This window comes from Bradyrhizobium sp. LM2.9, from assembly GCF_054056555.1.
This window is the reverse complement of the sequence record NZ_JBSRYJ010000002.1, coordinates 4930149-4986461: the sequence shown is the minus strand read 5'-3', so window position 1 is coordinate 4986461 and position 56313 is coordinate 4930149. Positions and strand designations below refer to the sequence as shown.

Genomic DNA, 56313 nt, shown 5'->3' with positions numbered 1-56313 from the left:
GCGTCCTCCGGGATCTTTTGGCGGGCACCCCAATTGATCAGCGCGTAGAAGCCGCGCCCGGCGAGCCGCCGCAGGAAGGGCTCGTTGTCGCGATGCGCCTTGGCGGTATAGACAACGTCATAGCCGTCCTCGATCCAGTGCCGCACCAGCTGCTCGACCAGCGCCGGCGGATGCTGGCCGTCGCCATCCATGAACAGCACCGCGCCGAGGCGGGCATGGTCGAGGCCGGCCATCAGCGCCGCCTCCTTGCCGAAATTGCGCGACAGCGAGACCACCTGGACGTCGACCGCGTCGGCAGGCAGCGAGTGGGCGATCGCCAGCGTCGCATCCGCGCTGCCGTCGTCGACATAGACGATTTCGCAGCCGAGCCGATAGCGTTGCCGCAGGGTCTTGGCGAGTTCGCAGATGCGCTGGTGCAAGGCGGCGAGGCCGGCCGCCTCGTTGTAGAGGGGGACGACAATCGACAGTCCCTTCGCGGCGGCGTTCGCCGCGGTGGTCGTCATGCCGGAAACGTCAGAGCCCAGCGTCATCGATCAAGGTTCCAGAGGCGTTCAAGGTTATCTCAACAGCATATGGTAGCTGCCGTTTGCTGTCGCTACGCTGAACGGACCTGAGGCTCACTGCCGCAGGAATGCCTCGAGTTTGGCGAACAGCGGGTTCTCCCGGTCGAACACGTAATCCAGCGAAACCACCGAGACGGTCTCGGCGCCATGCGCGCGCAGGAAGCTCGCGAGTGCATAGAGCTGGCCCGGCGGGCAGTGCAGCGTGAGCATGCCTGACGAGGTCGGCCCGCCGAAAGGGGCTTCGACGCCGAAGCGCTCGTGGGCCTCGGTGAGCATGGCGGCGTCGCACTGCCGGAAGCGGGTGCGGACCTCGCGGTATTTGTTGGCCCGCGCCCGCGCCGCGATGTGATCCAGGATGACGCGCGCGGTCTCCCGCGCCTGCGGCGACCAGTCGGCATCTTTCGACGCCACCAGATTGGCCTGGCTGCGCAGGATGATGCCGTCGTCGAGCACCCTGAGCCCGTTCGCGACCAGTGTCGCGCCGGTCGTGGTGATGTCGACGATCAGCTCAGCGCTGCCGGCCGCGGGCGCGCCCTCGGTCGCGCCGGTGCTTTCGACGATGCGGTAATCGGTGATGCCCTGGCTCTGGAAGAAGGTGCGGGTGAGGTTGATGAACTTGGTCGCGACCCGCATCCGCATGTGATGCTGCTCACGAAAGCCGGTGGTGACGTCGTCGAGGTCGGCCATGGTACGGACATCGATCCACGCCTGCGGCACCGCCACGACGACGTCGGCATAACCGAAACCCAGCCCCTCGATCAGCGCGACGCGTTCGTCGCCGTCCGCAATGTTCTCGCGCACCAGATCTTCCCCGGTAACGCCGAGATGCGCCACGCCGCGGGACAATTGTGAGGCGATCTCGCTCGCCGAGAGGTAGGCGACCTCGACATGGTCGAGGCCCGCAATCGTGCCGCGATAGTCGCGTGCGCCGCCGGCCTTCGACAGCTTGAGCCCTGCACGGGCGAAGAAGGCTTCGGTGTTTTCCTGAAGGCGGCCCTTGGAGGGAACGGCCAGAACGAATGGCGCGCTCATGACTTAAGCTCCCACCTTGCGGCCGATCTTGGTCAGCGCATCCACCCAGATCGAGAAGCCGACCGCGGGGATCGGCTCGACTGAGCCGAGCTGGGTCATGAGCCCGTCGTAGCGGCCGCCTGCAACCAGCGGCTCGGCGCCGTTGCCTCGGTGATGCAGCTCGAATTCGAAGCCGGTGTAATAGTCGAGACCGCGTCCGAACGCGGTCGAGAAGCGGGTCTGCTTCACGTCGATACCGCGCGCAGCCATGAAGCCGACCCGGCTTTCGAACTGGTCGATAGCGGCAGCGAGGTCGAGCTTCGCGTCAGTGGTGAGCGCGCGCAACTCGGCGACAGCGTCGTCGGGATTGCCGGAGATTCCGAGGAATCGTTTGAGCACGGCGATGGCCTCGCGCGGCAGCGCGCCGCCCTTCAGCGTCGACTGCTCCAGGAAGCGGTCGGCGATCTCGGCCGTGGTGCGGCCGCCGACATTGGTGGTGCCGGCGATCGACATCAGATCGGTGACGAAGGCCAGCGCGGCCTTGCGGTCGGAGCCGGCCAGCGCGGCCAGCACGCCCTCATATTCGCTGCGGGTCGCAGGAGTTGCGGCCGCCAGCCGCTCCAGATCCTGCTCCAGGCTGATTTTGCGGTTGAAATCCTTGACCAGGCGGCGGCGCCAGACCGGATAGAGATCGAGCGCGTCGAGCAGCGCGTTGAACAGCGCCACGTCGCCGGTGCGGATCTCGACGTCGCGGACGCCGAAGGCCGCGGTTGCCTCCAGCGCCAGCGCCAGCATCTCGGCATCGGCGGCGGCACGGTCCTGGCGGCCGAACGATTCGATGCCGGCCTGCAGGAACTCACTGGCCTGGCCGCTGCGGTAGCGGAACACCGGACCGAGATAGCTGAACCCGGCCGGTTGGCCGGCGCGGCTGGAGGCGAGGTAATCGCGCGCCACCGGAATGGTCAGGTCCGGGCGCAGGCAGAGCTCCTCACCGGACAGGTCCGTGGTCAGGTACAGGCTTTTGCGGATGTCTTCGCCGGAGAGGTCCAGGAACGGTTCGGCCGGCTGCAGGATCGCGGGCTCGGCCCTGACATAGCCGGCCTGCGCGAACGACAACAGCAGCGTATCCGCCCAGGCGGCGGAGCCGGCAACATTTGAGGTGGCAGTCGCGGTCATCTCGGGGTCCATCGTCCCGGTGGAACCGGGCAGAGCAAGCAAGGGAAGCGAATTGCCGCAGGCCTTAGCATGGCCCGAAAGCGGTTTCGACCTCCAAAGGATCAATCGCTTAACGGTCGGCCAATGCCGGGATCAAGCCGTCTTGCCAGCCCAATCGCCCAGCACCGCCTGCACCAGCGCCAGCGCCGCCACCGCGGCCGTGTCGGCCCGCATGATCCGGGGTCCCAGCGCCAGCCGCAGGATGTTTCGGCTGCCGCAGCAGCAGCGCCCGCTCTTCCTCGGCAAAGCCGCCCTCGGGGCCGATCAGCACGTCGATGCCATCTCTTCCTTGGTCGTGTCCCGCCTCGCGTGCGCCTTGCAGGCTCCGAATCGGGTTTTCGAGCTCCGCCGCCTCGTCGCAGAAGATCAGCAGCCTGCCGGCGGCGCGCTGGCTGAGGAAGCGCTCCAGCGGCGCCGGCTCGGCGACAGTGGCGATGCTGAGGATGCCGCATTGCTCGGCTGCCTCGACGACATTGGCGCGCATCCGTTCGGTATTGACCCGGGAGGCCTGGGTGAACCGGGTCAGGACCGGCTGAAGCGTGGCGGCGCCCATCTCGATGGCCTTCTGCACCATGTAGTCGAGCCGGGCATGCTTGAGCGGGGCGAAGACGTAAGTGAGGTCGGGCAGCCGGTCCTGGGGCCGGGTCTGCTGGAGGATGACGAGGCCGTCCGGTCGCTTGCGGCCTTCAATGGCGGCCTGCCACTCGCCGTCGCGGCCGTTGAACGCCAAGACCTCGGCCCCGGCGGCAAGCCGCAGCACATTGCCGAGATAATTGGCCTGATCTCGGTCGAGCTCGACCCTGCCGTCCTGGGCAAGGGGGGCGTCGACGAATAGGCGGGGGCCGCGGAAATCGTGGGAGGGCATCGTTCAAAGGTCCAATTTGTGGCCGTTCTTAACCGAAAGCAGTACTTTCGGGGTAAATATTGCCAAATTGGTGCGTCGGCGCGCCGCGCTCTTGCCCTATTCGGCGGGTTGTTAAGGGCCGGCGGGAATCGTAAAATCGCGAGCGCGCTGGTTGCGCTTCAATTGGGAAGACGCCGAATCCCGCAAGCTCCTGCCGGAGAGACTGCCTTGATGATCCGTCATTTGATGGTTCCAATCACTGCCGCCATGGTCACGATGGGTGCCGCTTGTGCCTATGCGCAGGGTTTCCCGGCGCCGTTGCCCGGTCAGGCCCCAACCAGTTCCGCGTTCCCGCCCGTGAATGGCTCCGCGCCCGTCGCCTCCGTCGGCGGCGCGCCGCAATCGTCCTTCCCCGTGAACGGCGCTGCGCCCGTCGGTGGCGGCACCGGCGCTTTCAGCGCGGCTCCGCCGACGCAAGGTGGTCCCGCCGAGGATTGCATGAAGGCGTTCATGCCTCTGCGTGAGGAAGCCGAAAAGCGCGGCAAGCTGATCAAGGTCGCAAGCGACCGTCACGCGCCGCCGGACGAGGCCTGCAAGCTGATCCGCAACTTCAGCCAGGCCGAATCCAAGATGGTCAAATACATCGAGGCCAACGCCGCCAAATGCGGGATCCCGCCGCAGGTCGGCGGGCAGATGAAGGATGGCCACAAGAACACTGAGGCCATGCAGGCGAAGGTCTGCAACGTCGCGCAGCAGATGCAGAACCAGCCGCGCGGTCCGGCCGGCCCGTCATTGAGCGAAGTGCTGGGCTCGTCGGCCTCGGCGCCCGAGGCCAATGCCGGCAAGAAGGGCGGCAGCACCTTCGACACACTCAACGGCAACGTCCTCACCCGATGAACGACACATCCGCCCGCGTTGCCGATTCCACCGGCAACTGGGTCGATACGCGCGCGCCGCAATGGGCGCGGCCTTATCTGCGCTTGTCCCGCTTCGATCGTCCGATCGGCTCCTGGCTTCTGTTGATGCCGTGCTGGTGGTCGGCGGCGCTCGCCGCCGGCATGGCGCATGACGTCGGCCGCCTGCCGCTCACCATCGTCCTGTTCTTCGTCGGCGCCTTCGTGATGCGGGGCGCCGGCTGTACCTGGAACGACATTACCGACCGCGATCTCGACGACAAGGTCGAGCGCACCCGCTCGCGGCCGCTACCGTCGGGCCAGGTGAGCGCGAAACAGGCGCTGGCCTTCATGGTCGCGCAGGCGCTGATCGGGCTCGTGGTGTTGCTGCAGTTCAACCGCTTCGCGATCCTGACCGGCGTTGCCTCGCTGCTGATCGTCGCGATCTACCCGTTCATGAAGCGCATCACCTGGTGGCCGCAGACCGTGCTCGGGCTCGCCTTCTCCTGGGGCGCCCTGATGGGATTTGCCGTCACCTTCGGACGCATCGACGTCACCGCGCTCGTGCTCTATGCCGGCGCGATTTCCTGGGTGATCGGCTACGACACGATCTACGCGCATCAGGACGCCGAGGACGATGCGCTGATCGGCATCAAGTCCACCGCGCGCCTGTTCGGCGCCCATACGCACCAGGCGCTGATCTTGTTCTACGGTCTTGCGGTGATGCTGATCGGCGTGGCGCTGGCGTCAGGCGATGCGCGCTGGCCGGCGTGGCTCGGACTGATGGCCTTCGCCATGCATCTGTCGTGGCAGATCGCGCGGCTGGATATCAGCGACGGCGAACTCTGCAAGCGCCTGTTCTATTCGAACCGCGATGCGGGACTTCTGCTGTTTGCGGGTTTGCTGGCCGACGCGGTGATGCGGGCGGCTTAAGTCCGCGCGATAATCTCGCGCTCATCGCGATGCAATCCGACAACTCCCGTGCGACACCGGTGCGCCGGCGCATCAAGAATTTCGGACGGCGGTCGCGGATCGCGTTGGCGCGGCGACGGCGCGGCGACGGCTTGCGTGCGCCTTCGTCGAGTTGCGGAAGCGCGAACAGCTCACTCCAGATCGCCCATGCTTCGCTGAGCTCGTCGCCATCGGCGCTGACCAGCAGCGGAACGGAGAGCGAGGGATCGCGGTGCACGAGGACGAGGGACTGCGCCTCGTCATTGCCGCGTAGCGCGACGCCGGTGAAGTCGCTGACGCGGACGTTGATTGCCATCCGCATGCCGCGGACGGCACGGCGCAGCACGACGCGTTCGCGATGAAGCTCGATCTGCCGGACATATCCGTCGGCGCGCGGATCATGCGCATCGAAGCGGACCGGAAGGGAAAGGGGGTCGAGCCGCAGGGAGCGGCTCGACCCGGCGGGAGCGGTCCCGCTTGTTGCTGTTTGACGCCTCACGGCTTTAGTTCTCCCCGCCCAGGATTATGTTCCCGGTCGATGTGAGGACCTTAGCGCGGGCGTTTCCGAAACCGCTTAAAAAGGCTGGTTAATCCAACCTCACCGCCGAGCATGATTGACAAGACCTTGGCGCGCATGATTGACGAGACGTTGCGCCAACTGTGCGAATCTGAACTTTCGGCGGGCTGAAAATGCTTGAAGTCCGCGCTATCAGGGCACATCTGTGGGTTCCGGTCCCGAACCCCGCCCCAACAGGATTTCCTTTGTGAACCCTTCACCAAGCTCGACGCTTTCGCCCAAAGATTCGTCCACATCCGGCCGCGACCTGTTTGACCAGTCTGCGCTCTCTGATCTCGCGCAGCGGCTGGTGGAGGCTGCCAAACGCGCCGGCGCAGATGCGGCCGATGCGGTCGCGGTGCGTGGCGTCTCGCAAGGCGTCGAGGTGCGCGACGGCCGCGTCGAGGAATCCGAGCGGTCCGAGGGCGACGATGTCGGCCTGCGCGTGCTGGTCGGCCGGCGCCAGGCGGTGGTCTCGACCAATGACGCCAGCGGCGATGCCGTGACCACGCTTGCCGAACGCGCCGTTGCGATGGCGCGCGTTGCGCCAGACGATAAATATGTCGGTCTTGCCGACCCCGCGCTGCTCGCGCGCGACTTCCCCGATCTCGATCTGCTCGACCCCGACGTACCCGCAACCTCGGAGCTGGAGCGCCGCGCGCTCGAAGCCGAAGCCGCGGCGCTCAGCGTGAAGGGCGTGGCCAAATCCGGCGGCGCCTCGGCCTCCGCCGGCATGGGCGGCATGGTGCTCGTCACCAGCACCGGCTTCCACGGCTCTTATCTGCGTTCCAGCCAGGGCATTTCCGCCACCGCCATCGTCGGCGAAGGCACCGGCATGGAGCGCGACTACGATTTCACCTCGGCGCCGCATGGTGCGGACCTCTTGTCACCGGAGATTGTCGGCCGTTCCGCGGGCGAGCGCACCGTGGCGCGCGCCAATCCGCGCAAGGTCGAGACCTGCAAGGTGCCTGTGGTATTCGATCCGCGCGTCGCGGGCTCGCTGGTCGGTCACGTCGTCGGTGCCATCAATGGCGCTTCGATCGCGCGCAAGACCAGCTTCCTGAAGGACAAGCTCGGCCAGCAGCTGTTCGCCAGGAACATCCGCATCATCGACGACCCCCTGCGCAAACGCGGCCTGCGCTCGCAGACGTTTGACGCCGAAGGCGTTGCGGTGAAGAAGATCGCGCTGATCGACGAAGGCGTGCTGACGACCTGGCTGCTCGACTGCGCCACCGCGCGCGAGCTCGGCCTCACCACCACCGGCCACGCCCATCGCGGCGTGTCCTCCTCGCCGTCACCCGGGCCGTACAATCTGCATCTCGAACCCGGCACGCCGACGCCGGCCGAGCTGATCGCCGATATCAAGCAGGGCTTCTACGTCACCGATTTGATCGGCTCGGGCGTCAACGGCGTCACCGGCGATTACAGCCGCGGCGCCTCCGGCTTCTGGATCGAGAACGGCGAGCTCACCTATGCCGTTAGCGAGGTGACGATCGCCGGCCATCTGTTCGAGATCTTCAAGTCGATGCAGCCGGCGAACAATCTCGAGTTCCGCTACGGCGTCAATGCGCCGACGGTGCGCATCGAAAGTTTGACGCTTGGCGGACGCTGACGCGAACTCAACAAGCGAAACCGTCCTGACGCGCGACGCCGCGCTGCTGAGAGACACGGTGCGAGAGGCGGGCGCACTCGCGCGGTCGATGTTCCGCACCGAGCTGAAGAAGTGGACCAAGGGCGCGTCCTCGCCGGTCTCGGAGGCCGACATTGCCGTCAACGATCTCCTGGAAGCGCGCCTGCGCGCAGCGACGCCCGACTATGGCTGGCTGTCGGAGGAGAGCGCCGACGACGAGGTGCGGCTGTCTCGGCGGCTGACTTGGATCGTCGATCCCATCGACGGCACCCGCAACTACCTCAATGGCCATGACGAATGGTGCGTCAGCGTCGCGCTGGTCGAGGATGCCTTGCCGGTGCTGGGTGCGGTGTTCGCGCCGACCAGCGACGAGTTCTTCTTCGCGGCGCGCGGGCAGGGCACGACGCTCAACGGCAAGGCCGTGCGGGCGACGTCCGGATCCGATCTCGACTTCTCGCGTGTCGCGGGCCCGAAGCCCCTGGTCGAGCGCCTGAAGCCGTCACTGGGCGAGATCAAGCTGCATCCGCGAATCGGTTCGCTCGCGCTGCGGCTCTGCCGGGTCGCCCATGGCGCGCTGGATGCGGCTTTTGCGGGCGGCAACAGTCATGACTGGGACCTTGCGGCGGCCGATTTGATCGTGCAGGAAGCGGATGGTAGGATGAGCGACCTCTCCGGAGATCCCATCCTCTATAACCGCCGGGAAGTCACGCACGGGGTGCTGGTGGCAGCGGGTTGCGATCGTCATGCGAACATTGTCGCGCATTTTCGAAATCGCCCCTTGCTGTGAAGCGCTTTCTCGTGCTTGTCGAACACTGCTTTGCCGGGCAGCCCGTTTAGGAACAGAACCGATGCCAGATAGTGCCCCGCAACAACTGCTCCACCTCGTCGTCGGCGGCGAGCTCGTCGATCTCGAGCACAACACCTTCAAGAACCTCGACGAGGTCGAGGTCGTCGGCCTCTATCCGAACTATGCGACGGCCCACGCCGCCTGGCGGGCCAAGGCGCAGAGCACGGTCGACAACGCGCAGATGCGCTATTTCATCGTCCATCTCCACAGGCTGCTCGACCCGAATCAAGAACCGACGCGTTGAAAAAGCTGCTTCGCAATGCGCTGCGGAGCAGCTTCGTTCAGCGTGCCGTGGGAATCCTGGCGGCCGAATATCTGCGTCTGGTCTGGCGGACCAACACATTCACGTTCGATCCGCCTGACGTTTATGACCGCGTCGAGCCGCAGATCCCGGCGATCTTCGCGTTCTGGCACGGCCAGCATTTCCTCACGCCCTTCATCAAGAACAAGGACTGGTACAAGGCCAGGGTGCTGATCTCGCGTCACCGCGACGGCGAGTTCAACGCGATTGCCGCCGAGCGGCTCGGCATCGGCACCATCCGCGGGTCCGGCGACCATGGCGGCGCATTTCACCGCAAAGGTGGGGTCGGGGCTTTCAAGGAAATGGTGCGGACGCTCCAGGACGGTTGTAATGTCGCGCTGACCGCCGATGTCCCGAAACGCTCGCGCGTGGCCGGGCTCGGCATCATCATGCTCGCACGGGAATCGGGGCGGCCGATCATGCCTTTTGCGATGGCGACCAGCCGCTTCGTCCGGCTCGAGAACTGGGACCGCACCACCATCAACCTGCCGTTCGGGCGGGGCGCATTGGTCGGCATCAAGGAAATCCACGTTCCGCCGGATGCGGACGCCGCCACCATGGAAGCGCTGCGGCTCGAGCTGGAAGAGACCTTGAACGAGGCGACCCGGCGCGCCTATGCGCAACTCGGCCGCCCGGGACCTGCAGATGCCTAAATCGCTGCCCGGCTCGCTGCCGATGACGCTGCGGATGTATCGGCGCCTGGCTCGCGGCCTGGTGCCGCTCGCGCCTGCGCTGATCAAGCGGCGCCTGAAACAGGGCAAGGAAGATCCCGCGCGCGTCGGCGAACGGCGGGGCCTGTCCCGGGACGTGCGGCCGCACGGCCCGCTGGTCTGGATTCACGGCGCCAGCGTCGGCGAGGTCCTGGCCGCTGCCGCGCTGATCGAGCGCTTGCGCGATCTCAATTTGCGCATTCTGCTTACCTCCGGCACCGTCACCTCGGCCGCGGTGGTGGCAAAACGCTTTCCGCCGGACGTCATCCATCAATACGTGCCGTATGATTCCCCGCGTTATGTCGCGCGCTTCCTCGACCATTGGAAGCCGTCGCTGGCGCTGTTCATCGAATCCGATTTGTGGCCGAACCTGATCCTGGCGGGCGCTGCGCGACGCGTGCCGATGGTGCTGATCAACGGGCGGATGTCGCCGCGTTCCTTCCCGCGCTGGCGCCGCATGCACGGCACCATCTCGGCGCTGCTGTCGCGGTTCGACATTTGTCTGGCGCAGTCCAAGACCGATGCGGAGCGCTTCTCGACGCTCGGCGGCCGCGACGTCGTCACCACGGGCAATCTCAAGCTCGACGTTCCCGCGCCGCCGGCCGATCCCGCCAAGCTCGAACGGCTGATGACGATGACGCGCGGGCGTCCGGTCATCGTCGCCGCCTCGACCCATCCGGGCGAGGAGGAGATGCTGGTGGCGGCCCATCGCAGCCTCGCCGGTTTCTTCCCGCAGCTTCTGACCGTGATCGTGCCGCGCCATCCGGATCGCGGCTCCTCGATCGCGGGCCTGATCACGGCGTCCGGCCTGAAGCCGGCCCTGCGCTCGCGCGACGAGCTGCCGACTGCGACTACCGACGTCTATGTCGCCGACACCATGGGCGAACTCGGTCTGTTCTACCGCCTCTCGCCGATCGTGTTCATGGGCGGATCGCTGATCCGTCATGGCGGCCAGAATCCGATCGAGGCGATCAAGCTCGGCGCGGCCATCGTCCACGGTCCGCACGTCTTCAATTTCGCCGATGTCTACGAGGCGCTCGATCGCAGCGGCGGCGCGCGCCAGGCCGAGACGCAGGAACTGCTGATCAAGCAACTCGGGCAGTTGCTCGCCGATCCCACCGTGCGCGACAAGATGCATCGGTCGGGCGCCGGCGTAGTCGAGGATCTCGGCGGCGCGCTCAACCGCACCATGACCGCGCTCGAGCCCTATCTGTTGCAGTTGCGGATCGAGATGGGAGCCGCCAATGCGTGAGCCGGCCTTCTGGTACCGGCCACGTTCCCTCGAGTCGCGCGTATTATCGCCGCTGGGCGTGCTCTACGGCGCGATAACCGAACGGCGGATGCTGCGCGAGGGCGTGGACGCCGGCATCCCCGTAATCTGCGTCGGCAACTACCATGTCGGCGGCGCCGGCAAGACGCCGACCGTGCTGGCGCTGACGAAGCTCTTGCGCGAGCTCGGCGAGACGCCGGTAGTGCTCAGCCGCGGCTATGGTGGCAGCCTCAAAGGGCCGGTGATGGTTGACCGGATGCGTCACACCGCTTCCGACATCGGCGACGAGCCGCTGATGATGGCGCGCGACGTCCCTGTTGCAGTCGCGCGCGATCGCCTTGACGGCGTCGTGCTGGCGAAGTCGCAAGGCGCCACCGTGATCCTGATGGACGACGGTTTCCAGAACCCGCGTGTTTTGAAGGACACCTCGCTGATCGTGATCGACAGCGAACGCGGCCTCGGCAACGGCAAGGTGTTTCCGGCCGGGCCCCTGCGCGCACCGCTGAAGGCGCAGCTCGCGCGCACCGACGCGCTGGTGCTGATCGGCGGTGGCCGCGCCGCCAACGATGTTGCGGCCGAGCTGGCCAAGCGCAACAAGCCGGAGCTGCGCGCGCGGCTGAAGCCGGATGCCGGGTCGGTCGCAAGACTGTTGGGCAAGCCGGTGTTCGCGTTCGCCGGCATCGGCGATCCCGAACGATTCTTCCGCACGCTGCGCGCTGGCGGCATCGAGGTCGCGCGCACGCGCGCCTTCGCCGATCATCACATGTTTTCAAACGACGAGATCGCAGCCCTCGCCGCGGAGGCACAGCGCGAGCAGCAAATCCTGGTGACGACGGAAAAGGATCTCGCACGCCTGCACGGCCGCGAAGGCGTGCCCGATGGCATCGTGCCTTTCGCGGTCCAGCTCGAGTTCGATGATGCGGCCGCGCTCCGGCAGCTGATCAGCGATCATCTCTACAAGGCGCGCGAGCGGCGGTTCGGCAGACGATGATTTTGTAGGGTGGCCAAAGCGCTCCGCCCTAGCCCAAAGAGCGAAGGCGAAGACGCGCCCCGTATCCATGCCGCCCCGAACGACCGGAAGCAAAGTGACTCGGGGAAACATCAGATTGCACGTCGCTCTCGCCTTGGTGGATTGTGGACGCCACGGTGTGATGGAAAAACAGATCACTCGGCGTGATGCGACAACTGACAGGGGCGACATGTCGCGGCTGATGAATTCTCTTCCGCACGTTCGGGAGTTGATGTAGCCTCGCATGAGAGCCGTCACCGCCCGGAAGCTGACATCCGGATCTAAAGCGAAGCCGCCGCAGTCGAACGAAGCGGCGGCAACGCTCGCCTCACAGCAAGAATCATGTCTGCAAATCGAGGCGAAGCGAAGGTCTTCCAGCGTCCATTGACGGACCATGCTGAATGGCGCGTGCTGCATCCGGCGCCATAGGTCCGACCGAACGTGCTTGCCAGCGCCTCGGTACGGCCTGCGATCGCGGTTCAGCTGTCAATCATGCTCACCACGCCCCAACGGCCATCAATCCGATAATGGTCAGGCACGAGACGCAGGCCACCATGACGGTATAGTACTCGGCTGTATTCATTGCTGCCTCCCAAACTGTTGCCAATTGCTTGGTCACTGCTATGCGGGAGAGATCGCCGGTCTCGGGGCCGCTTCAATTCGGCGCGCCGCGACCGGTCTTGCGTTGCGCGTCCGTCCCTCTCATCGTCACCCTTATCCGGATGATGATGCGCTTCGAGAGCTTCAGAGCGTTCAGCTGCGATCAAAAGCTGTTTCCGCATTTCAGCGAGGCGGGCGCGGCAATATTCACGATAGAGCAGGTCTAGTATGGTGGGCATGATCAGCCCCGTCGTTTGACTTTCGATTTACAGATATTCCACCGCGATTTTCGAGGTGATCGTAGCCCGTCAGATGGCTCTTCGTTATGAGCCCGTTCACAGACTGCGCCAATTCCAAAGCTCAATGGCCGTTTGGTTGACTTGATTGTCTGTGCGATAAAAGAGCAGGGCTAGTTACCTAAGGTCTCACTATAGCAGCGCTCTGTTTCACCAAGACTTCGTCAAACAACCTGAGAGCGCCGACCGCAACAAAGAATCCAACCACAACGCGAAATCACTAACCACGGAGTGCAAGCACTATTCGATGCAACGCGGATTGGCACGACGGAGATCATTTGCTGTGAGACGCGCACTTCAGGCGCGCGCGAACACCGTCGCGACGCCGATGCGGACCATTCTCATACCTCGCGATAAGCTGCACCTGTCGTGCCACGCCGGCAGGGCAGCTGCGCTTTGCCCATCCGACAGCAGCCTGCCATTCAGGCGCCATTCATCGCAAGTTCCTATCGTTTTCAGACGTTCAGGAGAATTCGATGAAGTTGTCGTTCGCCGCCGTCGCCGCCGGCCTTGTGTGTCTGATCGTTGCGCCGGTGTTTGCACAGACGGCTCCGCCGGCCGCTCCAGCAAATCCAACCGCCACGGTTCCGGTTCCCGCGACCAAGCGCGTGACGTGCCTTAGCTCGACGCAAAATATGAAGGGGCAGGACAAGCGCGACCAGATGCAGCTCTGCATGGCGCAGGCGCGGGTCGATTGCCTGAAGCAGGCGATCGATCAGAAGGTCGTCGGCGAGATCAGGAAGAGCTTCATCAAGACTTGCGTGGGCGCGGATGGCACGGAGCAGCACTAGAAGCGCGCCCGCGGCCTTACGATTGCGGCTTCGGCGCGCCGGGGTAATGCCGCTCGAGCACGGCGCCGGGCGTGGCGTAGGCTTCCTGCAGGTCCACGCTCCAGTACTTCAACTCGTCGAGCGGGATGCGCGTGTCGGTGATGGCGCAGCGCACGAAGGTCCCCGGCGAGATCACACGGAAGTCGCCGTCGAGATACTGCACCTGCGCTTCGCCATGGCCCGAGGGGCCGAACTTGTTCAGCACGGTCGAAAGTCTCCGTGGAAGGCCGCTCCGTGGAAGACCCTGGAGGGCACGATGTGTTGGACGGGATGTAGCATAAATAGGGTGGCTTGTCCGCCCGGTAAACCCACCGGTTTGTGATGTTTTGGCGCCGTTTCCGCGTGATAGTGCTTGAGCGAAGGATCCAACGGCAGAGTCCGATGCGCCTTCCGTTAACCGCCCTGTTCCTGACGTTCCTGATATCGGCCGCGCAAGCGTCGCCGGCGCCGCAGCAGGTCGAGATTCCGCTGGCGTCGGGCGTGCTGCATGCGCAGCTCTACAAGCCTGAGGGCACGGGGCCGTTTCCGGCCGTGATCGCGCTCCACGGCTGCGGCGGGCTCGGCGGCCATTCCGATTCCGTGCTGTCGCGCTATCGCGACTGGGCCGAGCGTCTGCTCAAGTCCGGCAACGCCGTGCTGCTCCCTGACAGCTACGGCTCGCGCGAGCTCGGGCCGCAATGTCGCGTCAAGGAGATGCACGTCAAGGCGCGGCGCGAGCGCGTTGCCGACATCGCGGCTTCGCGCGCCTGGCTGATGAAGCAAAGCTGGGTGGTGCGCGACCGCGTCAGCCTGATGGGTTGGGCGAATGGCGCCAGCGCGCTGCTCTGGGCCGTGCGTCCGCAGGGTGCTGCGCGCGACGCTGGTCCCGATTTCCGCGCCGCGATCGCGTTCTATCCGGACTGCAGGATTTCCGCGGGTTTGGGGTGGAGCACGCGGGTGCCGACTTTGGTGCTGATCGGCGCCAATGACGACTCGTGTCGTCGCCGCCGGCCTGCCGCCAGATGGTCGAGGGCGCGCATGGGCGCAGCGCGCTCGCACGCATCGTGGTCTATCCCGGCGCCTATCACGATTTCGACCGCGCCAACACGCCGCTGCACGCCGCTGCCGGCAGCACCGACGCCGCCGCACCCGAGCACGGTCATCTCGGCACCGATGCGGTAGCGCGCGCGGAGTCGCAGAAAGAGGTCGCGGAATGGCTGGCGCGGTAGTGCGAAGCGGGGCCGCCCGAAGGAACAACAGCGGACAGCCCCGCATCGACCACCGCCCTGCACGGCACTTGATGGCCGACTGTAACCCTACGGATCGCGCACCGATGCGGTTTCAACATTTGACGACGCCATCATTCGACCACGATGTCGAATAAATGCATCTTCCATGCGCAACCACTTCGTCCTGTTCTCCTCCGCACTGATTGTCTTCACCGTCGCGGTCTTCCTGTTCGAAGCCCATGCCGGCGCGCCGCAACTCGCGCCGGGAACATTGCGGCTTCTGGACCACGATCGACGCGGGATTGTCCTGCCGGTAGGTAGGCACTCCGTCATTGCGAGCGGAGCGGCGGAGCGAAGCAATCCAGCGTCTTTTCGGGTGAGGGATTCTGGATTGCTTCGCTCCGCCGCTGCGCTCGCAATGACGGGGATGGGGCTGCATTTGCACGCACACTCGCTGTCATCGCCCGGCTTGACCGGGCGATCCAGTACTCCGAGACGTCAGTGGCTCATCGAGAGGCTGCGGCGTACTGGATTTCCCGCCTGCGCGGGGAATGACACTGAGGGCGGAGCAGCGCCGCGCCTCTAGAATAAATTACCCTGATCCACCGGCTTGCCCATGCGCTTCGGTGCGGGCTTGGCGTCCTGCGCGGCCGGCTTCGACTGCGATGGCGCGCGCTTTGCCGCGGGCGCAGGCCGATCCGCATCCGCCGTCGCGGCCACACGGCCATCTGCAAACTCGATCTCCATCCGCGCATTCGGCCCGACGCTGTCGGCCGAGTGCAGGGGATGGCCGGCTTCATCGCGCACCAGCGCAAAGCCGCGCGCGAGCACGCCGCGATAGGACAAAGCGGAGAGCAGCTTGCCGCTGTTCTCGACGCGGGCATCCAGCCGCTGCAACAACGTGACCAGCGCGCGGCCCGCTCGCTCGGCAAGTCGATGCGTGCGCTCGCGCTGACGCGCAATCGCGTTGCGTTGCGCCTGCGCGTTGGAGAGCTTTGAGGCGCGCAAGCGCACCTCCAGCCCGGCAAAGCGGTCGCGCCGCCGCCGCAGCAGCGAGCGCGTGGACAGGCCGAGCCGCTCGCCGCACACGGTGAGGCGATGATCGGCCTGCGCGATCTGGCCGTGCAGCACCCGCAGCGTCAGCTTGGCGCCGGCGGCGGTGAACCGGCGGAAATGCGCATGGGTGTTGGCCTTGAGGCAGCGGGGCAGGGACGCACCTGCCGAATCCAGCCGCTGCCGCGGGATCGCCAGCAGGTCGCCGGCCGCCGGCAGCGCGCGCGCGGCGGCACGCAGTTCGCTGCGGCGGCTCTCATGGGCGCGCTGCCAATAGGCGCGGGTGCGGCGCCCGAGATCGGCGACCTCGACGAACAGATCGCTGCGAACCGGCACCGCCATCTCGGCCGCCGCCGTCGGCGTCGGTGCGCGCTTGTCGGCGACGAAATCGATCAACGTGATGTCGGTCTCGTGGCCCACCGCCGAGATCAGCGGGATCATGCTCTCGGCCGCGGCGCGGACCACGATCTCCTCGTTGAACGACCACAAATCCTCCAGCGAGCCGCCGCCGCGCGCGACGATCAGCACGTCGGGGCGCGGAATCTTGCCGCCCTCCGGCAGCGCGTTGAAGCCGCGGATCGCGGCCGCGACCTGCTCGGCGGAGCCTTCGCCCTGCACCTTGACCGGCCACACCAGCACGTGGCGGGGAAAGCGGTCCTCCAGCCGATGCAGGATGTCGCGGATGACGGCGCCGGTCGGCGAGGTCACGACTCCGATCACCTCCGGCAGCCAGGGCAGCAGCTGTTTTCGCGCTTCGTCGAACAGGCCTTCGGCGGCGAGCTTCCTCTTGCGCTCCTCCATCAGCGCCATCAGGGCGCCGACGCCGGCCGGCTCCAGCGCCTCGATCACGATCTGGTATTTCGAGGAGCCCGGATAGGTCGTCAGCTTGCCGGTGGCGATGACCTCGAGCCCCTCCTGAGGCTTGAAGCGCATCCGCCCGTGCACGCCCTTCCAGATCACCGCCTCGATCTTGGCGCTCTCGTCCTTGAGCGCGAAATAGCAATGGCCGGAGGAATGAGCCCCGCGGAAGCCGGAGATCTCGCCGCGGACCCGGACATGGCCAAAGGCATCCTCGACCGTCCGTTTCAGGGACTGAGAGAGCTCGGAGACGGTGAATTCGGGGGCGTTGAGCAGGGGTTCCGCAGGCGGCATCGGCAAACGATTCGGCATTTTGGGATCGGACCCGACGTTAAGGATTTTTGCAGCGCGGCGCCAATCCGGAGATTGATTGAGAGAGTACTCTGTAGTATAGAGTTCTCTATATTTGATCAGTTTGAGGGGAGTAGATCATGGCAATTCGACTGCTACGCGGCGTTTTGAACGGACTGAAATGGGCCTTGTGTGCGGTCGGCGGTGTCGCGCTGATCCTGACCGCGATGATCGCAACGCCGCTGGAGCGGCCGCCGGAGATGCGATCGGTCTCCGACTCCGCCAAGGGCATCGATTGGTCCACGCTGCCGGCCCTGGAGCGTTTTCAGGCCCGCGACGGCACCTGGATCGGTTTCCGCCACTACGTTGCCAGCGGCCCCGCGACAGGCCGTGGCGCGATCTTCATCCACGGCTCTTCCGGCTCCAGCGGCACCGTCAATCATGCCCTGACCCATGCGATCGCCTCGCGCGGGGTGGAGACCTGGGCACTCGACATTCGCGGCCATGGCGGCTCCGGCACGCGCGGCGACATCGGCTATGTCGGGCAGCTCGAAGAGGACCTCGTCGACTTCGTCGCCGAGGTGCGCAAGACCGCGCCGGAGCTGCCGCTTACTTTGATCGGCCATTCGGCCGGCGCCGGCTTCTCGCTTCGCGTCGCCGCGACACCGATCATGCAGGACATGTTCGTGCGCACGGTGCTGCTCGCGCCCTATCTCGGCTACGACGCACCGACCAACAAGCCGCATGCCGGCGGCTGGGCCAATTTCGACCTGCCGCGTTTCTTGGGCCTCGCCGCGCTCCGCAAGCTCGGCATCGACTGCTGCGCGCAGCTTCCCGTGCTCGCTCTCGCCGTGCCGGCAAGTTCGGCAAGGTATCTCGTCTCCACCTATTCCGACCGCCTGACGCGCAATTTCGCGACGCGCGGCTATCGCATCGATCTCCCGGCGACGACACATCCGATCACGGTCTTCGGCGGTGCCGAGGACGAGATGATGATCTCGGACAAATATGCGGAGACCGTGCAGGCCGTCAAACCATCGGTTGACGTCAAGGTCATCGACGGCATCAACCACATGGGCATCGTCACCAACCAGAAGGCGATCTCGATCATCGCCGAGGATGTGGCGACGCGCGGGGCAGGGCAGTCGTGATGCGCCCCGTTGACGGCAAGGCAATCGCAGATGGGAGCGGTTTCCCCGTGGCCATCCTTCGAGACGCCCGCCTGCGTCGGGCCCTCAGGATGAGGGCCGAGTTTGCGGCAGCCGCTTTAACGGGTCCTGGTGCAGCTGAGCCTCATCCTGAGGAGACCGCTGGAAGCGGTCGTCTCGAAGCCTCATCCTGAGGAGACCGCGTAGCGGTCGTCTCGAAGGACGAGGCGCGCGCTCAGGTGTCACCGAGCGTCATACGAGATAGCCCAGGGACAGAAAGGGACGACATGATCGACAGCAAGGAGGCGTCCGCGGCGCTGGCCGATATCGACGACATCGTCCAGCGCGTGAAGCAATCGCAGCTCTACGAGCTGGCGGGCCTCGCGGTCGTCTGGTGGGGCATATTGGTGTTCGCGGGGCAATCTCGTGACCTGGCTTTGGCCGGTCTATGCCGTCTACGCCTGGGTTGCCGTGGATGTTGTCGGCGTCGTCGGTCTTGTTGCGCTCCGCCTGCTCAATCCGCCGCGCCACGCCCATGGTCGCGGCTTCGACATCAGACTGCTTCTGCTGTTCGTGCTGTTCTTCGCCTTCGGCTATCTCTGCACCAGCGTGATCGGTCATTTCGGTCCGCGCCAGCTGGGTACGTTCTGGCCGCTCTACTTCATGCTGTTCTACATGATGGCGGGTCTCTGGTTCGGCTATGCCTTCATTGCGATCGGTCTTGGAATTGCCGCGCTGACGCTGATCGGCTTCTTCTGGATCGGCGAGGCGTTCCCGCTCTGGATGGCCTTCGTCAACGGCGGCGGCCTGATCCTCGGCGGGCTCTGGATGCGGCGGATCTGATGGCCGAGCTCGACGAAATCATTCACCAGCCGTTGCGGCTGAAGATCATGGCGGCGCTGAACGCGCTGCCGCAGTCGGCTGGCCTGGAGTTCTCGCGGCTGAAAAAGCTCACCGGCGCCACCGACGGCAATCTCGGTGCGCATATCGAGACGCTGGCCAAGGCGGGTTACGTCTCGGTGGAAAAAGCCTTTGTCGGCAAGAAGCCGCAAACCACGGTCACCGCCACCGCATCCGGCCGCGGCGCCTTCGCGCGGCATGTGGCGACGCTGCAGGAGATCATTGCGGGGAAGCAAATGTAGCGGCGGCGTCGTGCCAGGACGAATTGCTGTGCCCTCTCCCCTTGCGGGAGAGGGCATTTCCGCTGGCAGACACGGGCTCACTCGGGTGAGGGGTTCTCTCGGCGAGCCCTGCTTCCGTTTGAGCCCGCGGATGCAACCCGTCATCCGGCGCGCATTCGCCGAACTGGCGCTGCGCATGCAGCGCCACGGTGTCGGCCGCTGGCATCCTGACCCGGTTCCCGCGTGCGTCGAGGCCGCGAGGAGACGAGCGAGCTGACTTCGCTGCTCTGCGCGGGCAAAGTCTAATTTGCGGTGCCGTGCGGCAAACGCATTTGCCCCAGCATTGTGCGAATTCAGGCGACGGGTTGGCAATAACGTCCTGCCTCAATGGTTCGCCAAAAGTCTATGTCTTGTTTGCCGCACCCCAGCCAAGGCGCTCGCAGTACAAGATCGCGAGATCCGCTTGTGACAGAGTCTTAAGGTACTCGATGTCCTCGGCCGTCGCCATCCACTCAAGCAACTTCTCACGAAGCGTCGATTTGTAGGTATCGTAAAAGGACAATGCTAGCTCTAGCCAGTTTGTCGCTCGCTTCGGAATCTGGCGCAGCTCTCCAAAGAACGTGTCGGGATGACGTTTCCACGCAGCGATTTCCAGATCAGTCATTGGCGTGCGCACCATTATGTTCTCGCCTCCGTTCAGTGACTGATAGCAGCCGATGATTGCTTTTTCGCGCTCCAATACGATCGCCTCATAGAGCCGAGCCGCGATTTCTTTTCCTCTTGCGTCTGGGACTGAATAAATTTCCCCGAAACGCAGCCGTGGCGGCGAATCCTTTGGCGCGAATGCGAACTCCGGGTTTTCGCCATCGAATGTGGACGGGATCTCGTAGTGCTCTCTCATCGAATCAAGAATAGCGAGCATTTCCTTGTGCCGGTCATGAGATTCAAGAACTTCCTTTAAGCGATTAAAGCCGACGTCAGGTCCAAAGTCTGGAATGCGGCAACCTGCTGCGATCACCTGAGTGCTGCTGCCGATTGCGTCCAGATTGTTGTGAAACGAGTGATTAGTCACCAGCACGTATGCACTTGGCTTTTCTCCGCCGTCGGGAGCCGGGGCCTTTTCGACGCTGCGGATCTGATCGAGGGCTGCTCGTGGCCATCCAACTTCGAATGATGGTTCTGTCACGATGTCCGGAACATTGACTTCGATCATTACGATGCGCGTGTGCTGGGCATGCTTCGACAATGCCTTGTTGAGCTTGTTACCCACCCGCAAACGCTTGATCTCATCTATTGGTCCATCCTCGGCTGTAGATCGGTTTCTCGCTTTCACTTCGACCGAGAATTTTGCTCCGGTTTTTGGATACGTGGCGACGAATTCAACGTGCGATGAGCGCCCGTCTGCCTCGTTCTCATAAGCTAGGTTGAAGCCAGCCTTCAGAAATGCTGCGGCCGCGTATGTCTCAAACAGCTTTCCTATAAAATCGTCAGCGCGCTCGCTCTTCAACCTCTCTACGAAACTCGAAGTGAGTTGATCTACTTGCTTCGGGTCTGCGTGGTGGGCGATTAGATAGAGGTTGTAGGCAAGGTTGATAAACGCGCGTTGCGCGCCGGTCATTGGTCCGACGTGAATGTCGCCAGATACTACACTGAGCCGCTTTGCATCTGTGAGGGCCTGATGAAACCAGCGAACGATTGGGTGACGCTCAGGATCAGGCTTATTCGATTCTGCCTGAAACCAGTCCTTCCCCAGCAGATCGATCAAGAAGCCTCTGAGGAAATCGTGGAATGTCCTCCAATTCTTGGAGTAATAAACCGTGTTGCCGACAGCGACAATTCGATGATCGTTCAGAGGTGCCGAGATAATTCCTTTTCCTAGTCCTTGCTGTTTCTGACGCTGCACGCGCTCGGCTTCCATCTTGCGGATCGCTTGTTGAAACGCCCGTTCGTGCTCTGCATCGTGAAAGGAGGCAGAGATGGGATGTTTGCCGTGGCATTTTTTGTACTTCAGACCACTGCCACAGTCGCACGGCTGATTTCGTCCAATTCTGGCCAAGGCTGCTCCAAAATGACGTTGCACTTCGAATCGGAAGCCGAACGATGGCACAATGCAGGGTAGTAGCGGGAGGGCTGAGGAGCTTGTCCAGCTTATTCACAGGCCTGCGAGCAGGCACAATAGTTTTCCGGATATCACCACGCCACCATGAACTCGAAGAGCCTTGTATGGTCTCTTAGTTCGTGGTCGTGGCACAAAACTGAAAGATCGCATTATCTTTTTTGGTACTGAAAGAACAGTATTCGACAGTTTATCTCGTCGTTTCCAATTTTCTTCGTCGTAGGAGAGACTAAGAAATTCAAAAAGCTCGCTCTTATCGACAAAGTTAGCGCCGTCTTTGATACAGAAGAATAGAATCCGACTCACCAGCATCTCGGCGTGAATAAGCACTGCATCCGATTCGCCGGACTCTAAGCTCCGCGCTGCGTGAACGGATTGATTTCGCCTATGACGAATGTGACTCGCGATCAGCCTGGCGTGATCTCGGTCTCTAAAGAGACGTTCTATACGATCAATCGTGATGTCGTACCTTTCATTTTGAGTGCCAGTCAAGAATTCCAATGCGCCCCACATTTCAAGCAACGCAGTATCTGACTCGTGATGATCCAGCGCTCGACAGTATCGAAGCAGGCCGGCGCAAATATGATCCCGAAGTGGATTCTCTTGAATCTTTCCCCACCACTTTAGAATGCTCTTACGATAGTCGTCCGGGTCTTTGAATTTGACGGATTGATGGTCGTGCTGCCAGCGCGGCTCATACCAGAACATTTCCGACGCAAGGCTCCCGTCGGGCAGATGGACCGTTTGGAAAGCCCCACGACGGAATTTATTCACTGCGTGTGGCGCCGTAAGATCAGCGAACGGATTTATCGATCGGCTCGAGTTGACAAGAAGATTAAGTAGTCCGCGCAACACATCTAAGGCATCCGTTGCCTTCTCTTGTGCATCATGAGGGTTGAGCGCGGATACGTGCGCGGTCACGGTGGTTAACCCGCCATTCTCATTCGGAACCTTTCGCGATTTCAGCAGCGAGGACATACTATCTCGCGCCTTCGATGCTGCGCGGACAAAAGAGCCTTTATCACTCGGTTGCCACTGTATTCGAACGTCCTCGGTTTTAAGCCAATTTACAGGCTTGGGCCCGGTATATGTAAGCGTTGAGTACACGACGAATTTCGTCTTCGGAAGTGCAGAAAGATGCTCATAAGCTCGGTCACATCGTTCTAGAAACGCGGTTGGGCTATTCAGGGTCAGTTGCGCGTCCGAAAGAGCCACTTCGATACATCGTCCTCCCAGATTACCCACGCGGCTGTTAGCTTTGATGGCGGACTTGATAACAGGCAGCCAAAATGCATACGCGCCTCCATTGAACGAGCTGCGACCGTTTGCAACCGATCTTGCTGAAGCCAACTCGCTTAAAATGAGTTGACTATTGAACTTCTCTCTCCACTCAAAATGAATGGCAGGCTTTGGCCTTTTATTTGTTTCGCTTTTCAAGTCCATCATCCTCTTGATTTTCGTAGATCAAGTTTCAGCCAACCGGGATCTCTCGCCGATCGTTGACGGAATGCCGTTAAGCTATGAAGTGCGTCGATCTCAAGTAATGAGCAGGCGCATTGAAGTTCGTCGCGCCTCTTAGTCCCAGCTTAAACCCGCCTGTTCCGCCAAATATCGAAAGTGACGGCTTCTCGCCGGACCAAAAAATTCCTTATATATAACGTGGTCATAGATGTTTGATTTGTCGTTATTGCAGTAGAGGCAAGCCAACACACAGTTGTCTGCCGAATAAGCTCCCTTTCCGTCCTTTCGATCAATTTCAAAATTCGGTCCGCGGGCGTCAGGTACCTTGCCGTTTCGACCCGCTATCAAGCGACGAATAATTAACTCACGAATTATGCGGATGGGCGTTTCGCAGTACGCACAAGAGTCCCGCTGTTGCAAAAGGGCATTATTCCACCATGCAATGAATTCGTCGGGACCGTCGAACTGAAATGATATGCCTTTGTTCTTAGCAAACGACATCTTGCGAGAGAAAACACCCCGTAAGCGATTTCCCCCTTCAGCCGAATCAACGTTAACCGCCATGTCGGTCGATCCTGATTTAAGGCCACGGCTTCGAAGGGTATGGCGCGACGGCTGCTAGCGCAACTCAGGCATGACCATTGTGGTCTCTCTGTATTCCGCCGAAGGCGGAATAATTCGTTAGTGTCGCCAACCGATCCGCATTCACCGCGCGATAAATCCGAGCTCGCACCCCCCCCAAGGGGGCCCCAGAATGACGGGGGTTGGAGCCAGCCCCCCTTGAGCCCCACCCCGATTCGTGCGACCTCCGCCCCCAACAAACCCCTCATTTCGAGCCCTCGATGCACATTCTCCTGCTCGGTTCCGGCGGCCGCGAACATGCGCTGGCGTGGAAGATCGCAGCCTCTCCCCTGGTGACCAAATTCTGGTGCGCGCCGGGCAATGCCGGGATCGCGCGCGAGGCGGAATGCGTGGCGCTCGACGTCGCCGACCATGCCGCCGTGATCGACTTCTGCAAGACCAATGGGGTCGAGCTCGTGGTGGTCGGCCCGGAGACGCCGCTTGCCGCCGGTATCGTCGATGACCTCACCGCCGCCGGCATCAAGGCGTTCGGGCCGGACAAGATCCCCGCCCAGCTCGAAAGCTCCAAGGGCTTTACCAAGGCGCTCTGCACCGAATTCGGCATTCCGACCGGCGCCTACAAGCGCTTCACCAACGCGGCCGATGCGCGTGCTTACGTCCAGAGCCAGGGCGCGCCGATCGTGGTCAAGGCCGACGGCCTTGCCGCCGGCAAGGGCGTCGTCGTCGCCAAGACCGTGCGCGAGGCCGAGGACGCCATCGCCATGATGTTCGAGGGCGCCTTTGGTGATGCCGGCACTGAAGTCGTGATCGAGGAGTTTTTGCCGGGCCGTGAGATCAGCTTCTTCGCGCTGTGCGACGGCGAGACCGCCATTCCGCTGGCGTCCGCGCAGGACCACAAGCGCGTGTTCGACCATGACGTCGGCCCGAACACCGGCGGCATGGGCGCCTATTCGCCGACGCCGCTGGTCACGCCGGCGATCCACGACGCGATCATGGCCAAGATCATTCTGCCGACGGTTGCCGGCATGAAGCAGCGCGGCACGCCCTTCCGCGGCATCCTCTATGCCGGGATCATGCTGACGACGCAGGGCCCAAAGCTGTTCGAGTTCAACGTCCGCTTCGGCGATCCCGAGTGCCAAGGTGCTGATGCTGCGGATGATGTCGGACATCGTGCCGGCCTTCCTGGCGTCCTGCGACGGGCAGCTGAAGCATTTTGATCTGCGCTGGCATCCGGATTCCGCGCTCACGGTGGTGATGGCGGCGAAGGGATATCCCGGCGACTATCAGAAGGGCACGCGGATCGAGGGGCTCGATGACGCCGCGAAGGTCGAGACCGCCGAGATCTTCCACGCCGGGACGGTCGAGAAGGACGGCGCCATCCTCGCCAATGGCGGCCGCGTGCTCAATGTCTGCGCGCTCGGCAAGACCGTGACGGAAGCGCAAGGCCGCGCCTATCAGGCCGTCGACCGCATCAACTGGCCGGAAGGCTTCTGCCGCCGCGACATCGGCTGGCAGGCGGTGGAAGCCGAGAAGGCCAAGAGCTGACAGCGGTTTTTCGCACGCGCGCGCAATGTCCGCCCGCGCCCGTCGGCACTCCAAAATTGTGCAGGCAGGCGTTGAACTTAGCTACTGTGCATGGGGTTGTTTTCGACGTTTTTGTTTTGGGGCACCCCAAAGACCGAGCAGGATCCAGCGCTGACCAGATAAGGATGCAGGAGATGTCCGATCTCGCCGACCTCTATCCCGGCTTTGCCTCCGAATGGATCAACACTTCCTTCGGCCGCATCTTCGCCCGCGTCGGCGGCAAGGGACCGCCGCTGTTGCTGCTGCACGGCTTCTCCGAGACCAACGTGATGTGGCACCGCGTCGCGCCGCAGCTTAGCGACCAGTTCACGCTGATCATCGCCGATCTGCCGGGCTATGGCTGGTCCGATATGCCCGAGAGCGATGCGCTGCACATGCCCTACAGCAAGCGCGCGATGGCCAAGGCCATGGTCGAGGCGATGGAGAGCCTCGGCCACGTGCACTTCGCGCTCGCCGGCCACGACCGCGGCGGCCGCGTCTCCTATCGGCTTGCGCTCGATCATCCCGGCCGGCTGTCGCGCCTGGCCGTGCTCGATATCCTGCCGACCTATAATTACTGGGAGCGGATGAACCGCGCCTACGCGCTGAAGATCTATCACTGGACTTTTCTGGCGCAGCCAGCCCCGTTGCCGGAAACGCTGATTTCGAGCAATGGCGAGTTCTTCCTGCGTTTCAAGATGGCGAGCCAGACCCGGTCGAAGACGCTCGACGCCATCGACGAGCGCGCGCTCGAACACTACATCGCCCCGTTCCGCGATCCCGCCCGCGTCCACGCGATGTGCGAGGATTATCGCGCCGGCGCCTATTTCGATTACGATCTCGACAAGGCGGATTTCGACGCCGGCAACAAGATCACCATTCCGATGCTGGCGCTGTGGGGCAATGCAGGCGTCGCGCAAGCCGCCGCCACCCCGCTCGACATCTGGAAGCAATGGGCGACGAATGTCGTCGGCATGCCGGTGGATTCGGGACACTTTCTCACCGAGGAGAACCCTGATGTCACCGCCAAGGCGCTGCGCGAGTTCTTTGCGGCGGGTTAGCGCCGCTCCCGGAAGAAGTCCTTGAGCAGCCGCGCCGACTCGCTTTCGCCGACCCCGGAATAGACATCCGGGACGTGATGGCAGGTTGGCGAGGTGAAGAACCTCACGCCGGACTCGACCGCGCCGCCCTTGGGATCGGCGGCGCCGTAATAGAGCCGCCTCACCCTTGCAAAGGAGATCGCGCCCGCACACATGGTGCAGGGCTCCAGCGTCACGTAGAGGTCGCAGTCGACCAGGCGCTCGCTGCCGATCTTTTTGGCGGCTTCGCGGAGCGCAATGATCTCGGCATGAGCCGTAGGGTCGTAGTCGGTCAGGGTCCGGTTCGCCGCGGTGGCGATGACCTCGAAGTTGCGGACCACGACGCATCCGATCGGAACTTCGCCCGACTTTCCGGCGTTTTCGGCCGTTCTGAGCGCCAAATCCATGAAAGAGGGGGCTTTCAAGCCTCGTATCATCCCGAGAAACCTGCTAGTAGCTGCGCCTTCAGCAGAAGTGCTTACCGAATTTGCCTGAGCATGCGGCTCGAAACGAGCGCGCACAATGCTTTCTGGCCACCCCCTGAGTGAGATTATTCATGCCTCGCGACAGCGACAAAGACAATGATTCCCGCGGCCGGCGCGACCGTGGCCCGGCCAAGGGCGGCCGTTCCGGCAAGGCTCGGGGCCCCGAGAAGAAGTTCGCCAAGCGCGGATTTGAGGGCAAGGGCGACAGCCGCCCGCCCCGCGGCGACAGTGACAGCCGACCGGTCCGCCGCCGCGAAGACGGTGATGCGCCGCGCCGCGATTTCAGCGACCGCCCGAAGTTCAAGCGCGAAGACCGGCCGCGCGGCGAGGATCGTGGCGAGCGCAGCTTCAAGCCGCGTGGCGACCGTCCCTTCAAGCCGCGTGAAGACCGTCCGTTTTCCGATCGTCCGTCGCGCGACGGCGAGAAGCGCTCGTTCAAGCCCCGTGGCGACCGCCCATTTTCTGATCGCCCCTCGCGCGATGGCGAGAAGCGGCCGTTCAAGCCGCGCGGTGATCGCCCGTCCTATGGGCGTGATGACCGTCCGCCGCGCAGGGATCGCGACGATTCCCGTCCGTCCGGCCGGACCGGTGACACGAAGTTTGGCGACAAGAGACCTTACGCACCGCGTGGCGACCGTCCGGAACGCAAGTTCGACGGCGAGCGGAAGTTTTCGCGCGGCGCACCGGGCCGTGGCGAGCGCAGCGATTCAAAGCCTTGGCAGAAGCGCGATGCGGCTCCCCGTGGGGACCGGCCGCCGCGCAAGGACTTCAGCAAGGGCCCGCGCAAGGATTTTGGCGGCAGCGACCGCGGTCAGGACAAGCCCTGGCAGAAGCGCGACGATCGGCAAGGCGGCGGCGAAGACCGTCCGCGCTTTTCGCGTTCGCGCGACGATCGTACATCGGGTGATCGTCCGTTCCGTGAGCGGCCCAAATTCGATCGCCCGCGCGATGATCGTCCAAAATTCGACCGGCCCCGCCGTGACAGCGATGGCGAGCGTGGTGGGCGCGGCGGTGACCGCCCGAAATTCGATCGTCCGCGCGAGCGCTCCGACTGGCACGAGCATCCGCGCAGCGACGGCGATCGTCCGCGCCGCGAAAACGAGGACGACAGCAGGATCTTCGAGAAACGCCCGGCCTTCGGCGGCCGCGGCGCCTATCGCGGCCGTGATCGGGACTTTGAAGGCCGCCCGCGCCGGGACGAAGCACCGAAGCCCAAGAAGGCCGGCGAGCGTATCGCCAAGGTGCTGTCGCGTGCGGGCCTCGCCTCGCGCCGCGATGCCGAGGAGATGGTCACGCAGGGCCGCGTCGCCGTCAACGGCCGTGTCATCAATTCGCCGGCGCTCGACATCACCTCGAACGATGTCGTCACGATCGACGGCAAGCCGATGCCGGAGCGCGAGCGCACGCGGCTGTTCCTCTATCACAAGCCGCGCGGGCTGATGACGACGCATGACGATCCCGAGGGGCGTCCGACCGTGTTCGACAATCTGCCCGAAGGCCTGCCGCGGCTGATTTCGATCGGCCGGCTCGACTTCAACACCGAGGGCCTGTTGCTGCTCACCAATGATGGTGGGCTCGCGCGCACGCTCGAGCTGCCGGACACCGGCTGGCTGCGCCGCTATCGCGTCCGCGCCCACGGCGACGTCACGCAGGCGCAGCTCGACGAGCTAAAGAACGGCATCGAGGTCGAGGGCGTCAAATACGGTCCGATCGACGCCACGCTGGAGCGTGACCAGGGCGCCAATGTCTGGTTGGTTTTCGCGATCCGCGAGGGCAAGAACCGCGAAGTGCGCAATGTCTGCGCCCATCTCGGGCTCGAGGTGAACCGGCTGATCCGGGTGTCCTACGGACCGTTCCAGCTCGGCGAGGTCCCCGAAGGCCAGGTCGAGGAGATCAAGTCGCGCGTGCTGCGCGACCAGCTCGGCGACAAGATCATCGAGAAGTCGGGTGCCCAGTTCGACGTGCCGCAGAAATCTGCCGCGCGTGAGGGAGACGACGCGCCGCGCGAGAAGAAGCCTGCCGCCAAGCGCGGCGTGATCAACGACCGCAAGGGCCGCCGCGTGCTGGTGCAGCGCACCGGCAGCGAGGAGGCGCGCGAGCGCAACGAGTCCGAGGCCAGTGGCTACGGCCCGCCGCGCCGTCCCAAGCGCGGCTATCACGGCAAGCGCGATCTGGCGCCGAAGGAGGACTGACGTTGCGCGTCGTCGGCGGTCGATTGAAGGGGCGCAATTTGGCCTCACCGTCCTCGCGCGACATCCGCCCCACGGCGGACCGCCTGCGCGAGTCCGTGTTCAACATCCTCGTGCACGCCTATGGCGATCCGATCTCGGACGCGCGCGTGCTCGATCTCTTCGCCGGCACCGGCGCGCTCGGCATCGAAGCGTCGTCACGCGGCGCGAAGTTCACGCTGTTCGTCGACAACGGCGCGGAAGCGCGCGCCCTGCTCCGCAATAATGTCGAGTCGCTGGGCCTCGGCGGCGTCACCAAGGTCTATCGCCGCGATGCGACCGATTCTCGGGCCTGCACATCCGGTCGAGCCGTTCTCGCTGGTGTTCCTCGATCCGCCCTACGGCAACGGTTTTGCGGAGAAGGCGCTCGCGAGCCTGCGTGATGGCGGCTGGCTCACGCCAGGCGCGCTGCTCGTGGTGGAAGAGGCGAAGGCTGCGCAGTTCGCGACGCCTGAGGGTTACGAGGAATTGGAGCGGCGGGCGTATGACGACACGGAGTTCGTGTTTTTGAAGGCGCCGTAGCCTACGAAGTCACCGCCGCCCGAATAGCTTCTCCACATCCGACAGCTTCAGCTCGACATAGGTCGGGCGGCCGTGGTTGCACTGGCCGGAGTTCGGGGTGTCCTCCATCTCGCGGAGCAAGGCGTTCATCTCTTCCGGCCGCAGCCGGCGGCCGGCGCGCACCGAGCCGTGGCAGGCCATGGTGGCGGCGACGTGCATCAGGCGGCGCTCGAGCGGCAGCGCCTCGTCCCACTCGGCCATGTGCTCGGAAAGATCGCGCAACAGCCCGCCCGCGTTGGCCTTGCCGAGCAGCGACGGCGTCTCGCGCACCGCGACCGCGCCGGGGCCGAAGGATTCGATCGCAAGGCCAAACGACGTCAGCTCTTCGCTGCGCTCGAGCAGGCGCTCTACCGTGGCCTCGTCCATCTCGACGATCTCGGGGATCAGCAGGATCTGCCGCTGCACGCCATTGGCGGCGAGCGAAGCCTTCAGCCGCTCGTAGACGATGCGTTCATGCGCGGCGTGCTGGTCGACGATGATCAACCCGTCGCGGGTCTGCGAGACGATATAGGTCTCGTGGATCTGGGTGCGTGCCGCGCCGAGCGGACGGTCGACCAGGTCGCCGACGGGCTGGCTCTCGATCCGCACGTCTGCGCTCGGCGCGCCGACGTCGAATGCGGCCTGCGCACGCTCGGCGAAGGAGGGCGCCGCGGCACCGTCGAAAGACGGCATCGGGGCGGATGGCGACTGGCGCCAGTCCCAGCTTGCCGGGCGCGGCGTGAATGCGGGGCGGAACGAAGACAGTGCGCTCTCGCCGCCGTTGGCGGCCGTACGCCGGCCCTCCCGCGCAAGCCCCTCCTTCAATCCGTGCACGATCAGCGCGCGCACGAGGCCTGCGTTGCGAAACCGCACCTCGGTCTTGGCCGGATGGACGTTGGCGTCGACCTCGCGCGGATCGAGCGTGACGAACAGCGCCAGCACCGGATGGCGGTCGCGCGGCAGATAATCGGCATAGGCCCCGCGCACCGCGCCGAGGATCAGCTTGTCGCGCACCGGGCGGCCGTTGACGAAGAGATATTGTCCGAGCGCGTTGGCTTTGGTTAGCGCGGGCGCCGCGGCATAGCCGGCGACCACGACGCCCTCGCGCTCGGCATGGACCTCGATGGCATGGCTGCGGAACTCCGCCCCCAGGATGTCGCCGAGACGGGTCAGGCGACCGGCGACGCCGGGTAGCGCCGCAGCCCAGGTCACCGGCGCGCGCTCTTCGCCCGCCAGCGTGAAGGCGATTTCGGGCCGCGTCATCGCGAGCCGCCGCACCACCTCGCGGATTGCTTCCGCCTCGGTGCGGTCGGTCTTCAAAAACTTCAGCCGCGCCGGCGTCGCGTAGAAGAGGTCGTTGACCTCGACCCGCGTGCCATGCGCCAACGCCGCCGGCATGATCCCGGACTTCTCGCCGCCCTCGACATTGAGCGCCCAGGCGTGCGGCTCGCCGGCATGCCGCGTGGTGATGGAGAGCCGCGCGACCGAGCCGATCGAGGGCAGCGCCTCGCCGCGGAATCCAAGCGTGCGGATCTGCAGCAGGTCCTCGTCGTCCAGCTTGGAGGTGGCGTGACGCTCGACCGCCAGCGACAGGTCCTTGGCGGTCATGCCGCCGCCGTCGTCGGTGATGCCGATCCGCCGGCGCCCGCCGCCATCGGTGAAGACGTCGATCCGGCTCGCGCCGGCATCGATGGCGTTTTCGACCAGTTCCTTGACCACGCTCGCGGGACGTTCGACCACCTCGCCGGCGGCGATGCGGTTGACGACCTGTTCTGGCAATTGGCGGACGGGCATGAACTCGATCTTGGGCTTTCGATCTGGATTCGCTGACAGCGCTATTCTTGGCCGTGTTGCGTCAAAAGCATGTGTTGGGCAACAGGAACGTGGCGGGCTGGGGAAAAGGGCTGTCTATCGCATTGAAGAGATTGGACGTTCGAGAAAATCGCGCAACCGGGATGGATCGATCTCCGGGTGCTGGTCCCGATTGTGGGGTACCGGGCTGCGGTGTAGCATCGTGAAAAAACGGCAACAGGACGGGAGGACGCCATGTGCCATCTCTTCGCGCATCAGCCCCAACGCGACTACGAATCCCAGACCCGTTCGTTACGGATCGGTGGGCATTGCACCTCGATCCGTCTGGAAATGGCATTCTGGGACACGCTGGACGAGATCGCGGCCAAGGAGAACATGAGCGTCGGCAAGTTTCTGACGACGCTCTACAGCGAGGTGCTCGACCACCACGGCGAGGTCAACAATTTCGCCTCGTTGCTGCGCTGCTCCTGCCTGATCTATCGCTCCCGAAGCATGGCATCGGTGCAGGAATTCAAGGCCACGGTGACGCCCATCCTCGATGCCGCCGAATAGCGGCTATAAGACCTCTCCGCCGTCATTGCGAGGAGCCCTTGCGACGAAGCAATCCAGACCGTCACTGCGGCGGGATTCTGGATTATTTCGCTTCGCTCGCAATGACGGGGAGAGAGCGATCAGATCTCCTTCTTCTGCATCGCGCCGGCAATGTAATCCGCCTGCCGAATCGCGAGCGAGACGATGGTCAGCGTCGGATTGCAGGCCGCACCGCTGGTGAACTGGCTGCCGTCGGAGACGAACAGATTCTTGACGTCGTGGCTCTGCCCGAACTTGTTGACCACGCCGTCGCGCGGCTTCTCGCTCATCCGGTTGGTGCCGAGATTGTGCGTGCTCGGATAGGGCGGCGTCGGATAGCTCACGGTGGCGCCGACGGCGTCGTAGACCGCCGCCCCCTGCTTGTACGCATGCGCGCGCATCGCGAGATCGTTGGGATGATCGTCGAAGTGTACGCTTGCGACCGGCTGTCCGAACTTGTCCTTCACGGTTGGATCGAGCGTGATGCGGTTGGTCTCCTGTGCCATGTCCTCGCCGACCAGCCACATGCCGGCCATTCGGGGATAGCCGTCGAGCGCTGCGGTGAACGGACGTCCCCAGGCGCCGGGGTTGAGGAACGCCGCCATGAAGGGCAGGCCGATCGACAGCGTCTCCATCTCGTAGCCGCCGACGAAGCCGCGCTTCGGATTGTTGGCGGCCTCGTCGCGGATGATGCCGGCCATGGTGGTGCCGCGATACATGTGCACCGATTTCTCGAACACGGCGTAGACGCTGCCGGTCATGTGGCGCATGTAGTTGCGGCCGACCTGACCACTCGAGTTGCCAAGGCCGTCCGGAAACATCGTGGATGCGCTGTTCAACAGCAGCCGCGGGCTTTCGAGATCGAATTGCCGGCCACCGCAACGATGCGTGCCTTCTGGCGCTGCATCGCGCCCGTCTCGTCGGCGTACACCACGCCGGTGACCTTGCCGCCCGCGTCATGCTCGATCTTGACCGCCATGCTCGCGGGGCGGACTTCGAGATTGCCGGTCGCCTCGCCCTTGGGTATCTCAGTGTAGAGCGTCGACCATTTCGCGCCGGATTTGCAGCCCTGGAAGCAGAAGCCGATCTGCTGACAGGCGCCGCGGCCATCTCGTGGCTGGCTGTTGATGGCCATGTTGCCGGTGTGCACGGTTTTGTATCCGAGCTTCTTCGCGCCGGCCTCCATCACCCTGAAGTTATTGTTGCCGGGAAGTCCGGGAATGCCGTTGGTGCGGGTCACGCCCATCTTGTTCTCGGCCTTGGCGTACCACGGCTCCATCTCCGCGAGCGTGATCGGCCAGTCCAGCAGGTTGGCGCCGGGAAGGTTGCCGTAGGTGCTCTTCACCTTGAACTCGTGCTCGTCGAACCGCAGCGACGCGCCGGCCCAGTGTGTGGTCGAGCCGCCGACCGCCTTGACGATCCAGGCGGGAAGACCCGAGAAGTCTTTTGCGACACGCCATGTTCCCGATGTGGTGCGCGCATCGGCCCAGGCGAGCTGCGAGAAGCTCTCCCACTCGTCATTGACGAAGTCCTGATTCTCGATGCGGGGACCTGCTTCGAGAATGACGACCTTGACGCCCTTCTGTGCGAGCTCGTTGCCCAGCGTGCCGCCGCCGGCACCGGAGCCGACGATCACCACAACGCTGGAGTCGTTCAGATCGAATTTTGCCATTTGCGTTCTCCTGAACCGTTGGGTGGCCTTAAGCCTTCGGCAGCCAGTCGATATCGGCGAAGCCGCGGTTGATGTAACCGCCATGCTCGGCGGAGGAGCCCTCGTAGCCGAACCGCGGCCAGACCTCTTTCTGGTTGTAGAGCGACACGATGAGGTCGCCGCGCACCTTCTGGAAGAAGTCGCTCTGCTCGATCTCCTTCAAGAGCACCACGCGGTCGGCTTCCCATGGCACTTCGGCATAGGGCGCCTTGTGGCGATCACGCGCGTTCTGATCGAGCCTTGTGATGCCGTCGCTGATCAGCACCTTGACGGACGCGTCTTTCGCCGCCTTGCCGTCCCACGGCTTGATCGCGGTGATGTAGTAGCTGTCGCCGAGGGCGTCGTGTGGATAGATATCGCGCGCGACCTTCAGCAGTGTCTTCATCGTCGCAGGCGAAAGCGCGCTTGCCTCATCGGCCCAGGCGCCATCGATGCTGACGGCGACGCTGGTCGCGACTGCCGCGACCGGAACGGCGGCCGCGGCGCCCTTGAGAAAGATGCGGCGGCTGTGCTTGCTTCGACGATCGACTTCTCTCATGGCATTCCTCCTTCGATTTTTGTGATTTTAATTTTTGTAGTTTGATCAGTTGAACCGTCCGCCGCGCTGGATCACCTCGATCTTGTAGCCGTCAGGGTCACTGACGAAGAAGAAGCGCGCCAGCGTTTTGCCGTCGTGCTTGAAGTCGCGCAGCGGACCCGGTGCGAGCTTTTCACGCTCGAAGCGGGCATGCTCGGCATCGAGATCCTCGACCACCACGGCGAGATGTCCATAGCCCTCGCCGAGCTGGTACGGCTCCTCGCGATCAGAGTTCACCGTCAGCTCCACTTCGAAGGGTGAGGAGGGGTGACGCAGATAGATCAGGGCAAAGTCCGAAAATTTCAGATGGTCGGCGATCTCCAGGCCGAAGGCGCGTCTGTAGAAGTCGAGCGAGCGCGCCTCGTCGAGCACGCGGATCATGGAATGAACGGGCTTCGCCATTCAGTTCTGCTCCTTCAGATAAGCGATAACGGCAGCGCGCGTCTCTGGCTTCGCCTGCCGGTAGACCATGGTCACGCCGGGAACGACGGCTTGCGGATCGGTCAGCCAAGCGTCGAGCCTGGTCTCGTCCCAGGCGAAGTCGGCTTTCGACAGCGCCTCTGAGTATTTAAAGCCTTCGGCCTTGCCGGCGGGGCGGCCCACGATCTTCACCAGTGAAGGGCCTTGCCGCATCGGTTCTGACAAGCTCAAGGTGTGGCACACCGCGCAGTGCTGCTTGAACAGTGTTGCGCCATCCGGCGGCTTTGCGGTCGGCAAAGGCATTTGCGCCTCGGCCACCCGCACCACCAGCACCATCGCGGTGCACAATCCCAGCACGATCGCGCGCATCGTCAAAAGCCCGCCCGTCCACGTCAATTCAGCGTGCGCAAACTCTAGGCGCGGCCAAACATGCGGTGGTAGTAGCGGGCTGTTTCGCCGCGAGCGGAGATGCTCACGGCCGCGTGTGTTCCGCACTGCCTAATATGCGGAGCACAATTCCGCGAAACCGCCGTCAAATCCCTAAACGATTACCACATGATGCGGATTGCATGACCAATGCGCCGCTTGATTTCCTTACGCGATGCAATGGACCGGTGCTGGCAAGCGGTGTCGGGAACGGCCGAGCCATTCATTGCAAAAAAATCCAGGAGAAATGGATGAAGTTGGTGAAGACCTCGATGATCGCATGCGCTCTGTCGGCTCTCATTGCGACGCCCGTTCTCGCGCAAGGCGCGCCATCCGCCAAGACAGGCGGCACCGTGCAAAGCAAACCCATGCAAGGCGGCACGATGGGCAGTGGCGATGAGGAGATGAGTGCTCAGCCGGGCGCAGCGGGCGAGAAGACCGGCATGAAGTCGACCAAAGGCACCAGAGGCACGGCCGGTACCACCGGCAGCGCTGCGCATAAGGGGACCGCCGACGATCCCACGACGGGCGGTGCTGCCCCATCCAAGCGTTACTAACCCGGCCGGGTCTGACGGCAGAACTCCGGTCGCCCTGCGGCCGGAGTTTTCTGCGCTAGCTAGTCGTCGAAATGTCCGCCGCGCTTCGACTTGATGTCGCTGCGGCGCTTCTTGCCCTCGAGCCGGCGCTGCTTGGAGCCAAAGGTCGGCTTTGTCGCGCGCCGCGGCTTTCGGCCGGACCATGGCTTCGCCGAGCATCTCCGTAAGGCGGTCGATGGCGTCCTGGCGGTTGCGCTCCTGGGTGCGGAAGCGTTGGGCCTGGATCACGATGACGCCGTCCTTGGTCATGCGCTGCCCTGCGAGCCGTGCGAGGCGCAACGCGGCATCCTCCGGCAGCGTCAGCTTCCGGGTATCGAAGCGCAATTGCGCCGAGGTCGCGACCTTGTTGACGTTCTGCCCGCCCGGGCCGGAGGCGCGGACAAAGCCGATCTCGATGTCGTCCTCGTCGATGACGAGATCGCGGGATATCCGCAGCATGGTGGCACCATTCGTGATGTCCGGACATATCGCGGACGTCTACGTTCGGCAATGGCGCTCATCCGAAACGCAAATGGCCGGGCGAACCCGGCCATTCCAAGAGACGTAGCGGAAGTCAGTTCGACTTCGGGGCCGCTGCGGCCGGTTGCGCCGCGGCCTGCGGAGCGCGGCCGACGACGACGGTCAGAAGCCCCTGGCCCCAGAGGCGCTTGGCGGCGGCCTTGGCGTCGTCCATGGTGACCGCATCGACGACGGCGTTGCGCTTCTCGATATAGTCGATCGGCAGCTTGTCCTGCTGATATTGCAGCAGCGCCTGCGCGAGCTTCGAGGAGGTGTCGAGCGCCAGCATCTGTGAGCCCTTGAGATAGGATTTGGCCTCGTCGAGCTCCTTCTGGGTCGGGCCCTCCTCGGCGATCCGGCGCACTTCCTTCTCGATGGCGTCGATGGTGTCGCCGGCACGGTCGGCACGGGTACCGGTATTGCCGATGAAGACCGCCGAATGCTCCATCCAGAGCAGCGATTCGAACACCGAATAGGCCAGGCCACGCTTCTCGCGCACCTCGCGATAGAGCCGCGAGGACAACCCGCCGCCGCCGAGGATGTGGTTGACGACATAAGCCGCCATGAAGTTCGGATCGCTGCGCTTCACCCCGGGGCCGCCGAAGGTGATCACGGTCTGGGGCACGTCGAGCGTCACGAAGGCGCGTTGCGGCGGCTTGGCGGCCTCGACGTCGAGGACCGGCACGAGGTTGGCCTTGGCGGGCAGGCTACCAAACGTGTGGTCGAGCAGCTTGCCGAGCGTGGCTGGATCGACATCGCCGACCACCGCGATCTTCAGCGTGTCCTTGGCGAGTACGCGGCCGACATAATCCTTCATGTCGGCGATCGTGATGGTCGGAACACTGTCGAGGCTGCCGTTGGACTGCCGGCCGTAGGGATGCTCGCCGAAGGCGACCTCCAGGAATTTGCGGCTAGCCAGCGAGGTCGGGTTGGTGGTCTCGCGGCGCAGGCCCGAGATCACCTGCGAGCGGATGCGTTCGACATCGGCGGTTTCGAAATGCGGCGAGGTCAGCGCGCTCCGCAGCAGGTCGAAGGCCTCGTCCTTGTTGTCGCGCAGCATGCGCAGGCTGCCGCGGAATGTGTCGCGCGTGGCGCTGAAGGAGAGCTCGATGGCGCGGCGGTCGAGCCGCTCATGGAAGGTCTTGGAGTCGAGATCACCGGAGCCTTCGTCGAGGAGATCGCCGACCAGATTGGCGAGGCCCGACTTGTCCTTGGGATCCTGGGCCGAGCCGCCGGCGAAGGAATATTCCATGGCGATCAGCGGCACGGTCGCATCCTGCACGAACCAGGCTTCGATGCCGCCCGGCGAGGTCAAATGCTGGATCTTTGCAGCCGCCTGCGACGGCGAGACCGCAGCGAGGGCGAGTGCCGCGCCGGTGACGAGGGAGAATGCAACGCGTCGAAGGAAGGGATAGGTCACGAACGCTTCTCCTCGCGCTTGGTGGTCGCGGTGTCCTTGATCAGATAGCCCGTCACCGAGCGCTTCTTCTCGATCCATTTCTGCGCGACGGTGCGGACCTGCTCGGCGGTGACGGCGCGGATGCGGTCGGGCCAGCTCCGGATGTCCTCGATCGACAGGCCCGTGGTCAGCGCACCGCCATACCAGCGCGCCAGAACAGCCTGGTTGTCCTGGGCGTAGATCGCCTCCGCGATGAGCTGGGTCTTCACGCGCTCCAGATCCTCGGCGCGAACCGGGTTCTGGGCGATGTCGGCAATGACGCCGTCGACCACCTGCTCGACTTCTGCGAAGCTGACGCCGGATTTCGGCGAAGCCGAGATCGCGAACTGGGTCGGGTCGAGCGAGATGCTCGAATAGCTGGCGCTGGCGGAGACCGCGAGCGGCTTGTCGACCACCAGCGCGCGGTAGAGATAGGAATTGCTGCCGCTGCCCATCAGCTGCGCCAGCACGTCGAGGGCCGCGCTTTCGCCGGCTGCAGCCGTGGTCGCCGAGGGCACCAGGTAATAGCGCCGCAGGCTCGGCTGCTCGACGCGCGGGTCGGACAGCGTGACGGTGCGCGGTGCCGCGGGCTCCGGCTCCTGCGGGCGGATGCGTTGCGCCGGGATCGCGGGCTGCGCCGGGATGGAACCGAAATTGCGCTCGACCAACGGACGGATGTCGGCGGCGTCGACGTCGCCGGCGATCACCAGGATCGCGTTGTTCGGCGCATAGAAGCGGCGGTAGAAGGCGAGTGCGTCTTCGCGATTGAGCTTCTCGATCTCCTGGTGCCAGCCGATTACTGGACGGCCATAGGGATGGTTGAGATAGAGCGCGGCCATGATCTGCTCGTTGAGGCGCGCGTCGGGGCTGTTGGCGACGCGCATGTTGTACTCTTCGAGCACGACGTCGCGCTCAGGCAGCACGTTCTCGTCCTTGAGGATCAGGCCGGTCATGCGGTCGGCCTCGAACTCCATCATGGTCGGCAACTGCTCGCGCGGCACGCGCTGGTAGTAGTTGGTGTAGTCGACCGAGGTCGAGGCGTTCTCGTTGCCGCCGACGCGGAGCACGGTCTGGGAGAATTCGCCGACCGGATGCTTCGAGGTGCCCTTGAACATCAGGTGCTCGAGGAAGTGCGCGAGCCCGGACTTGCCCGGCGTCTCGTCTGCGGAGCCGACCTTGTACCAGATCATCTCCGTGACGACGGGCGTGCGGTGGTCCGGAATCACCACGACCTGCATGCCGTTACCGAGCGTGAAGCTGGCGGGCGGAGCCGATGTCACCGTGGTCTGGGCGAACGCGGCGCTGGCTGAGAGGACACTGGTCGAAAGCAGCGCGGCAAGGAGGCAGGCAACCGATCGGTTTGCTGACATCATGATCCCTGGTGAAAGGCCGAGCCCGGATGCCCGGCTCGGAGGCACGGCATGCTACACCGTGCGGCTGAGGCTTCGCGTCACGAAGCAGAGAACGCAACTCGTAGGCAAGTTACTGATTAGCAATTTATAGACCGCGTCCGGCGTGCATCAGCCGCCGGTGCCGGGTTCGCGCCTGTCAGGACGTCGCGGCGGGTGAGGGGCGCTATTGTACCTTGTCCTTGCCCGTCATGATGTCGAAATAGGTCCGCCGCGATTTGTCCTCGCCGGCGCCATAGGCGTAGTTCGGTGACGGCGTCTGGTATCCCGGCGGCGGCTCGACCAGCGACGAGCGCGGCGGCTCGGTGGTGAACTGCTTGTTCTCGGCGCTCTTGCCGCCCTTCATCATATTCCACAACCCGCCGGTAAAACCGAGTTCGGCGGGGCTGAGCGACGGGTTGCTGTTGGCGCCCGGCTGAATGGGATCGTTGCTCGTGCGCTCGGGAGCGGCCGTCTGGCCGGCCTTCATCTCTGCGGGGGTCAGCGGCTGGGCGGCCTGCCAGTTCTCCGTCGCCTTGGTGGCCTTCTTCCGCGCGGCGATCGCTTCCTTGCGGCGCTTCTCCTCGGGATCCTTGGGCCAGTTCGGCGCATTCTGGGTCTGGGTCGCGGGCGGCGGCAGGTCGAGCTTGGGCGGCACCACCAGCGGCGAGCGCTCGCGGTATTCAATGCCGGGCTTTTCCATGCTCTTAGCGCCGATGCCGGACATCAGATTGTCGATGAGCTTCTCTTCGAAGGTCATGTCGTCGTCATCGGCATCATCGCCGTCACCGGCGCGGGCCGCGCCTGCCGACATGGCGAGACCGATGCCGAGGGCAACAGCGGACAATTTCAGTGCCCGCCAGAACCCCTGCTTGGGGTCTCGAACCATCGAACCGCTGGTCTTCGAGCTGCGCATCACTGTACCTGTTCCAAAATGTGCCAGTTTGCCGCTCTCGCGCGGCATAACCCCCCGCAAAAGCAAGGTTCCGCCTGCCGGTCCGTATCGGCCGGGATCAGGGCGCTTTTGCGGCGGGTACCCCCAGGAAGGAATCATACAATAGCGCCGCCACGCCGACAACGATGGCCACGTCGGCGAGGTTGAACACGTACCAATTATAGGTATTTCCGTCGATCTCGATGTGGAACAGGGCGAAATCGACCACCGCGCCATAGGCGAAGCGGTCGATGCCATTGCCGATGGCACCGCCGATGATCAGGCCGAGTGCGATGGTTGCCAGCAGGGTGTGCGAGCGGGCCATCCAGACCCCCAGCGCGACCACCGCAATGACTTTGACAGCCATCAGCGCCAGCTGCGCCGCCTGACCGTCGTTCTGGAGCCAGCCGAAGCTGATGCCGATGTTCCAGGCCAGCACCAGGTCGAAGAACGGCGTCACGCTCACCGCGCCGCGACGGGCGAGGTCGAACACGTTCAGCAGCCAGAGCTTTGAGGCCTGGTCGGCCACGAGCGTGAGCAAGGCCGTGAGGATGCCGGCGCGGAGCGGGGTCATGGCCGCGGGGATCAGACCCCCACCCCCAGCGCCTTCCATTCGCGCAGCGCCCGGGCGTCGCGCGGGGTGACGTCGGGGTATTCGGGATCTTCACCCACCGTCGGCGAAATCTTCCAGGAACGGGCGCATTTGGTGCCGACCGCTTTCTCCACCACGACGGCGACGCCGGGCACGGCATCGAGCCGGAACGCAGACGCTGGCGCCTCGCCCTCGCGCACCTCGTAGTTCGAGGTAATGCAGATTTCGGCGAGGTCGGTGTCGAACAGCGTCGCCAGCATGTCGCGGTCGGCGACATAGATCACCGGCGAGGCCTCCAGCGACGAGCCGATGTTCTTGGCGGCGCGCTCGAGCTCCAGCGCGCCGGTGACGACGCGGCGGACGTTGCGGATCGCTTCCCACTTCGCGGCGAGCTTGTCGTTGCGCAAGCTTTCGAGGTCGTGGGGAAACTGTGTCAGGTGCACCGAGGGTTCGGCGTCGGGCCTGTACATCCGCCAGGCTTCCTCGGCCGTGAAGCTAAGGATTGGCGCCAGCCATTTCAGGATCGCGTGACACAGCAGGTCGATCGTGGTCAGCGCCGCCTTGCGCGTCGACGAGGACGGCGGATCGCAATAGAGCGTGTCCTTGCGGATGTCGAAATAGAACGCCGAGAGCTCGCTGTTCAGGAAGGCGGACAGGGTCGCGACCACGGTCTTGTAGTCGAACTCCTGATAGGCCTCGCGGACGACGGCAGCACGGACCGCGAGTTCGTGCAGCATCAGCCGTTCGAGTTCCGGCATCTCGGCGGCCGCGACCGCGTCGGCCGGCTTGTAATGATGCAGCGTGCCGAGCATCCAGCGCACGGTGTTGCGCAGCTTGCGATAGGTCTCGACCGTGTTCTTCAGGATCTCGGGGCCGATGCGCTGGTCGTCGGTGTAGTCGCAGGCGGCGACCCAGAGCCGCAGAATGTCGGCGCCGGATTCCTTGATGACGGTCTGCGGCGCGATGGTGTTGCCGAGCGACTTCGCCATCTTGCGGCCGTGCTCGTCCTGGGTAAAGCCGTGGGTCAGCACGATATCGTAAGGCGCCCGACCGCGCGTGCCGCAGCTCTCCAGCAGCGAGGAGTGGAACCAGCCGCGATGCTGGTCCGAGCCCTCAAGATACATCACGGTATCCTTGCCGCCGTCGACCTTGCGCTTGATGCCGGCGAGGCCGGGGAAGTGCACGGGGTCTTCGAGCACGAAGGCGTGAGTCGAGCCGGAATCGAACCAGACGTCGAGAATGTCGTCGACCTTCTGCCAGTCCTCGTTCGCGTGCGGCCCAAGGAAGCGCTCGCGCGCGCCTTTCGCGTACCAGGCGTCTGCGCCTTCCTTCTCGAAGGCTTCGCCGATGCGCGTATTGACGGCCTCGTCCTGAAGGATCTCGGCCGAGCCGTCGCCCTTCTCGCGCACGAACACGGCGATCGGCACGCCCCAGGCGCGCTGGCGCGAGATCACCCAGTCGGGCCGCGACTCGATCATGCCGTTGATGCGGTTCTCGCCGGATGGCGGCACCCATTGCGTCGCCGAGATCGCGTGCAGCGCGCGGGCGCGCAACGTGTCGCCGGACTTGGTCTTGCCGCCTGCCGCGATATCCTTGTCCATCGCGATGAACCATTGCGGCGTGTTGCGGAAGATTACCGGCTTCTTGGAGCGCCAGGAATGCGGATATTGGTGCTTCAGCCGGCCGCGTGCCAGCAGCATGCCTCTTTCGACGAGCGCCTTGATGACGGCCTCGTTGGCCTCGCCCTTCTCGCCCTTGTCGTTGATGACGCGCTTGCCGGTAAAGCCCGGGGCATGATCGGTATAGGCGCCGTTCTCGTCGACGGTGTAGGGGATTGCGGTGTTGATGCCGCGCGCATCGAGATCGCGTGCCTGCGCCGTCCAGGCGTCGAAGTCCTCGCGACCATGGCCGGGAGCCGTATGCACGAAGCCGGTGCCGGTGTCGTCGGTGACGTGATCGCCTGGCAAAAGCGGGACGATGAATTCGTAGCTGTCGGCAAGACCCTTCAGCGGGTGGGCGCATTCGATCGCGTCGATGCTATCGCCGAGGATGTCGCGGACCTTCTTGTAGGCGGTCACGCGCGCCTGCTTGAACACTTCTTCGGCGAGCGCGTCCGCAAGGATCAGGAGATCGCCCGTCTTGGCCCAGTTGTCGCCAGGGGCGTCCGTGACCTCAAAGAGGCCATAGGCGATCTTCGGCGAGAACGAGATGGCGCGGTTGCCCGGCAGCGTCCACGGCGTCGTGGTCCAGATCACGACGCTGGCGGAGGCGAGCGCACCATGCGCGGGCGAGGTGACCGGGAATCTTACCCACACCGTATCGGACGTGTAGTCCTCGTACTCGACCTCGGCTTCGGCGAGCGCGGTCTTCTCGACCACGCTCCACATCACCGGCTTGGAGCCGCGATAGAGCGTGCCGTTGGCGGCAAACTTCATCAACTCGCGCGCGATCTGGGCCTCGGCCGGATAGCTCATGGTGGCGTAGGGATGGTCCCAGTCGCCGATCACGCCGAGGCGCTTGAATTCCTCGCGCTGCACGCCGAGCCAGTGCGTCGCGTAAGCGCGGCACTCTTTGCGGAAATCGATCATCGCGGCACTGTCGCGGAAGTCGGGCTTCTGCTTGCCCTTCTTGCGATAATGCTCCTCCTCGACTTTCCACTCGATCGGCAGACCGTGGCAGTCCCAGCCCGGCACGTAGTTGGAATCGAAGCCGAGCATCTGCTGGCTCTTGGTGACGAGATCCTTCAGGATCTTGTTCAGCGACGTGCCGATATGGAAATGTTGCCATTGGCATAGGGCGGGCCGTCATGCAGCACGAACTTGTCGCGGCCCTTGGCGCTCTCGCGCAGCTTCTCGTAGAGGCCCATCTCGTACCAGCGCTTGAGGATCTCCGGCTCGCGCTGCGGCAGGCCGGCGCGCATCGGGAATTCGGTCTGCGGCAGGAACAGGGTCTTGGAATAGTCTTTGGCGTCGGACTTTTGGATGTCGGACTTTTGCGGCTTATCGGACATGGGGCTGACTGGCTCGGAAGTGCGCGGGAACGGATGGCGATGCGGAATCGCGGGGTGAAACGACAACATCCCGGTCTTGCGCCGAGCCGAAGGCTCAGGCGGAAGCCGGGCCGCTAATCCCTATGATGCGCCGCGCAAACATGGGGCCCTCCATAGCAGCCGGGCCGGCGAAGCGCAAAGGCCCGGCAGGCCGGCTTTGGGACCTCAGTCAATCGCTCCAAGCCTCGGAAATGCGTCAGGGGCGGCTGCCAGGATGGCGCGGGCGCGGGCGGAATCGTCGTCCATCTGGCGGATCAAGGCATCCAGGTCGTCGAATTTCAGCTCCTCACGGATGAAGCCGACGAAAGCGCAATCCAGCGCCTGCCCGTAAAGGTCGCCCTTGAAGTCGAACAGGAAGATTTCCAGCAGCGGGGCGCCATTATCAAACGTCGGGCGGCGGCCGAAGCTTGCCACCCCGTCCAGCCGCTCGGCGCCGCGACCGACCCGCACCGCATAGATCCCGTGCTTCAGGCCGCAATTCGCGTCGAGCCTGATGTTGGCGGTGGGATAACCGAGATCGCGGCCACGCTTCTCGCCGTGGATGACTTCGCCGGTGATGAACCAGGGTGCGCCCAGCATGGTGGTGGCCTCGTCGAGCTGACCTTCGGCGAGTGCGATCCGGATCGCGCTGGAGGAGACCGGCCGCTCGTCGATATCGACATGCGGCTGCACGTCGACCTCGATACCAAGCCGGGGCGCCTCGTTGACGAGGAGGCTCGGCGAGCCGACGCGACCCTTGCCGAAATGAAAATCGTAGCCGACGGCGATTCCGCCGATGCCCAGGCGCCCGATCAGGTCATGGTGAATGAAGTCTTGCGCGCTGGTCCCGGCGCGGGACTTGTCGAAGGTCATGACAACGGCGCCGGCAAGTCCGGTGCCGGCCAGAAGCCGCAGCTTGGCCCGCTCGTCCGTGAGGCGGAATTGCGGGGTGTTGGGGCTGAAAAACCGGCGCGGATGCGGCTCAAAGGTCAATGCCAGCGCAGGGCGGCCATGCGTCCGGCCCATTTCCAGGGCTGCAGCGATCACGGCGCGATGGCCGAGATGAACGCCGTCGAAATTGCCCATCGCGACCACGGCGCCCCTCGCAATAGCGGAGTCCGGCGTGGTGTCGCGGATAATGGTAAAATGCGGAGCCATCAGGGGAATTCTCGAGCCGGCGGGACCGGCCGGGACCGTGGCGCGACGGGCCGGATGAAGTCAAGCGGGAGGGGCGGCCGCATCGAATGCGATTTCCGTTCAACGGCGGCCTCCCCGGTTAACGCGCTGTTTAACGCCTCGGTGTTAGTCCTTGAGCGTGGAACCGCCGGCTCCGGTCTGGCAGGTCCGATCGTAATATTTCCTGGGTTTGCGTTGGGGGAGTCGAGATGGCGGTTGATTTGTCGATGTCGGTTCTGGTGGTTGATGACTACAGCACCATGATCCGTATCATCAGGAACCTCCTGAAGCAGCTTGGCTTCGAGAATATTGATGATGCCAGCGACGGTTCGGCAGCGCTGAACAAGATGCGCGGCAAGAAGTACGGGCTCGTGATTTCCGACTGGAACATGGAGCCAATGACGGGTTACGACCTGCTGCGCGAAGTGCGAGCGGATCCGAATCTCGCCACCACGCCCTTCATCATGATCACGGCCGAATCGAAGACCGAGAACGTGATCGCGGCCAAGAAGGCCGGCGTGAACAACTACATCGTCAAGCCGTTCAACGCGGCGACGCTGAAGACCAAGATCGAGGCGGTCTTCCCGGACATGGCGAGCGCGTAAGGCGCAATCGAAGCCATCATCGAATTCGGAAGGCCCGGGCATCGTCCCGGGCTTTCTGTGCTGGATTTGTCATTCGGGGTTCGATGCTCACATCACCCCGGACTGACGATCAGCTCGTTACCACTTCAGTTCGCGCATCAGCGCCTTCGGCGGATGGCCGAACAATTCCAGCACCGAAGCCGGGTCGAGCTGGTCGAGACCCTCGAACTCCTCGGCATGGATGCCGCGGGTCACGAACAGGCAATCGATCCCGAATTCGCGCGCGCCGGTAAGGTCGGTGCGCACGGAATCCCCGATCGCGAGTACCTTCTTGCGGTCGATCTGGTGACCCTGGCGTTCGCCTGCCAGCGCCATCGCGCGCTCGTAGATCGGCCGGTGCGGCTTGCCGTAGAAGAGCACTTCGCCGCCCAGCTCGCGATAGAGCTCCGCGATCGCGCCGGCGCAATAGATCAACCGGTCGCCCTTCTCCACCACGATGTCGGGGTTGGCGCAGATCAGCGTCAGCTTGCGCTCGCGCGCCTTCAGCATCATGCCGCGATAGTCTTCGGCCGTCTCGGTCTCGTCGTCATAGAGGCCGGTGCAGACGATGTAGTCGGCCTCTTCCAGCGGTGCGAGCACCGCGTCGAGGCCGCGATAGATCGAGTTATCGCGCTCAGGCCCGAGCCAGAACATCTTGCGGCCGGGATGGTCGGCGACATAGAGCCGCGTCAGGTCGCCCGATGAGACGATCGCGTCATAGGTCTCGTCGGCGACGCCGAGCTTGCGCAATTGCCGCTGCACGGAGTCGGCCGGCCGCGGCGCGTTGGTGATCAGGATCACCGTGCCGCCGTGGCTGCGATAGGTGTGCAGCGCCTCGCAGGCTTCGGGGAAGGATTCGAGGCCGTTATGGACCACGCCCCAGATGTCGCTGAGCACGACGTCCACGCCACCCACGAGTTCGCGCAGGCTCTTGGCGAAATGCAGCGTCGTCATGATGCGTGCGGCCGATCAGATGCGGCGCGCAAGCGCCGCGTTGCCGGTGACGCGCTGTGGCGGAGGCGCAGCTGACGTCGCGCCTGAGCTGGGTGTGCCGGAGCCATTCGATTCCTGAGTGTCCTGTGCCTGGTTCGACGGGGCCCCGGCGGTAGCAGATGCCCCCTCCGGCCGCAATGGTCGGGGCGGCGCGAACAAAAACCCCTGGCCGAACCGCACGTCGTAGTCGAGCAGGTCGATCACGGCGCGCTCGCCCTCGATCCGCTCGGCGATCAGGTCGATGCCGAAGCGGCCGAGCAGATCCGAGAGGTCCGAGGGGTGGATGTCCGAGGCCGACGCCTGTTTGGGGTCGAGCAGCAGGGACGCCGGCACCTTGATGAAGCGTACGCCGCGGTCAGCGAGCTCGCGCGGCTCGATGCGCAAATCCGTGACATGGTCGATCGAGAAACGGAAGCCACGCTGGGCGAGCGCAGCGAGGTTCTCAGTCTCGGCCGGGCCGAGATTGCGGAAGGTCGATTGCTTGAATTCCAGCACCAGCGAGGGCGCCAGCGCCCGATTGGCTTCGAGGAAGTCGAGGTATTGCGCGAAGGTCGTGGAATTGCCGAGCGTGGAAGCCGCGACGTTGCAGAACACGCCGACATCCTTGTTGCGGACCATCAGCCGCCGCAGCACCTGCACACAGCGCAGCATCACCATGTTGTCGATGCGCCCGATCAGGCCGGAGGCCTCCGCGAGGCTGATGAACTCCTCGGCCGCGATCAGCTGGTCACGCTCGTCGCGCAGGCGCGTCACGGCTTCGTAGAAGCGGACCTTGCGCTGCGGCAGCGTCACCGTCGGCTGGAGGAAGATGTCGATGCGGTTCTCGTCGATCGCGTTGCGCAGCGTCGTCAGCAATTGGGTCTGGTTGCGGCCGTTCGCCGTCTGAACCGGATTGGCGGTCTGGGTCTGGATCGCCGGTGGTGCCGGTCGTGGCGGCGGCGCGGGGACTGGGGGAGGGGAAGCCGGCCGCTCCTCCTCGAACGGAGCCATCAGGTCGAGCGGCCCCTCCGGCTCCAGCCTCGCGACCGGAGCGGGAGCCGGCGCGTTGCCGGCCATCAGATCCTCATGAGCCGACACGGTGGTGGCGAGCTGCCTGACCAATCCGCCGAGCTCGTTGATCTCGCCAACCACCGACTGGATGCGGTCGGAGTTGGTCGAATTGGAGGAGGCGATGCGTCCTTCGATCGTGGCAAGCCGGCGGCCGTACTCGGCCACCTGGCGGGCGAGGTCGGCGGTGCCGCGCGAAAGGTCGGCGATCTGGCCGCCGACGTCGCTGCGGTCGCGCAGCCGCATCGACACTGCATTGTAGAGGATCAGGAAGGTCAGCGCCGTCAGCGCCACGATCGCGGATTCGGTTCCGCTGATGCCGGCGACCGCGTACAGCACAAGGCCGAGCGAGGCCGCGACCAGAACCATGCAGATGGCGATGAAGATCGTCGAAATACGAATCATGCCGCGCGTTACGCCTCAAGAGCTGACTGCCTGACCGGGAAAACACGGGTGGCGTTTCGAACCCGTCACGCCCCATGCTCCCCCAAGCGAGCATGACGTTAGCATCATTGTTGATTCGAGGGGATAGCGGCCCTCCTGCAGAGTCAGGACGGCGCCGCAGCGCCGACCGTGTCGGCCGAGACGGCCTGACGGGTGCCAAGCGGCTTGGGCGGCCCGGTGGTCGTGTCGTGCAGGGTCTGCCGTTCGACCTCCGAGTTCAGCTCGGCCCCGAACATGATGACGATGGCCGACATCCACATCCACGTCATCAAGCCGATCGCAGCGCCGAGCGAGCCGTAGGTCGCATTGTAGTTAGCGAATTCCGAGAGATACCAGGACAGCAGAGCCGAGCCGGCGATCCAGAGGATCGCGGCCGTCACCGCGCCGAGGCTCAGCCATTGCCAGCGCGGCGCATCGCGGCTGGGCGCGAAACGGTAGAGGACGGCGAGCGCCGCAAGGAGAATGACGAACAGCACCGGCCATCGCGCCAGCGCCACGATCAGCTTGCTTTCGGGCGCCATGCCGAGATGATTGAGCGTGAGCGGGAAGGCGACGACGGCGCCCACCATCAGCAGCAGGGCAACGATGCCACCGACCGTGAAGGCCAGCGAGACCGCGTTGAGCCGGATGAAGCTGCGCTTTTCGCGCTCTTCATAAGCGACGTTGAGGGCGTCGAAGATGGCTTTGACGCCAGCATTGGCGCTCCAGATCGCGAGCACGAGGCCAAACAGGAAGGTGACACCAAGGGTCGCACCGCCGTTCGACACGACGCGCGCCACCTGGTCCTCGACGATCTGGAACGCACCCTCGGGCAGCATCATCGCGAGCGAATGCAGGTTGGAACTGATCGTCGAGGGATCGGCGAACAGGCCATAGAATGAAACCAGAGCTGTGACCGCCGGAAAGATCGCGAGCAGCCCGAAGAAAACGACGCCGCCGGCGGTCGCGAGCAGGCGATCGTCGCCGACGCGCTGATAGGTACGCCAGAAGATGTCTTTCCAGCCAGCCCAGGGGATCGCGAACGGGCTTTTCGAGCGGCGGCCATGGCCGGGTTGCGTGGCTGCGCCTGTCGGGCTCGTTTCCGGCGAATTCGCCTCGCTGTTGCGATGGTCTTGCGGAGGTCCCGGCCGGATCAGGCCGGAATCCTGGAAATACCGTTCTGCGGTGAGCACAAACACGGTCGTGGCTGCCACTAGCAGCCAGCTGTCAAGTTGCTCGGCGCGCCGCACACGCATTTAGCTGTCCGCTCCGTGGCCGTGACGCCGCCGACGCGCTGCCGTGAGCCCTACCAGCCCCACAGCCGCGAGCATCAGCCCGAGTTGCACGGGCCGGTTGGATCGAACCGGCCATGTGCTGCCGCCATGTCCTCGTTCGTGGCCGCGTTCGCCCGGCGCGAGCGGCACCAGGGGAATTGTCGTCGCGACCTCTTTCACCGCCTGCTTTACCGTTCCGCGCGGGATGCGCGGGGGTGGCGATAGCCACGCGCAGGCGGCTGGCGAGCGGCACGATCGGCTTGGTCTTGCGCTTCATCTGAGCCATGGCCACGCCGGCGCAGGCGCCGGCCAGCACCAACAGCACGCCGCCGACGGCGCCGAACCCCCAGAATTGTCCGTAATGGATTGCAACCCAGCGGTACAGCGCGATCAGGCCGACGAAGAAGGCTGCAACGACGAACAAGCCGGCAACCGCGAGCAGTCCGGCCGCAACCGCGTACGACGTCATGCGCCCTGTGGCTTGATTGCTCCGGTCACGGGCATAGGACCGGGCGGCGCGCTTGAGATGGTTGAGCTTGAGCGCGACGCCGGCGCGCAGCAATTCGCCCGATGGCGCGAGCATGCGGATATCCTCCGAGAGCGAGACATTCGTCCGGGGATGAACGTGGCGGTATTTGACTTGTTCCGACGAGGTCTGCCGGTCGTGACGGATCAGCCGAGATCGGCTGCCGCGATCCAGAACACCTCGCCCTCGGAATCCTCGGTGTCGAGCCAGAGCAGCGGCAGCTCCGGGAAGGCCTCGTCGACCAGCTCGCGGCCGCGGCCGATCTCGCAGATCAGCCCGCCATCCGGCGTCAGGTGTTCGGGCGCCTCGCGCAGGATCCTGCGCACCACGTCGAGACCGTCGGCCCCGCCGTCGAAGGCGAGCTTCGGCTCGGCCCGGCACTCCGGCGGCAGCGCCGCCATGCCTTCGGCGTCGACATAAGGCGGGTTGGTGATGATCAGGTCGTATCTGGTGTCGCCGAGCGGGGCGAACAGGTCGCCGCGATGCAGGCTGACCCGGTCATCGAGCCCGTATTCGCCGACATTTCGGCGGGCGACTTCGACCGCGCCCTTCGAGATATCGACGGCGTCTATCGTGGCGTTCGGGAAATGATGCGCGGCGAGAATAGCGAGGCATCCCGACCCCGTGCAGAGATCGAGCACGCGCTCGACGGCGGCGCGATCGTCGATCAGCGAGCCGGCTTCGCCGTCGCCGCCGAAATGCGAATCCAGCAGCTCGCCGATGAAGGAGCGGGGAACGATGACGCGCTCGTCGACATAGAAGGGCAGGCCGCGCATGTAGATCTTGTTGACGAGATAGGCGGCCGGTTTGCGCGTGGTGACGCGCTGATGGATGAGATCGATGATGATCTTGCCCTCGGCGGCCGTGACGCGCGCGTTGGCAAAAATCTCGAACTGTTCGGGATGCAGATGCAGGGCTTCACAGACCAGGAAGGCCGCTTCCGCGACCGGATCGGTCGTGCCATGCGCAAAGGCGAGCTTGGCCTCGTTGAAGCGGCTCACCGCATAGCGGACGAAATCGATCAGCGCGACAAGCTCGCCGCGGCCCACTTTCGCGAGCTTTGCCGCGGCGCGGCCGCGCATGGTCTTTTTGGATGTTGTTGCCATCAGGGTCGGGTCCAGCGTGCGGCGGCTTCGTCGTCGCGGGCCTGGGCCTCGACCCAGCCGGTGCCGGTGGCGCTCTCTTCTTTCTTCCAGAACGGCGCGTTGGTCTTGAGATAATCCATCAGGAACTCGGCTGCCTGGAACGCCGCCTGGCGGTGCTGCGAGGCGGTCAGCACCAGCACGATGTTCTGGCCGGGCATGAACCGGCCGACGCGATGGATCACAGTGACACCGTTGAGCGGCCAGCGCGCGGTGGCCTCGTCGGCATGACGCCTGATCTCTTCTTCCGCCATACCAGGATAATGCTCGAGCGTGAGCGCGGCGATCTTTGCACTGTCCTCGTCGCCGCGGCAGATGCCGGAGAAGCTCACGACCGCGCCGATGTCGGTGCGGCTCCCGGTCAGGACCGCGATCTCGCGCGCGATGTCGAAATCGTCCTGCTGGACACGGATGGTGACGGGGCACGCGGTGACGGGAGAGGCGGTGACGGGAGAGGTCATGGCCTAGCCGCCGGTCATCGGCGGGAAGAACGCGATCTCGCGGGCGCCTGCGATCGCTGCGTCCGGCTTGACGTGGGTATGGTCGATCGCGGTGCGGATCACCTTCGGCTTCTCGAACGCGTAGGCGTAGGCTTCGCTTTGGCCGGATAGCCAGGCGATCAGCTCTTCCACGGTGCGTACGGTCGCAGGCGGTTCGATCGTCTCTTCGACCTTACCGACGCGCTCGCGCACCCAGGCGAAGTACTTCACCTTCATCCCTCATCCTCCTTGATGAGGTGATGGATGCCGGCGCGGAAATAGTCGTAGCCGGTGTACATGGTGAGGATCGCCGAGGCCCAGAGCAGGACCAGTCCGACCATCGAGACCATGGGTATCACCTCATCGCCGGCCGGACCGGCCAGCAGGAAGCCGATGGCGATGAGCTGAACGGTTGTCTTCCACTTCGCAAGCTTGGTCACGGGCACGCTGACGCGCAGCGCGGCGAGGTACTCGCGCAGGCCCGAGACCAGGATCTCGCGGCACAGGATCACGATGGCAGCCCACAGCGACCAGCCGTGGATGATGCCGTCGGCGGCCAGCATGAGGAGGCACGAGGCGACCAGCAGCTTGTCGGCGATCGGATCGAGCATTCGGCCGAACGCCGATTGCTGATTCCATATCCGCGCGTAATAGCCGTCGAGATAGTCCGTGACCGCGGCCGCGATGAAAATGGCGACCGCAACCCAGCGCAGCCACAGAGGGCCGTCCACGATCGACTGCGCGTAAATGCACCCGACCACGACCGGGATCGCAGCGATCCGGCCGTAGGTCAGAAGGTTCGGGAGGGACATCGCGCGGCTGGTCGTCCCTCGTGTCGTGGCGATGTTCATCCGTCCTACCAATACCGCTGCAGCCTGAAGGTCAACCGGTCCGCTCCCCAAATGGGGTGCGAGATGCGACGACCATATGACCGCGGCCCCTTTAGATCACCCCGGCTGGGGGTGGAAATAGTCGAAAATCTTGCGGGCGCTTTCGGCGCTCACCCCCGGAACCTTGCCGAGATCGGCGATCGAGGCCCGTTCGATCTCCTTCAGGGTTCCGAAATGATGCAGCAAGGCACGTTTGCGTGACGGACCGATGCCCGCAATCTCCTGCAAACCGGCCTCGCGGATGTCCTTCTTGCGCAGCTTGCGGTGCGAACCGATGACGAAGCGATGCGCCTCGTCCCGCAGCCGCTGGATGAAATAGAGCACGGGGTCGCGTGGCTCCAGCTTGATCGCCTCGCGCTCCGGCATGAACAGGGTCTCGCGGCCGGCATCCCGGTCCGGCCCCTTGGCCACGGACATCAGCGCCACTTGGGTCAGGCCGAGATTCGTAAAGATCTCCCGGACGGCGTTGAGCTGGCCGCGGCCGCCGTCGATGATCACGAGATCCGGCCATTGCGGGAAATCATCGTCCTTAGCCTTGTCGTTTTCCTTGGCCGCACTGTCCTCGGGTGGATTGATCAGGCGCTTGAAGCGGCGTTCGAGCACCTCGCGCATCATCCCGTAATCGTCGCCGGGCGTGAGCCCTTCCGACTTGATGTTGAACTTGCGGTACTGGTTTTTCACAAAACCGTCCGGGCCGGCGACGATCATGGCGCCGACCGCGTTGGTGCCCTGGATGTGGCTGTTGTCGTAGACCTCGATCCGCTTCGGCGAATGCGGCAGGCTCAGCGTCGTGGCCATGGCGTCGAGCAGGCGGCTCTGCGTCGCGGTGTCCGCGAGCTTGCGGCCGAGCGCCTCGCGCGCGTTGGTGAGCGCGTGGGCGACGAGCTCCTTCTTCTCGCCGCGCTTCGGCGTGGAAACCTCGACTTTGCGGCCGGCCTTGATCGCCAGTGCACTGGCGAGCAGTTCGCTCTCCTCGATCTCGTGCGAGAGCAGGATATTCCTCGGCGGCGGCTTGTCGTCGTAGAACTGGGCGAGGAAGGAGCCGAGCACTTCCTCTGGCGTATACGTTTTCTCCGCGCGCGGAAAATAGGCGCGGTTGCCCCAGTTCTGCCCGGTGCGGAAGAAGAACACCTCGACGCAGGAGAAGCCGCCCTCCTGGTGGATGGCGAACACGTCGGCTTCTTCCACCGTGCGCGGATTGATGCCCTGCTGCGACTGGATCGCAGAGAGCGCGGCGAGGCGGTCGCGGTAGAGCGCGGCGCTCTCGAATTCGAGCTCGCCGGAAGCCTTCTCCATCTCGCCAGCGAGCTCCTGCTTCACCGCCTGGCTCTTGCCCGAGAGGAAGTCGGTCGCCTCGCGCACCAGCGTCGTGTAGCCGGGGAAGTCGATCTCGCGGGTGCAGGGGCCGGCGCAGCGGCGGATCTGGTAGAGCAGGCAGGGCCTGCTGCGGCTCTCGAAGAAGGAATCCGTGCAGGAGCGGACCAGGAACGCGCGCTGAAGCGCGGTGATGGTGCGGTTGACGGCGCCGGCGGAGGCGAACGGGCCGAAATAGCGACCGGGACGGGTCTGCGCGCCGCGGTGCTTCAGGATCTGCGGCGCCCAATGGTCGCCGGTGATCAGAATATAGGGAAACGACTTGTCGTCGCGCAGCTGCACGTTGAAGCGCGGCCGAAGCTGCTTGATGAGGTTGGCTTCCAGCAGCAGCGCTTCGGTCTCGGTGTTGGTCGAGATGATTTCCACGGTAACGGTGGCGGCGATCATGCGCAGGATGCGCGCCGGCAGCGGCGCACTCTGACGCGCATAATTCGACAGGCGCTTTTTGACGTTCTTGGCCTTGCCGACATAGAGCACGTCGGCATTCGCACTAAGCATGCGGTAGACGCCGGGCGAGGTGGGGGCGAGGCGAACCGCGCGCTCGATCGCCTCATGGCCGGTCGCCAGCGGCTCTTCGCCGACCGTGCCGCTCTCTTCCGGGATATCCGGCAGCCGTGCATCGTCCTCGTCGTCACCGCTTGCGGTCGCGGGATCGAGGTCCGGGGGCGCCGTTTCCGTTTCCTGGGGCGGGACGTCCGGCACGTTGCCGTGCACGGGTTTACGCGCGTGCATGTCGTCCGGATCGTCGGTGGAATCGTGAACCATGGAGCGAATTTAGGCGCTTGGGGTGCTGATTTGAAGTTCCGGCCGTGCGGCACGCACAGAATGGCGGCGCAGTTCCCGGTAACGCTTGCTTAAGCCTGTTAACAGCGCGGTAACCCGACTTAACAGGCCTTTAACTTAAAACTCGCGATAAATCTTACACGAAAAGGTCTTGGTTCCGTAACCATGCGGTTTTGCCTCGCGCGGCGGCGCAGGCATCGCACCCGGTGACGGCAGTTGCGTTGGAGTGTGTGATGAAGAGGCTCGTTGTGGGCGCAGCTGCGTTGGTTGCAGCCGGCTGGACGGCTTCGGCAAAGGCGGCCGATCTCAATTACGGGCAGCGTGCGCCCTACACGGTCAATCAGCCGCTCAACGGCTATAGCTGGGCGGGCCCGTATCTCGGCGGCAATCTCGGCTACGAATGGGGCTCGGTGAACAACAATCCCGCAAAGCCCTCCGGCTTCGTCGGCGGTGTTCAGGCCGGCTACAATTTCCAGAACGGCCCGTGGGTGTTCGGCGTCGAGGGCGACATCCAGGCCACGGGTGCCGACGACACCTTCGCGCCGTGGAAGTTCTCCAATCCGTGGTTCGGCACCCTGCGCGGCCGCGCCGGCTATGCCTTCAGCAACGTGCTGGTCTACGGCACCGCGGGCCTCGCCTTCGGCGAGCTGCGCGCACAGACGTTCGGCTGGACGGAGTCGCACACCAGCGCCGGCTGGACCATCGGTGCCGGCGCGGAAGTCGGGTTCGCGCCGAACTGGAGCGCCAAGCTCGAATATCTCTACATCGATCTGTCGACGAGTCAGTTCGCGATTACAGGCGTGTCAAACGGCTATAGCGCCAGCGTTGTGCGCGCAGGCGTGAACTATCACTTCTGATACCCAAAGAAGAAAATACCGGACTACAGCCTCCCGGCCGCTCGCGGCCGGGATTTTTTTGCGCCGGTGTTTTCGCGTCGGACTCGCTAGGAAAGGATGACTAAATCGACCGCCTTCGGCCCCTTCCCCTTCTTGTCCGGTTCGACTTCGAAAGTAATACGCTGTCCTTCGGCAAGGTCCTTTAATCCGGCCCGCTCCACGGCAGTAATGTGCACGAAGACGTCGCGGCCGCCGTCGTCCGGTTTGATGAATCCGTAGCCGCGCTCGCCGTTGAAAAACTTGACCGTTCCCGTCATGGCCATCGGGAAACTCCCCCTCATTGCTCCTCCGTCGCGACGCAGACGCACGTCACGACATGACCGGGCCGTACGAAGCCCGGGAGCTGGCCATCCTTGGGCAGACCATTCGGTCCGACCGGATCTTTCTTAGGCCTTCACTCCGCCGCAACCATTCGCGGAAGCGGAACGTAAAGCCAGTCACGGAAACAGCATAATACGGTTCTTTGCAGATTGACTACGGCTCTTGCATATTTTTCCCAAGAATGCCGGAGTGTTAGGGCCTCGGCACCTCTAATCGGAATCTGGCAGCGCCACCCTGGCCGAGCGGCATTTCCAGCTCGGGCAGGATCGTCTTGAGCTCGCCCTGCAGCGTGTAAGGCGGATTGACGATCAAGAGCCCGGTGGAGGTGAGAGTTGCGCCGTCGGCTTGCGGCGACACACTGAATTCGAGGCGCAGGCAATTTCCCGGCGGCTTTGCTGCGGCTGCGAGGCGCGCCACTGATTGCACCAGTGCGTCGGTGGCGCGCCGGCTCTTGGCGGGATACCAGATTACATAGATACCAGTCGGCCATTTCGCAAAAGCCGCCGAGAAGGCCTCGCCCAGCTTGTCGAACTCGTCCTTTGCCTCGAACGGGGGGTCGATCAGCACGAGCCCGCGCCGTTCCTTCGGCGGCACGAAAGCCGGCAGCGCCATCCAGCCGTCGAGATCGACCACGCGGGCCTGCTCGTCGTGGCGCAGCACGCCGATCAGCGCTTTGCGCGCCTTCGGCTCGAGTTCGCAGGCGACGAGGCGGTCCTGCGGCCGCATCAGGGCGCGCGCAATCAGCGGCGAGCCCGGATAAGCCTTGAGCTCGCCCTTCGGATTGTAGGCGCGGACAATATCGAGATAGGGCTTGGTCAGCGCGATGGTGTCGTTCGAGAAACGCGCCTGCATCAGCCGGGCGATGCCCGTCAGCCACTCGCCGCCGCGGCGGGCCTCGTCGCTTTCGAGATCGTAGAGGCCGGCGCCCGCATGGGTGTCGATGACGCGGAAGGCGCCCGGCTTGTCCTGGAGATAGGTGACGATGCGCGCCAGCACGATGTGCTTGATGACGTCAGCGAAGCTTCCGGCGTGAAAGGCGTGGCGGTAATTCATGCAAGAGCACTACGCCACGTGACGGCTTGAGCAAAGAGGCACGACGCCGGGGCTACCCACCCCT

The 56313-nt window shown here is 64.3% G+C and carries 46 protein-coding genes and 10 pseudogenes (2 of these 56 running past the window's edge); 21 read left to right on the top strand and 35 right to left on the bottom strand.

The window, feature by feature from the left end:
• The 4 genes and pseudogenes from ACVWW3_RS25985 to ACVWW3_RS25970 all read right to left on the bottom strand — a co-directional run.
• Positions 1 to 530, bottom strand: the 5' portion of a protein-coding gene (locus ACVWW3_RS25985; protein ID WP_456648215.1) for a glycosyltransferase family 2 protein. The gene continues 517 nt to the left of window position 1, outside the view; only the first 530 of its 1047 coding nucleotides appear in the window; its start codon is at positions 528 to 530; its stop codon lies beyond the left edge, outside the window.
• A gap of 87 nt (positions 531 to 617) precedes the next feature.
• Complete coding sequence (hisG, locus tag ACVWW3_RS25980; protein WP_456648216.1) at positions 618 to 1595, bottom strand: ATP phosphoribosyltransferase; 978 nt, start codon at positions 1593 to 1595, stop codon at positions 618 to 620.
• A gap of 3 nt (positions 1596 to 1598) precedes the next feature.
• Positions 1599 to 2750 carry an ATP phosphoribosyltransferase regulatory subunit gene (locus tag ACVWW3_RS25975; protein ID WP_456648217.1) on the bottom strand — a complete coding sequence of 384 codons (1152 nt, stop codon included), beginning with the start codon at positions 2748 to 2750 and terminating at the stop codon, positions 1599 to 1601.
• Between the two features lie 132 nt (positions 2751 to 2882).
• A pseudogene (locus ACVWW3_RS25970) lies at positions 2883 to 3654 on the bottom strand (16S rRNA (uracil(1498)-N(3))-methyltransferase).
• 210 nt (positions 3655 to 3864) lie between these two features.
• On the opposite strand from ACVWW3_RS25970, the gene ACVWW3_RS25965 reads away from it, so the two are divergent.
• Both ACVWW3_RS25965 and ubiA read left to right on the top strand, forming a co-directional pair.
• Complete coding sequence (locus ACVWW3_RS25965) at positions 3865 to 4530, top strand: hypothetical protein (RefSeq protein WP_247442234.1); 666 nt, start codon at positions 3865 to 3867, stop codon at positions 4528 to 4530.
• Complete coding sequence (ubiA, locus tag ACVWW3_RS25960) at positions 4527 to 5459, top strand: 4-hydroxybenzoate octaprenyltransferase (RefSeq protein WP_247343603.1); 933 nt, start codon at positions 4527 to 4529, stop codon at positions 5457 to 5459. Before ACVWW3_RS25965 ends, ubiA begins: the two co-directional genes overlap by 4 nt.
• On the opposite strand, the pseudogene ACVWW3_RS25955 reads toward ubiA, so the two are convergent.
• Positions 5456 to 5976, bottom strand: a pseudogene (locus ACVWW3_RS25955) (DUF6101 family protein). The gene ubiA and the pseudogene ACVWW3_RS25955 sit on opposite strands and share 4 nt — an antisense overlap.
• Before the next feature lie 265 nt (positions 5977 to 6241).
• Between ACVWW3_RS25955 and ACVWW3_RS25950 the strand changes: the two are divergent.
• The 7 genes from ACVWW3_RS25950 (at position 6242) to ACVWW3_RS25920 (ending at position 13487) form a co-directional block, all read left to right on the top strand.
• Positions 6242 to 7645 carry a TldD/PmbA family protein gene (locus ACVWW3_RS25950; RefSeq protein ID WP_456648219.1) on the top strand — a complete coding sequence of 468 codons (1404 nt, stop codon included), beginning with the start codon at positions 6242 to 6244 and terminating at the stop codon, positions 7643 to 7645.
• Positions 7632 to 8450, top strand: a complete 819-nt coding sequence (locus ACVWW3_RS25945; protein WP_456648220.1) for a 3'(2'),5'-bisphosphate nucleotidase CysQ — start codon at positions 7632 to 7634, stop codon at positions 8448 to 8450. The genes ACVWW3_RS25950 and ACVWW3_RS25945 overlap by 14 nt, the downstream gene beginning before the upstream one ends.
• Before the next feature lie 61 nt (positions 8451 to 8511).
• Complete coding sequence (locus ACVWW3_RS25940; protein ID WP_456648221.1) at positions 8512 to 8754, top strand: DUF4170 domain-containing protein; 243 nt, start codon at positions 8512 to 8514, stop codon at positions 8752 to 8754.
• On the top strand, positions 8751 to 9464 hold the full coding sequence (locus tag ACVWW3_RS25935) for a lysophospholipid acyltransferase family protein (protein WP_247343590.1): 714 nt from the start codon (positions 8751 to 8753) through the stop codon (positions 9462 to 9464). Before ACVWW3_RS25940 ends, ACVWW3_RS25935 begins: the two co-directional genes overlap by 4 nt.
• The gene (locus tag ACVWW3_RS25930; RefSeq protein ID WP_456648222.1) at positions 9427 to 10773 is read left to right on the top strand and encodes a 3-deoxy-D-manno-octulosonic acid transferase; all 1347 of its coding nucleotides are present in this window, start codon (positions 9427 to 9429) and stop codon (positions 10771 to 10773) included. The genes ACVWW3_RS25935 and ACVWW3_RS25930 overlap by 38 nt, the downstream gene beginning before the upstream one ends.
• Positions 10766 to 11782, top strand: coding sequence for a tetraacyldisaccharide 4'-kinase (lpxK, locus tag ACVWW3_RS25925; protein WP_456648223.1), 1017 nt, complete (start codon positions 10766 to 10768; stop codon positions 11780 to 11782). Before ACVWW3_RS25930 ends, lpxK begins: the two co-directional genes overlap by 8 nt.
• 1390 nt (positions 11783 to 13172) lie before the next feature.
• The gene (locus ACVWW3_RS25920; RefSeq protein WP_456648224.1) at positions 13173 to 13487 is read left to right on the top strand and encodes a hypothetical protein; all 315 of its coding nucleotides are present in this window, start codon (positions 13173 to 13175) and stop codon (positions 13485 to 13487) included.
• 16 nt (positions 13488 to 13503) lie between these two features.
• On the opposite strand, the gene ACVWW3_RS25915 is transcribed toward ACVWW3_RS25920, so the two are convergent.
• Complete coding sequence (locus ACVWW3_RS25915) at positions 13504 to 13731, bottom strand: DUF2093 domain-containing protein (protein WP_247442249.1); 228 nt, start codon at positions 13729 to 13731, stop codon at positions 13504 to 13506.
• Positions 13732 to 13907: 176 nt separating this feature from the next.
• Here ACVWW3_RS25915 and ACVWW3_RS25910 point away from each other — a divergent pair.
• Positions 13908 to 14734: pseudogene (locus ACVWW3_RS25910) on the top strand (dienelactone hydrolase family protein).
• Between the two features lie 582 nt (positions 14735 to 15316).
• On the opposite strand, the gene xseA reads toward ACVWW3_RS25910, so the two are convergent.
• A complete protein-coding gene (xseA, locus tag ACVWW3_RS25905) occupies positions 15317 to 16957 on the bottom strand; it encodes an exodeoxyribonuclease VII large subunit (RefSeq protein ID WP_456648226.1) in 1641 nt (546 codons plus the stop codon).
• Positions 16958 to 17076: 119 nt separating this feature from the next.
• On the opposite strand from xseA, the gene ACVWW3_RS25900 reads away from it, so the two are divergent.
• From ACVWW3_RS25900 to ACVWW3_RS25890, 3 genes and pseudogenes are all read left to right on the top strand, one after another.
• Entirely contained in the window at positions 17077 to 18087 is a 1011-nt protein-coding gene (locus tag ACVWW3_RS25900; protein ID WP_456648227.1) for an alpha/beta hydrolase, read from the top strand.
• A gap of 284 nt (positions 18088 to 18371) precedes the next feature.
• Positions 18372 to 18927: pseudogene (locus ACVWW3_RS25895) on the top strand (hypothetical protein).
• Entirely contained in the window at positions 18927 to 19226 is a 300-nt protein-coding gene (locus ACVWW3_RS25890; RefSeq protein ID WP_456648229.1) for a winged helix-turn-helix domain-containing protein, read from the top strand. Before ACVWW3_RS25895 ends, ACVWW3_RS25890 begins: the two are co-directional and overlap by 1 nt.
• A 382-nt stretch (positions 19227 to 19608) precedes the next feature.
• Here the strand turns inward: ACVWW3_RS25890 and ACVWW3_RS25885 are convergent, their stop codons facing one another.
• The 3 genes from ACVWW3_RS25885 to ACVWW3_RS25875 form a co-directional block, all read right to left on the bottom strand.
• Positions 19609 to 21261 carry a YecA family protein gene (locus tag ACVWW3_RS25885; protein ID WP_456648230.1) on the bottom strand — a complete coding sequence of 551 codons (1653 nt, stop codon included), beginning with the start codon at positions 21259 to 21261 and terminating at the stop codon, positions 19609 to 19611.
• A 96-nt stretch (positions 21262 to 21357) separates the two neighbouring features.
• Positions 21358 to 22758 carry a hypothetical protein gene (locus tag ACVWW3_RS25880; RefSeq protein ID WP_456672176.1) on the bottom strand — a complete coding sequence of 467 codons (1401 nt, stop codon included), beginning with the start codon at positions 22756 to 22758 and terminating at the stop codon, positions 21358 to 21360.
• Positions 22759 to 22896: 138 nt separating this feature from the next.
• A complete protein-coding gene (locus ACVWW3_RS25875; protein WP_456648232.1) occupies positions 22897 to 23346 on the bottom strand; it encodes a hypothetical protein in 450 nt (149 codons plus the stop codon).
• A gap of 278 nt (positions 23347 to 23624) precedes the next feature.
• Between ACVWW3_RS25875 and purD the strand changes: the two are divergent.
• Both purD and ACVWW3_RS25865 read left to right on the top strand, forming a co-directional pair.
• Positions 23625 to 24909: pseudogene (gene purD / locus ACVWW3_RS25870) on the top strand (phosphoribosylamine--glycine ligase).
• Positions 24910 to 25082: 173 nt separating this feature from the next.
• Complete coding sequence (locus tag ACVWW3_RS25865; RefSeq protein WP_456648234.1) at positions 25083 to 25988, top strand: alpha/beta fold hydrolase; 906 nt, start codon at positions 25083 to 25085, stop codon at positions 25986 to 25988.
• Here the strand turns inward: ACVWW3_RS25865 and ACVWW3_RS25860 are convergent.
• A complete protein-coding gene (locus tag ACVWW3_RS25860) occupies positions 25985 to 26443 on the bottom strand; it encodes a nucleoside deaminase (protein WP_247343546.1) in 459 nt (152 codons plus the stop codon). The two genes, ACVWW3_RS25865 and ACVWW3_RS25860, sit on opposite strands and share 4 nt — an antisense overlap.
• Before the next feature lie 119 nt (positions 26444 to 26562).
• Here ACVWW3_RS25860 and ACVWW3_RS25855 point away from each other — a divergent pair, with 119 nt between their 5' ends.
• Positions 26563 to 28683 carry a pseudouridine synthase gene (locus ACVWW3_RS25855; RefSeq protein WP_456648235.1) on the top strand — a complete coding sequence of 707 codons (2121 nt, stop codon included), beginning with the start codon at positions 26563 to 26565 and terminating at the stop codon, positions 28681 to 28683.
• 2 nt (positions 28684 to 28685) lie between these two features.
• Positions 28686 to 29241 (top strand): annotated as a pseudogene (gene rsmD / locus ACVWW3_RS25850) (16S rRNA (guanine(966)-N(2))-methyltransferase RsmD).
• Between the two features lie 9 nt (positions 29242 to 29250).
• On the opposite strand, the gene mutL reads toward rsmD, so the two are convergent.
• Positions 29251 to 31053: a DNA mismatch repair endonuclease MutL gene (gene mutL / locus ACVWW3_RS25845; protein WP_456648237.1), complete on the bottom strand. Its 1803-nt coding sequence runs from the start codon at positions 31051 to 31053 to the stop codon at positions 29251 to 29253.
• Positions 31054 to 31305: 252 nt separating this feature from the next.
• Here mutL and ACVWW3_RS25840 point away from each other — a divergent pair, with 252 nt between their 5' ends.
• On the top strand, positions 31306 to 31623 hold the full coding sequence (locus ACVWW3_RS25840) for a ribbon-helix-helix domain-containing protein (RefSeq protein WP_456648238.1): 318 nt from the start codon (positions 31306 to 31308) through the stop codon (positions 31621 to 31623).
• 119 nt (positions 31624 to 31742) lie between these two features.
• On the opposite strand, the pseudogene ACVWW3_RS25835 reads toward ACVWW3_RS25840, so the two are convergent.
• The 4 genes and pseudogenes from ACVWW3_RS25835 to ACVWW3_RS25820 form a co-directional block, all read right to left on the bottom strand.
• Positions 31743 to 33313 (bottom strand): annotated as a pseudogene (locus tag ACVWW3_RS25835) (GMC family oxidoreductase).
• Positions 33314 to 33341: 28 nt separating this feature from the next.
• The gene (locus tag ACVWW3_RS25830; protein ID WP_247352938.1) at positions 33342 to 33890 is read right to left on the bottom strand and encodes a gluconate 2-dehydrogenase subunit 3 family protein; all 549 of its coding nucleotides are present in this window, start codon (positions 33888 to 33890) and stop codon (positions 33342 to 33344) included.
• A 45-nt stretch (positions 33891 to 33935) separates the two neighbouring features.
• The gene (locus ACVWW3_RS25825; RefSeq protein ID WP_456648240.1) at positions 33936 to 34331 is read right to left on the bottom strand and encodes a VOC family protein; all 396 of its coding nucleotides are present in this window, start codon (positions 34329 to 34331) and stop codon (positions 33936 to 33938) included.
• Positions 34332 to 34718, bottom strand: a complete 387-nt coding sequence (locus tag ACVWW3_RS25820; protein WP_247352942.1) for a c-type cytochrome — start codon at positions 34716 to 34718, stop codon at positions 34332 to 34334.
• A gap of 200 nt (positions 34719 to 34918) precedes the next feature.
• Here ACVWW3_RS25820 and ACVWW3_RS25815 point away from each other — a divergent pair, with 200 nt between their 5' ends.
• Positions 34919 to 35332: a hypothetical protein gene (locus tag ACVWW3_RS25815; protein ID WP_456648241.1), complete on the top strand. Its 414-nt coding sequence runs from the start codon at positions 34919 to 34921 to the stop codon at positions 35330 to 35332.
• A 59-nt stretch (positions 35333 to 35391) separates the two neighbouring features.
• Here the strand turns inward: ACVWW3_RS25815 and arfB are convergent.
• The 7 genes and pseudogenes from arfB to ACVWW3_RS25780 form a co-directional block, all read right to left on the bottom strand.
• Positions 35392 to 35809 (bottom strand): annotated as a pseudogene (gene arfB, locus ACVWW3_RS25810) (alternative ribosome rescue aminoacyl-tRNA hydrolase ArfB).
• 115 nt (positions 35810 to 35924) lie between these two features.
• Entirely contained in the window at positions 35925 to 37289 is a 1365-nt protein-coding gene (locus ACVWW3_RS25805; protein WP_456648242.1) for a M16 family metallopeptidase, read from the bottom strand.
• Complete coding sequence (locus ACVWW3_RS25800) at positions 37286 to 38677, bottom strand: M16 family metallopeptidase (protein WP_456649746.1); 1392 nt, start codon at positions 38675 to 38677, stop codon at positions 37286 to 37288. Before ACVWW3_RS25800 ends, ACVWW3_RS25805 begins: the two co-directional genes overlap by 4 nt.
• A 205-nt stretch (positions 38678 to 38882) precedes the next feature.
• Positions 38883 to 39611 carry a hypothetical protein gene (locus ACVWW3_RS25795; RefSeq protein ID WP_247353091.1) on the bottom strand — a complete coding sequence of 243 codons (729 nt, stop codon included), beginning with the start codon at positions 39609 to 39611 and terminating at the stop codon, positions 38883 to 38885.
• Positions 39612 to 39708: 97 nt separating this feature from the next.
• Positions 39709 to 40203 (bottom strand): signal peptidase II, encoded by a 495-nt coding sequence (gene lspA / locus ACVWW3_RS25790; RefSeq protein WP_456648243.1) that lies wholly within the window; start codon positions 40201 to 40203, stop codon positions 39709 to 39711.
• Between the two features lie 11 nt (positions 40204 to 40214).
• Positions 40215 to 43231 (bottom strand): annotated as a pseudogene (gene ileS, locus ACVWW3_RS25785) (isoleucine--tRNA ligase).
• A gap of 204 nt (positions 43232 to 43435) precedes the next feature.
• Positions 43436 to 44407 (bottom strand): bifunctional riboflavin kinase/FAD synthetase, encoded by a 972-nt coding sequence (locus ACVWW3_RS25780; RefSeq protein ID WP_456648245.1) that lies wholly within the window; start codon positions 44405 to 44407, stop codon positions 43436 to 43438.
• Between the two features lie 227 nt (positions 44408 to 44634).
• Between ACVWW3_RS25780 and ACVWW3_RS25775 the strand changes: the two genes are divergently transcribed.
• Entirely contained in the window at positions 44635 to 45030 is a 396-nt protein-coding gene (locus ACVWW3_RS25775; RefSeq protein WP_007596883.1) for a response regulator, read from the top strand.
• A gap of 117 nt (positions 45031 to 45147) precedes the next feature.
• Here ACVWW3_RS25775 and ACVWW3_RS25770 read toward each other — a convergent pair whose 3' ends face one another.
• From ACVWW3_RS25770 to uvrC, 9 genes and pseudogenes are all read right to left on the bottom strand, one after another.
• Positions 45148 to 46002, bottom strand: a complete 855-nt coding sequence (locus tag ACVWW3_RS25770) for a TIGR01459 family HAD-type hydrolase (protein ID WP_247352956.1) — start codon at positions 46000 to 46002, stop codon at positions 45148 to 45150.
• Positions 46003 to 46017: 15 nt separating this feature from the next.
• Positions 46018 to 47493, bottom strand: a complete 1476-nt coding sequence (locus ACVWW3_RS25765; protein ID WP_456648246.1) for an EAL domain-containing protein — start codon at positions 47491 to 47493, stop codon at positions 46018 to 46020.
• Positions 47494 to 47636: 143 nt separating this feature from the next.
• Complete coding sequence (locus ACVWW3_RS25760; RefSeq protein WP_456648247.1) at positions 47637 to 48767, bottom strand: YihY/virulence factor BrkB family protein; 1131 nt, start codon at positions 48765 to 48767, stop codon at positions 47637 to 47639.
• Positions 48768 to 49368, bottom strand: a pseudogene (locus ACVWW3_RS25755) (phage holin family protein).
• Positions 49369 to 49457: 89 nt separating this feature from the next.
• Positions 49458 to 50417, bottom strand: coding sequence for a 50S ribosomal protein L3 N(5)-glutamine methyltransferase (prmB, locus tag ACVWW3_RS25750; protein WP_456648248.1), 960 nt, complete (start codon positions 50415 to 50417; stop codon positions 49458 to 49460).
• A complete protein-coding gene (locus ACVWW3_RS25745) occupies positions 50417 to 50914 on the bottom strand; it encodes a molybdenum cofactor biosynthesis protein MoaE (protein WP_456648249.1) in 498 nt (165 codons plus the stop codon). Before ACVWW3_RS25745 ends, prmB begins: the two co-directional genes overlap by 1 nt.
• A 3-nt stretch (positions 50915 to 50917) precedes the next feature.
• Entirely contained in the window at positions 50918 to 51169 is a 252-nt protein-coding gene (gene moaD, locus ACVWW3_RS25740; RefSeq protein WP_456648250.1) for a molybdopterin converting factor subunit 1, read from the bottom strand.
• Positions 51166 to 51783, bottom strand: coding sequence for a CDP-diacylglycerol--glycerol-3-phosphate 3-phosphatidyltransferase (gene pgsA, locus ACVWW3_RS25735; protein ID WP_247352966.1), 618 nt, complete (start codon positions 51781 to 51783; stop codon positions 51166 to 51168). Before pgsA ends, moaD begins: the two co-directional genes overlap by 4 nt.
• Before the next feature lie 96 nt (positions 51784 to 51879).
• Complete coding sequence (gene uvrC / locus ACVWW3_RS25730) at positions 51880 to 53961, bottom strand: excinuclease ABC subunit UvrC (RefSeq protein ID WP_456648251.1); 2082 nt, start codon at positions 53959 to 53961, stop codon at positions 51880 to 51882.
• A 251-nt stretch (positions 53962 to 54212) separates the two neighbouring features.
• On the opposite strand from uvrC, the gene ACVWW3_RS25725 reads away from it, so the two are divergent.
• Entirely contained in the window at positions 54213 to 54836 is a 624-nt protein-coding gene (locus ACVWW3_RS25725; RefSeq protein WP_247352969.1) for an outer membrane protein, read from the top strand.
• An 86-nt stretch (positions 54837 to 54922) separates the two neighbouring features.
• Here the strand turns inward: ACVWW3_RS25725 and ACVWW3_RS25720 are convergent, their stop codons facing one another.
• From ACVWW3_RS25720 to ACVWW3_RS25710, 3 genes are all read right to left on the bottom strand, one after another.
• On the bottom strand, positions 54923 to 55138 hold the full coding sequence (locus ACVWW3_RS25720) for a cold-shock protein (RefSeq protein ID WP_092029496.1): 216 nt from the start codon (positions 55136 to 55138) through the stop codon (positions 54923 to 54925).
• Between the two features lie 250 nt (positions 55139 to 55388).
• Complete coding sequence (locus ACVWW3_RS25715; protein WP_247352971.1) at positions 55389 to 56249, bottom strand: 23S rRNA (adenine(2030)-N(6))-methyltransferase RlmJ; 861 nt, start codon at positions 56247 to 56249, stop codon at positions 55389 to 55391.
• Positions 56250 to 56301: 52 nt separating this feature from the next.
• A protein-coding gene (locus ACVWW3_RS25710; RefSeq protein ID WP_456648252.1) for a ribonuclease T2 family protein crosses the window boundary here: on the bottom strand, positions 56302 to 56313 show its final stretch. It continues 681 nt past the right edge of the window; only the last 12 of its 693 coding nucleotides appear in the window; its start codon lies beyond the right edge, outside the window; its stop codon occupies positions 56302 to 56304.

Bases quoted from the DNA above. Each gene is read 5' to 3' on its own strand.
- hisG (WP_456648216.1), bottom strand. From the start codon at position 1,595: ATGAGCGCGCCATTCGTTCTGGCCGTTCCCTCCAAGGGCCGCCTTCAG.
- ACVWW3_RS25975 (WP_456648217.1), bottom strand. From the start codon at position 2,750: ATGACCGCGACTGCCACCTCAAATGTTGCCGGCTCCGCCGCCTGGGCG.
- ACVWW3_RS25965 (WP_247442234.1), top strand. From the start codon at position 3,865: ATGATCCGTCATTTGATGGTTCCAATCACTGCCGCCATGGTCACGATG.
- ubiA (WP_247343603.1), top strand. From the start codon at position 4,527: ATGAACGACACATCCGCCCGCGTTGCCGATTCCACCGGCAACTGGGTC.
- ACVWW3_RS25940 (WP_456648221.1), top strand. From the start codon at position 8,512: ATGCCAGATAGTGCCCCGCAACAACTGCTCCACCTCGTCGTCGGCGGC.
- ACVWW3_RS25930 (WP_456648222.1), top strand. From the start codon at position 9,427: ATGCGCAACTCGGCCGCCCGGGACCTGCAGATGCCTAAATCGCTGCCC.
- lpxK (WP_456648223.1), top strand. From the start codon at position 10,766: ATGCGTGAGCCGGCCTTCTGGTACCGGCCACGTTCCCTCGAGTCGCGC.
- ACVWW3_RS25920 (WP_456648224.1), top strand. From the start codon at position 13,173: ATGAAGTTGTCGTTCGCCGCCGTCGCCGCCGGCCTTGTGTGTCTGATC.
- xseA (WP_456648226.1), bottom strand. From the start codon at position 16,957: ATGCCGAATCGTTTGCCGATGCCGCCTGCGGAACCCCTGCTCAACGCC.
- ACVWW3_RS25900 (WP_456648227.1), top strand. From the start codon at position 17,077: ATGGCAATTCGACTGCTACGCGGCGTTTTGAACGGACTGAAATGGGCC.
- ACVWW3_RS25890 (WP_456648229.1), top strand. From the start codon at position 18,927: ATGGCCGAGCTCGACGAAATCATTCACCAGCCGTTGCGGCTGAAGATC.
- ACVWW3_RS25875 (WP_456648232.1), bottom strand. From the start codon at position 23,346: ATGGCGGTTAACGTTGATTCGGCTGAAGGGGGAAATCGCTTACGGGGT.
- ACVWW3_RS25865 (WP_456648234.1), top strand. From the start codon at position 25,083: ATGTCCGATCTCGCCGACCTCTATCCCGGCTTTGCCTCCGAATGGATC.
- ACVWW3_RS25860 (WP_247343546.1), bottom strand. From the start codon at position 26,443: ATGATACGAGGCTTGAAAGCCCCCTCTTTCATGGATTTGGCGCTCAGA.
- ACVWW3_RS25855 (WP_456648235.1), top strand. From the start codon at position 26,563: ATGCCTCGCGACAGCGACAAAGACAATGATTCCCGCGGCCGGCGCGAC.
- mutL (WP_456648237.1), bottom strand. From the start codon at position 31,053: ATGCCCGTCCGCCAATTGCCAGAACAGGTCGTCAACCGCATCGCCGCC.
- ACVWW3_RS25840 (WP_456648238.1), top strand. From the start codon at position 31,306: ATGTGCCATCTCTTCGCGCATCAGCCCCAACGCGACTACGAATCCCAG.
- ACVWW3_RS25830 (WP_247352938.1), bottom strand. From the start codon at position 33,890: ATGAGAGAAGTCGATCGTCGAAGCAAGCACAGCCGCCGCATCTTTCTC.
- ACVWW3_RS25825 (WP_456648240.1), bottom strand. From the start codon at position 34,331: ATGGCGAAGCCCGTTCATTCCATGATCCGCGTGCTCGACGAGGCGCGC.
- ACVWW3_RS25820 (WP_247352942.1), bottom strand. From the start codon at position 34,718: ATGCGCGCGATCGTGCTGGGATTGTGCACCGCGATGGTGCTGGTGGTG.
- ACVWW3_RS25815 (WP_456648241.1), top strand. From the start codon at position 34,919: ATGACCAATGCGCCGCTTGATTTCCTTACGCGATGCAATGGACCGGTG.
- ACVWW3_RS25800 (WP_456649746.1), bottom strand. From the start codon at position 38,677: ATGTCAGCAAACCGATCGGTTGCCTGCCTCCTTGCCGCGCTGCTTTCG.
- ACVWW3_RS25795 (WP_247353091.1), bottom strand. From the start codon at position 39,611: ATGCGCAGCTCGAAGACCAGCGGTTCGATGGTTCGAGACCCCAAGCAG.
- lspA (WP_456648243.1), bottom strand. From the start codon at position 40,203: ATGACCCCGCTCCGCGCCGGCATCCTCACGGCCTTGCTCACGCTCGTG.
- ACVWW3_RS25780 (WP_456648245.1), bottom strand. From the start codon at position 44,407: ATGGCTCCGCATTTTACCATTATCCGCGACACCACGCCGGACTCCGCT.
- ACVWW3_RS25775 (WP_007596883.1), top strand. From the start codon at position 44,635: ATGGCGGTTGATTTGTCGATGTCGGTTCTGGTGGTTGATGACTACAGC.
- ACVWW3_RS25770 (WP_247352956.1), bottom strand. From the start codon at position 46,002: ATGACGACGCTGCATTTCGCCAAGAGCCTGCGCGAACTCGTGGGTGGC.
- ACVWW3_RS25765 (WP_456648246.1), bottom strand. From the start codon at position 47,493: ATGATTCGTATTTCGACGATCTTCATCGCCATCTGCATGGTTCTGGTC.
- ACVWW3_RS25760 (WP_456648247.1), bottom strand. From the start codon at position 48,767: ATGCGTGTGCGGCGCGCCGAGCAACTTGACAGCTGGCTGCTAGTGGCA.
- prmB (WP_456648248.1), bottom strand. From the start codon at position 50,417: ATGGCAACAACATCCAAAAAGACCATGCGCGGCCGCGCCGCGGCAAAG.
- ACVWW3_RS25745 (WP_456648249.1), bottom strand. From the start codon at position 50,914: ATGACCTCTCCCGTCACCGCCTCTCCCGTCACCGCGTGCCCCGTCACC.
- moaD (WP_456648250.1), bottom strand. From the start codon at position 51,169: ATGAAGGTGAAGTACTTCGCCTGGGTGCGCGAGCGCGTCGGTAAGGTC.
- pgsA (WP_247352966.1), bottom strand. From the start codon at position 51,783: ATGAACATCGCCACGACACGAGGGACGACCAGCCGCGCGATGTCCCTC.
- uvrC (WP_456648251.1), bottom strand. From the start codon at position 53,961: ATGGTTCACGATTCCACCGACGATCCGGACGACATGCACGCGCGTAAA.
- ACVWW3_RS25725 (WP_247352969.1), top strand. From the start codon at position 54,213: ATGAAGAGGCTCGTTGTGGGCGCAGCTGCGTTGGTTGCAGCCGGCTGG.
- ACVWW3_RS25720 (WP_092029496.1), bottom strand. From the start codon at position 55,138: ATGGCCATGACGGGAACGGTCAAGTTTTTCAACGGCGAGCGCGGCTAC.
- ACVWW3_RS25715 (WP_247352971.1), bottom strand. From the start codon at position 56,249: ATGAATTACCGCCACGCCTTTCACGCCGGAAGCTTCGCTGACGTCATC.